Origin of the sequence: Neorhizobium turbinariae (assembly GCF_023223505.1) — a bacterium.
GTDB lineage: Bacteria > Pseudomonadota > Alphaproteobacteria > Rhizobiales > Rhizobiaceae > Neorhizobium > Neorhizobium turbinariae.
The window spans coordinates 1-52,226 of the sequence record NZ_JALPRY010000032.1 but is presented as its reverse complement, the minus strand read 5'-3'; the positions used below and the strand labels follow the sequence as shown (position 1 = coordinate 52,226).

The 52,226-nt window shown below is 61.6% G+C and carries 47 protein-coding genes and 3 tRNA genes; 27 read left to right on the top strand and 23 right to left on the bottom strand.

Features of this window, described 5'->3' with window-relative positions:
* Window positions 1–271 precede the first annotated feature (271 nt).
* Both M0654_RS21655 and M0654_RS21650 read right to left on the bottom strand, forming a co-directional pair.
* Window positions 272–345, bottom strand: a tRNA-Gly gene (locus M0654_RS21655).
* Window positions 346–371: 26 nt separating this feature from the next.
* Window positions 372–456: transfer RNA gene (locus M0654_RS21650), tRNA-Tyr, on the bottom strand.
* Window positions 457–655: 199 nt separating this feature from the next.
* Between M0654_RS21650 and rlmB the strand changes: the two genes are divergently transcribed.
* The 3 genes from rlmB (at window position 656) to M0654_RS21635 (ending at window position 3,767) form a co-directional block, all read left to right on the top strand.
* Entirely contained in the window at window positions 656–1,549 is an 894-nt protein-coding gene (gene rlmB / locus M0654_RS21645; protein WP_248684866.1) for a 23S rRNA (guanosine(2251)-2'-O)-methyltransferase RlmB, read from the top strand.
* Between the two features lie 8 nt (window positions 1,550–1,557).
* Window positions 1,558–2,352 (top strand): 3'(2'),5'-bisphosphate nucleotidase CysQ, encoded by a 795-nt coding sequence (cysQ, locus tag M0654_RS21640; RefSeq protein WP_248684869.1) that lies wholly within the window; start codon window positions 1,558–1,560, stop codon window positions 2,350–2,352.
* Window positions 2,353–2,465: 113 nt separating this feature from the next.
* Complete coding sequence (locus M0654_RS21635; RefSeq protein ID WP_248684865.1) at window positions 2,466–3,767, top strand: UDP-glucose dehydrogenase family protein; 1,302 nt, start codon at window positions 2,466–2,468, stop codon at window positions 3,765–3,767.
* Between the two features lie 254 nt (window positions 3,768–4,021).
* Here M0654_RS21635 and M0654_RS21630 read toward each other — a convergent pair.
* Window positions 4,022–4,097 (bottom strand) — tRNA-Thr (locus M0654_RS21630).
* Between the two features lie 223 nt (window positions 4,098–4,320).
* Here M0654_RS21630 and M0654_RS21625 point away from each other — a divergent pair.
* Complete coding sequence (locus M0654_RS21625) at window positions 4,321–5,094, top strand: NAD kinase (protein ID WP_118849332.1); 774 nt, start codon at window positions 4,321–4,323, stop codon at window positions 5,092–5,094.
* 57 nt (window positions 5,095–5,151) lie between these two features.
* Here M0654_RS21625 and prfB read toward each other — a convergent pair.
* From prfB to M0654_RS21610, 3 genes are all read right to left on the bottom strand, one after another.
* Window positions 5,152–6,283, bottom strand: a protein-coding gene (gene prfB, locus M0654_RS21620; RefSeq protein WP_248684864.1) for a peptide chain release factor 2 whose coding sequence is annotated in 2 segments (ribosomal slippage) — window positions 5,152–6,213 and window positions 6,215–6,283 — 1,131 coding nt in all. Because the reading frame shifts where the segments join, the coding sequence is not laid out codon by codon here.
* A 120-nt stretch (window positions 6,284–6,403) separates the two neighbouring features.
* Window positions 6,404–8,860 (bottom strand): penicillin-binding protein 1A, encoded by a 2,457-nt coding sequence (locus M0654_RS21615; protein WP_248684863.1) that lies wholly within the window; start codon window positions 8,858–8,860, stop codon window positions 6,404–6,406.
* 250 nt (window positions 8,861–9,110) lie between these two features.
* The gene (locus tag M0654_RS21610) at window positions 9,111–10,319 is read right to left on the bottom strand and encodes an N-acetylmuramoyl-L-alanine amidase (protein WP_248684868.1); all 1,209 of its coding nucleotides are present in this window, start codon (window positions 10,317–10,319) and stop codon (window positions 9,111–9,113) included.
* Window positions 10,320–10,979: 660 nt separating this feature from the next.
* Here M0654_RS21610 and M0654_RS21605 point away from each other — a divergent pair.
* The 6 genes from M0654_RS21605 to aat all read left to right on the top strand — a co-directional run bounded on the left by M0654_RS21605 (window position 10,980) and on the right by aat (window position 18,106).
* Window positions 10,980–14,030, top strand: a complete 3,051-nt coding sequence (locus M0654_RS21605) for an Rne/Rng family ribonuclease (RefSeq protein ID WP_248684862.1) — start codon at window positions 10,980–10,982, stop codon at window positions 14,028–14,030.
* 283 nt (window positions 14,031–14,313) lie between these two features.
* Window positions 14,314–15,072, top strand: coding sequence for a DsbA family protein (locus M0654_RS21600; protein WP_118849328.1), 759 nt, complete (start codon window positions 14,314–14,316; stop codon window positions 15,070–15,072).
* A 124-nt stretch (window positions 15,073–15,196) separates the two neighbouring features.
* Entirely contained in the window at window positions 15,197–15,634 is a 438-nt protein-coding gene (gene aroQ / locus M0654_RS21595) for a type II 3-dehydroquinate dehydratase (protein ID WP_118849327.1), read from the top strand.
* Between the two features lie 29 nt (window positions 15,635–15,663).
* Entirely contained in the window at window positions 15,664–16,125 is a 462-nt protein-coding gene (gene accB / locus M0654_RS21590; protein WP_248684861.1) for an acetyl-CoA carboxylase biotin carboxyl carrier protein, read from the top strand.
* A gap of 5 nt (window positions 16,126–16,130) precedes the next feature.
* Window positions 16,131–17,477, top strand: coding sequence for an acetyl-CoA carboxylase biotin carboxylase subunit (gene accC / locus M0654_RS21585; RefSeq protein WP_248684860.1), 1,347 nt, complete (start codon window positions 16,131–16,133; stop codon window positions 17,475–17,477).
* 11 nt (window positions 17,478–17,488) lie between these two features.
* Complete coding sequence (gene aat / locus M0654_RS21580; RefSeq protein ID WP_248684859.1) at window positions 17,489–18,106, top strand: leucyl/phenylalanyl-tRNA--protein transferase; 618 nt, start codon at window positions 17,489–17,491, stop codon at window positions 18,104–18,106.
* Window positions 18,107–18,109: 3 nt separating this feature from the next.
* On the opposite strand, the gene M0654_RS21575 is transcribed toward aat, so the two are convergent.
* The 5 genes from M0654_RS21575 to M0654_RS21555 form a co-directional block, all read right to left on the bottom strand.
* On the bottom strand, window positions 18,110–18,541 hold the full coding sequence (locus tag M0654_RS21575) for a DUF2155 domain-containing protein (protein ID WP_248684858.1): 432 nt from the start codon (window positions 18,539–18,541) through the stop codon (window positions 18,110–18,112).
* Window positions 18,542–18,618: 77 nt separating this feature from the next.
* Window positions 18,619–19,017: an NADH:ubiquinone oxidoreductase subunit NDUFA12 gene (locus M0654_RS21570; RefSeq protein ID WP_118849322.1), complete on the bottom strand. Its 399-nt coding sequence runs from the start codon at window positions 19,015–19,017 to the stop codon at window positions 18,619–18,621.
* A gap of 134 nt (window positions 19,018–19,151) precedes the next feature.
* Window positions 19,152–19,655 (bottom strand): GNAT family N-acetyltransferase, encoded by a 504-nt coding sequence (locus M0654_RS21565; RefSeq protein WP_248684857.1) that lies wholly within the window; start codon window positions 19,653–19,655, stop codon window positions 19,152–19,154.
* A gap of 4 nt (window positions 19,656–19,659) precedes the next feature.
* A complete protein-coding gene (gatB, locus tag M0654_RS21560; RefSeq protein WP_118849320.1) occupies window positions 19,660–21,162 on the bottom strand; it encodes an Asp-tRNA(Asn)/Glu-tRNA(Gln) amidotransferase subunit GatB in 1,503 nt (500 codons plus the stop codon).
* Window positions 21,163–21,260: 98 nt separating this feature from the next.
* Window positions 21,261–21,770, bottom strand: a complete 510-nt coding sequence (locus M0654_RS21555; RefSeq protein WP_248684856.1) for a GNAT family N-acetyltransferase — start codon at window positions 21,768–21,770, stop codon at window positions 21,261–21,263.
* A 265-nt stretch (window positions 21,771–22,035) separates the two neighbouring features.
* Here M0654_RS21555 and M0654_RS21550 point away from each other — a divergent pair, with 265 nt between their 5' ends.
* On the top strand, window positions 22,036–22,293 hold the full coding sequence (locus tag M0654_RS21550) for a YjhX family toxin (protein ID WP_248684855.1): 258 nt from the start codon (window positions 22,036–22,038) through the stop codon (window positions 22,291–22,293).
* Window positions 22,294–22,368: 75 nt separating this feature from the next.
* On the opposite strand, the gene gatA is transcribed toward M0654_RS21550, so the two are convergent.
* From gatA to M0654_RS21535, 3 genes are all read right to left on the bottom strand, one after another.
* Window positions 22,369–23,850, bottom strand: a complete 1,482-nt coding sequence (gene gatA / locus M0654_RS21545) for an Asp-tRNA(Asn)/Glu-tRNA(Gln) amidotransferase subunit GatA (protein WP_248684854.1) — start codon at window positions 23,848–23,850, stop codon at window positions 22,369–22,371.
* A 64-nt stretch (window positions 23,851–23,914) separates the two neighbouring features.
* On the bottom strand, window positions 23,915–24,202 hold the full coding sequence (gene gatC, locus M0654_RS21540) for an Asp-tRNA(Asn)/Glu-tRNA(Gln) amidotransferase subunit GatC (protein ID WP_248684853.1): 288 nt from the start codon (window positions 24,200–24,202) through the stop codon (window positions 23,915–23,917).
* 110 nt (window positions 24,203–24,312) lie between these two features.
* The gene (locus M0654_RS21535) at window positions 24,313–25,017 is read right to left on the bottom strand and encodes a metal-dependent hydrolase (protein WP_248684852.1); all 705 of its coding nucleotides are present in this window, start codon (window positions 25,015–25,017) and stop codon (window positions 24,313–24,315) included.
* A 115-nt stretch (window positions 25,018–25,132) separates the two neighbouring features.
* Here M0654_RS21535 and ruvX point away from each other — a divergent pair, with 115 nt between their 5' ends.
* Window positions 25,133–25,615, top strand: coding sequence for a Holliday junction resolvase RuvX (ruvX, locus tag M0654_RS21530; protein WP_248684851.1), 483 nt, complete (start codon window positions 25,133–25,135; stop codon window positions 25,613–25,615).
* Here ruvX and M0654_RS21525 read toward each other — a convergent pair.
* From M0654_RS21525 to M0654_RS21515, 3 genes are all read right to left on the bottom strand, one after another.
* Window positions 25,564–25,884, bottom strand: coding sequence for a DUF6105 family protein (locus M0654_RS21525; protein WP_118849312.1), 321 nt, complete (start codon window positions 25,882–25,884; stop codon window positions 25,564–25,566). The genes ruvX and M0654_RS21525 overlap by 52 nt on opposite strands.
* Window positions 25,881–26,051 carry a hypothetical protein gene (locus M0654_RS21520; RefSeq protein ID WP_199925215.1) on the bottom strand — a complete coding sequence of 57 codons (171 nt, stop codon included), beginning with the start codon at window positions 26,049–26,051 and terminating at the stop codon, window positions 25,881–25,883. Before M0654_RS21520 ends, M0654_RS21525 begins: the two co-directional genes overlap by 4 nt.
* A 122-nt stretch (window positions 26,052–26,173) precedes the next feature.
* The gene (locus M0654_RS21515; RefSeq protein WP_248684850.1) at window positions 26,174–26,818 is read right to left on the bottom strand and encodes a TetR/AcrR family transcriptional regulator; all 645 of its coding nucleotides are present in this window, start codon (window positions 26,816–26,818) and stop codon (window positions 26,174–26,176) included.
* Window positions 26,819–27,000: 182 nt separating this feature from the next.
* Between M0654_RS21515 and M0654_RS21510 the strand changes: the two genes are divergently transcribed.
* Entirely contained in the window at window positions 27,001–27,936 is a 936-nt protein-coding gene (locus tag M0654_RS21510; RefSeq protein ID WP_248684849.1) for an AEC family transporter, read from the top strand.
* Here M0654_RS21510 and M0654_RS21505 read toward each other — a convergent pair.
* Window positions 27,918–29,570: an acyl-CoA dehydrogenase family protein gene (locus M0654_RS21505; protein WP_248684848.1), complete on the bottom strand. Its 1,653-nt coding sequence runs from the start codon at window positions 29,568–29,570 to the stop codon at window positions 27,918–27,920. The two genes, M0654_RS21510 and M0654_RS21505, sit on opposite strands and share 19 nt — an antisense overlap.
* A 122-nt stretch (window positions 29,571–29,692) precedes the next feature.
* On the opposite strand from M0654_RS21505, the gene M0654_RS21500 reads away from it, so the two are divergent.
* From M0654_RS21500 to dprA, 4 genes are read left to right on the top strand one after another with little or no spacing between them, the layout of a single operon-like run.
* Window positions 29,693–30,631, top strand: a complete 939-nt coding sequence (locus M0654_RS21500; RefSeq protein WP_118849308.1) for an aspartate carbamoyltransferase catalytic subunit — start codon at window positions 29,693–29,695, stop codon at window positions 30,629–30,631.
* Window positions 30,628–31,914: a dihydroorotase gene (locus M0654_RS21495; RefSeq protein ID WP_248684847.1), complete on the top strand. Its 1,287-nt coding sequence runs from the start codon at window positions 30,628–30,630 to the stop codon at window positions 31,912–31,914. Before M0654_RS21500 ends, M0654_RS21495 begins: the two co-directional genes overlap by 4 nt.
* 10 nt (window positions 31,915–31,924) lie before the next feature.
* Window positions 31,925–32,542 (top strand): glycerol-3-phosphate 1-O-acyltransferase PlsY, encoded by a 618-nt coding sequence (gene plsY, locus M0654_RS21490; RefSeq protein ID WP_248684846.1) that lies wholly within the window; start codon window positions 31,925–31,927, stop codon window positions 32,540–32,542.
* A gap of 15 nt (window positions 32,543–32,557) precedes the next feature.
* Complete coding sequence (gene dprA, locus M0654_RS21485) at window positions 32,558–33,703, top strand: DNA-processing protein DprA (protein WP_248684845.1); 1,146 nt, start codon at window positions 32,558–32,560, stop codon at window positions 33,701–33,703.
* Here the strand turns inward: dprA and M0654_RS21480 are convergent.
* Entirely contained in the window at window positions 33,683–33,889 is a 207-nt protein-coding gene (locus tag M0654_RS21480; protein WP_248684844.1) for a hypothetical protein, read from the bottom strand. The genes dprA and M0654_RS21480 overlap by 21 nt on opposite strands.
* Before the next feature lie 243 nt (window positions 33,890–34,132).
* On the opposite strand from M0654_RS21480, the gene topA reads away from it, so the two are divergent.
* The 6 genes from topA (at window position 34,133) to rpmG (ending at window position 41,760) form a co-directional block, all read left to right on the top strand.
* Complete coding sequence (gene topA, locus M0654_RS21475) at window positions 34,133–36,787, top strand: type I DNA topoisomerase (protein WP_248684843.1); 2,655 nt, start codon at window positions 34,133–34,135, stop codon at window positions 36,785–36,787.
* Window positions 36,788–36,876: 89 nt separating this feature from the next.
* Window positions 36,877–39,147: a ribonuclease R gene (gene rnr / locus M0654_RS21470; protein ID WP_390921040.1), complete on the top strand. Its 2,271-nt coding sequence runs from the start codon at window positions 36,877–36,879 to the stop codon at window positions 39,145–39,147.
* A 2-nt stretch (window positions 39,148–39,149) separates the two neighbouring features.
* The gene (locus M0654_RS21465) at window positions 39,150–39,620 is read left to right on the top strand and encodes a DUF983 domain-containing protein (RefSeq protein WP_248684841.1); all 471 of its coding nucleotides are present in this window, start codon (window positions 39,150–39,152) and stop codon (window positions 39,618–39,620) included.
* Between the two features lie 32 nt (window positions 39,621–39,652).
* Window positions 39,653–40,309 carry an NUDIX hydrolase gene (locus tag M0654_RS21460; protein ID WP_248684867.1) on the top strand — a complete coding sequence of 219 codons (657 nt, stop codon included), beginning with the start codon at window positions 39,653–39,655 and terminating at the stop codon, window positions 40,307–40,309.
* A 10-nt stretch (window positions 40,310–40,319) separates the two neighbouring features.
* A complete protein-coding gene (locus tag M0654_RS21455) occupies window positions 40,320–41,504 on the top strand; it encodes an MFS transporter (RefSeq protein WP_248684840.1) in 1,185 nt (394 codons plus the stop codon).
* A gap of 88 nt (window positions 41,505–41,592) precedes the next feature.
* Complete coding sequence (gene rpmG, locus M0654_RS21450; RefSeq protein WP_118849298.1) at window positions 41,593–41,760, top strand: 50S ribosomal protein L33; 168 nt, start codon at window positions 41,593–41,595, stop codon at window positions 41,758–41,760.
* Window positions 41,761–42,106: 346 nt separating this feature from the next.
* On the opposite strand, the gene M0654_RS21445 is transcribed toward rpmG, so the two are convergent.
* The 3 genes from M0654_RS21445 to M0654_RS21435 all read right to left on the bottom strand — a co-directional run bounded on the left by M0654_RS21445 (window position 42,107) and on the right by M0654_RS21435 (window position 44,299).
* Entirely contained in the window at window positions 42,107–42,436 is a 330-nt protein-coding gene (locus tag M0654_RS21445; protein WP_248684839.1) for a hypothetical protein, read from the bottom strand.
* A gap of 104 nt (window positions 42,437–42,540) precedes the next feature.
* On the bottom strand, window positions 42,541–43,911 hold the full coding sequence (locus M0654_RS21440) for a PleD family two-component system response regulator (protein WP_248684838.1): 1,371 nt from the start codon (window positions 43,909–43,911) through the stop codon (window positions 42,541–42,543).
* A 16-nt stretch (window positions 43,912–43,927) separates the two neighbouring features.
* Window positions 43,928–44,299, bottom strand: coding sequence for a response regulator (locus tag M0654_RS21435; RefSeq protein ID WP_007765577.1), 372 nt, complete (start codon window positions 44,297–44,299; stop codon window positions 43,928–43,930).
* A 131-nt stretch (window positions 44,300–44,430) separates the two neighbouring features.
* Between M0654_RS21435 and M0654_RS21430 the strand changes: the two genes are divergently transcribed.
* The 4 genes from M0654_RS21430 (at window position 44,431) to M0654_RS21415 (ending at window position 48,227) form a co-directional block, all read left to right on the top strand.
* Window positions 44,431–44,739, top strand: coding sequence for a DUF3572 domain-containing protein (locus M0654_RS21430; protein ID WP_248684837.1), 309 nt, complete (start codon window positions 44,431–44,433; stop codon window positions 44,737–44,739).
* A gap of 2 nt (window positions 44,740–44,741) precedes the next feature.
* Window positions 44,742–45,386, top strand: a complete 645-nt coding sequence (locus M0654_RS21425) for a hypothetical protein (RefSeq protein ID WP_248684836.1) — start codon at window positions 44,742–44,744, stop codon at window positions 45,384–45,386.
* A gap of 94 nt (window positions 45,387–45,480) precedes the next feature.
* On the top strand, window positions 45,481–46,764 hold the full coding sequence (locus M0654_RS21420) for a DNA polymerase IV (protein WP_248684835.1): 1,284 nt from the start codon (window positions 45,481–45,483) through the stop codon (window positions 46,762–46,764).
* A 119-nt stretch (window positions 46,765–46,883) separates the two neighbouring features.
* Window positions 46,884–48,227 (top strand): L,D-transpeptidase family protein, encoded by a 1,344-nt coding sequence (locus M0654_RS21415; protein ID WP_248684834.1) that lies wholly within the window; start codon window positions 46,884–46,886, stop codon window positions 48,225–48,227.
* A 12-nt stretch (window positions 48,228–48,239) separates the two neighbouring features.
* On the opposite strand, the gene dnaE is transcribed toward M0654_RS21415, so the two are convergent.
* The gene (dnaE, locus tag M0654_RS21410) at window positions 48,240–51,740 is read right to left on the bottom strand and encodes a DNA polymerase III subunit alpha (protein ID WP_248684833.1); all 3,501 of its coding nucleotides are present in this window, start codon (window positions 51,738–51,740) and stop codon (window positions 48,240–48,242) included.
* Window positions 51,741–52,226 lie beyond the last annotated feature (486 nt).

Sequence of the window (52,226 nt, the reverse complement as noted above, 5' to 3'; positions counted from 1 at the left end):
ATGTTGACGTGCGGCTTATTGCGCTCAAACTTGCTCTTTGCCATTGAATGCTTCCTGTGAACATAAGAGGTGAACCCGGCTGCCGGGTTTGGTGTCGCCGTTTAAGGCTTTCCACCAGAATGCGCAAGACATAATTACGACCTGCGCCGGGACAAGGGCCGGGCGCAAGAGAGCTTGCGAATGACGCCCAAATCCAGCGTCTTTGCAGCGATGATCAGACGCCGCACTAAAGCATCCGACGGATGATCTGCCTCAGGCCTGCGTGATGATTTGGAGCGGGTAGCGGGAATCGAACCCGCGTATTCAGCTTGGAAGGCTGCTGCTCTACCATTGAGCTATACCCGCGGGGTATGGTCCGATCATGAGACGAATGGTGGAGAGAGTTGGATTTGAACCAACGTAGGCTGAGCCAACGGATTTACAGTCCGTCCCCTTTAACCACTCGGGCATCTCTCCAGTTTCGTCCGGATCGTTCGACCAAGTTTGTCAGACTGTTTGGCTGAGCGCCTCTCGGTCTGCGCCGCGTATATGACCGCGTCGTTTCGGTCTGTCAACACGGCTTCTGAGCAAAAATTGCGAAAATAAACATGAGCCGATCCGAAGGCCTTTGTTTGCAGGGTCTATGCCTGAGGCGGGCCCGTGGCTATATAGCCTCATGAGCAAGGACAACACCAAAGACCGATCGAACCGCGACACGCATTACGCAACTTTGCGCCGCCAGGTGCGCGATGCAAAGCGTGAGCGTGGCGAGATTCCCACCCCGCCCCACAAGAAGCCGAAGTCGAACAAGGACTGGAAGCCGCCGCAGTTGCAGCCCGAACAGGTTCTCCTCTACGGACTGCACACGGTGCGCGCCGCGCTCGACAACCCGGAACGGAAGCTCATCAAGCTGTCCATCACCCAGAACGCATTCGCCCGGCTTGATATCGGCGAAGCGGGAGCCCTTCCCTATCCCGTCGAATTCGTATCACCGCAGGACATCGACAAGGTGCTCGGCCCCGAAGCGATCCACCAGGGTGTCATGCTCGAGACGAGGCCCCTGCCCGTACGCCGTCTCGAAGCCCTGAAGGAAAGCCCGCTTCTTCTTGTGCTCGACCAGGTCACGGACCCGCATAATGTCGGCGCAATCATGCGTTCGGCCGTCGCATTCGGCGCTGGTGCCGTTATCACCACCCAGAGACATAGCCCGACGGAATCGGGTGTGCTGGCGAAATCTGCGTCGGGCGCGCTGGAACTCATCCCTTATATCCAGATCACAAATCTTTCGGATGCGCTCGGTGAGCTGCACCAGCTCGGCTTCCAGACCATCGGGCTTGATTCCGAAGGACCTGCCGTTCTGGAAGAAACCTTCAGTGGTGACCGGATCGCCCTCGTGCTCGGATCTGAAGGCAAGGGCCTGCGACAGAAGACCCGCGAAACGGTGAGTGCGCTCGCACGGCTCGACATGCCAGGCGAGATCAAGTCCCTCAACGTGTCGAATGCCGCAGCCGTCTCGCTTTATGCAAGCCGCCAACATCTGGCGCGCACAGGATCGGGCAAGGCCGGCTGATGCAATCGCTGGCTGCCACCTTTGAGACTGCGGCACTTCTTGCCGGGCACGCCATCATGCGTGTCCGTGATGCAGGCACCGAAACTCACTACAAGGCGGATTGCTCGCCGGTGACGGAGGCCGATGAGCAGGCCGAGGCGATCGTTCTTGCCGAACTCTCAAGGCACTGCCCCGGCATTCCGGTCGTGGCGGAAGAATCAGTTGCGGCCGGACACACGCCACAGATCCGCGGCTCGGCCTTCATCCTCGTCGACCCGCTCGACGGCACCAAGGAATTCATCAGCGGCTCGACGGACTTCACGGTCAACATCGCCTTGATCGAAGACGGCGTACCGACGCTCGGCATGGTTTATGCACCGGCGCTCAAGGTTGCCTATCTCGGCGGCGATAACCTGGTGGAAAAGCTCATCATCGGTGATGCTTACGCCGTCGTTGAACGCCAGCGCGTCTCGGCTCGGCCGGTGCCGGAACATCCGATCGTCGTCGCCAGCCGCTCGCACAATACGCCCGAGACGGACGCCTTCATCCGCACCTCCGGCGCATCGGAGATTCGCTCCATCGGTTCCTCCTTGAAATTCTGCCTGCTCGCAGAGGGTACGGCTGACCTCTATCCCCGCTTCGGACGTACCATGGAATGGGACACCGCAGCGGGCGACGCGGTGCTGCGGGCCGCAGGTGGCATCACGCTGGATGTCGAAGGGGCGCCGCTTCGCTACGGAAAGACGGGCCAGACTGACCTCGTGGATTTCGCCAACCCGGATTTCATAGCCTGGGGTCTTCGCGAAGCCACACGCCCTACTTGAGGTAACCCTGTTTTGCACTAGCTGGTGGGACGCGTTGCAATAACCTTCCGATGCGGTAGGAAATGCACATTTGGGTCGTAGCGGCGGGCTGATCGCCATATTGAGGATGACGCATGCGTATTGTGATGGTTGGGTCGGGCTATGTTGGCCTGGTATCGGGTGCCTGCTTTGCTGATTTCGGGCACGACGTGGTCTGCGTCGACAAGGCGGTCGAAAAGATCGAGGCGCTGAAGCAGGGCATCATGCCGATCTATGAGCCGGGGCTCGATGCCCTGGTCGAATCGAATGTGAAGGCCGGCCGCCTCTCCTTCACCACGGATCTGAAACCCGCCGTTGCCGATGCCGACGTCGTCTTCATCGCGGTCGGCACGCCGTCGCGCCGTGGTGATGGCCATGCCGATCTCGGTTATGTGCATGCCGCCGCACGCGAGATCGCCGAGGCAATGACCGGCTTTACCGTGGTCGTCACCAAGTCCACGGTGCCGGTCGGCACCGGCGACGAGGTGGAGCGCATCATCCGCGAAACCAATCCGGGTGCCGATTTCGCCGTGGTCTCCAATCCGGAATTCCTGCGCGAAGGTGCGGCGATCGAAGACTTCAAGCGTCCGGACCGAATCGTCGTCGGTCTGTCCGATGAACGCGCACGCCATGTGATGACGGAAGTCTACCGGCCGCTCTACCTCAACCAGTCGCCGCTCCTGTTTACCTCGCGCCGCACCTCCGAACTGATCAAGTATGCCGCGAACGGCTTCCTTGCCATGAAGATCACCTTCATCAACGAGATTGCCGATCTCTGCGAGAAAGTTGGCGCGGACGTACAGGACGTTTCGCGCGGGATAGGGCTTGATGGCCGCATCGGCTCCAAGTTCCTGCATGCCGGCCCCGGTTACGGCGGCTCCTGCTTCCCGAAGGACACGCTGGCGCTTGCCAAGACGGCGCAGGATTTCGATGCACCGGTGCGCCTCGTCGAAACGACAATTGCGATCAATGACAGCCGCAAGCGCGCCATGGGCCGCAAGGTCATTGCCGCGGCCGGCGGCGACGTGCGCGGCAAGAAGGTTGCGCTGCTGGGCCTCACCTTCAAGCCGAACACCGACGACATGCGCGACAGCCCATCGATTGCTGTCGTCCAGACGCTGAAGGATGCCGGCGCCATCGTCTCCGGTTATGATCCGGAAGGCATGGAAAACGCCAGGCAGATGATGGAGATCGACTTTGCGAGTGGCCCTTACCAGGCCGCCGAAGGTGCCGATGTCGCGGTGCTCGTCACCGAATGGAATGAGTTCCGCGCACTGGACCTGAAGCGCCTGAAGTCGGTGATGAAGTCGCCGATCCTCGTTGACCTGCGCAACGTCTACCGCCCGCACGAGGTCGAGGCGCAGGGCTTCACCTATACCGGCGTCGGCAAGGCCTGAGCCAAGACGAAACGCGCGGCTCGCGGCCACCGTGCCGCGGGCGCGCTAGCGGGCCCGTCCACCCAAAAACAAAAAGCCCCGCCGGGTGGCAGGGCAAGTTGGGAAAACCGCAGCATATTGCGGCAGTCGAACTGTGCACAGGATCTGGCGCCGAACGAAGCCCAGAAGCCGCGATTCCGGTACGCTTGATCAAAGATTGCGGCGCGATCAGAACTGCGCGCGGATCGTCTGGCTGGACTGTCTGAGGAAAGAAGTGGTGCCCCCGGCAGGGTTCGAACCCGCGACCCCCTGATTACAAATCAGGTGCTCTACCAACTGAGCTACAAGGGCACTTGTAGCGGCGGAGTTAAGCGGTTTCGCCCGCTCTGTAAAGAGCAAATCTGAGGATGGGCGTGCAAATGCCGGATCGTTTCAGGCGTACGCAAATGCCGCGACTGCGCTTGTGCAAGGGCTTGGTTCTCGGGTACCTAAAGTCGAGCAAGCTCGCCGCACGGCGAAGCGAAGTCCAAGGTTCCAGCCTATGCCCTGCGGGCAGCATCCAAAGGCCTGATCAATGTCCCGTCAGTCGCAAACGCTTTCCTTCATCGCCTCGACTGCCCCTGAGGCGCAGATGGCCCTGGAAGAACTGGTGCGGCTTTACGGCAATGTTCCGCCGGCCGATGCCGATATCCTGGTGGCGCTTGGTGGCGACGGCTTCATGCTGCAGACGCTGCACGAGACGATCAACACCGACAAATGCGTCTACGGTATGAACTGCGGCTCGGTTGGCTTCCTGATGAACGACTACCGAGCCGATGGTCTTCACGAGCGCATCGCCCATGCGGTGGAAAACGAATTCCACCCGCTGAAGATGACGACCACGAACGAAGATGGCTCCACCTCCACGGCACTCGCCATCAACGAGGTCTACCTGTTCCGCCAGTCCTACCAGGCGGCGAAGCTGCGGGTGGTGATCGACGGGCATACGCGGCTCGAGGAACTGATCTGCGACGGGTTGATGATTGCAACACCCGCCGGCTCGACCGCTTACAACCTTTCGGCTCATGGGCCGATCCTGCCGCTCGAAGCGCCGCTGCTCGCCATGACGCCGGTGTCGGCCTTCCGCCCCAGACGTTGGCGTGGTGCCCTGCTTCCGAATCATGTCTGCGTTGATCTCGAGATCCTGGAGCCGGAAAAGCGACCGGTGAACGCCGTTGCCGACAATGCGGAAGTGAAATCGGTGCTGCATGTGCGCGTGGCGCAGTGCACGGACGTAACGGCGCGTCTTCTATCCGACCCCGACCATTCTTGGTCGGATCGCATCCTTGCCGAGCAGTTCAGCAACTAGCACAGACGAAAAAGGCCGGATGCATGATCCGGCCCTTCTCTTATTCTTCGACCTTGATCAGTCGACGTCCGCGACATCCACGTCCGGCTTGCCGCTGATGCGGTGCGCCAGCGCGGCTTCCATGAACTCGTTGAGGTCGCCATCAAGAACGTCATCCGGTGCCGTGCTCGACACGCCGGTGCGCAGGTCCTTCACCAACTGGTATGGCTGCAGGACATAGGAGCGGATCTGGTGGCCCCAGCCGATATCGGTCTTCGATGCCGCTTCGGCATTCGCCGCATCTTCGCGCTTCTTCAGCTCGGCTTCATACAGGCGGGCACGCAACATTTCCCAAGCCTTGGCCCGGTTCTTGTGCTGCGAACGCTCCTGCTGGCACGCAACCACGATGCCCGTCGGAATGTGCGTGATGCGCACCGCCGAGTCGGTCGTGTTGACGTGCTGTCCGCCTGCGCCCGAAGACCGGTAGGTATCGATACGGCAGTCGCTCTCGTTGACGTCGATGTTGATCGATTCGTCGACAACCGGGTAGACCCAGATCGACGAGAAGGACGTGTGGCGGCGCGCATTGCTGTCATACGGCGAGATGCGCACAAGGCGGTGCACGCCCGATTCGGTTTTCAGCCAGCCATAGGCATTGTGGCCCTTGACCAGCATGGTCGCGGACTTGATGCCGGCTTCTTCGCCGTCATGCACTTCCATGAGCTCAACCTTGAAGCCGGAGCGCTCGGCCCAGCGGGTGTACATGCGCAACAGCATGTTCGCCCAATCCTGGCTTTCCGTTCCACCCGCGCCGGAATGCACTTCAAGATAAGTGTCGTTGCCGTCCGCTTCGCCGGACAGCATGGCTTCGACCTGCCGGCGGCCGGCTTCGGCCTTCAGGGCCCTCAGCGCGTTCTCCGCCTCGGTGACGATGCCCTCGTCGCCTTCTTCTTCGCCAAGCTCGATCAGCTCGATATTGTCGTTGAGCTGGCTTTCCATGGCTTTGACGCCATTGATGCCATCTTCAAGCTGCTGGCGTTCGCGCATCAGCTTCTGCGCTTCCTGCGCATCGTTCCAGAGGTTTGGATCCTCTGCCTTGTTATTCAACCAGTCCAGTCGTCTTACCGCCTGATCCCAGTCAAAGATGCCTCCTCAGCAGGCTTATGGCCTGCTTGATTTCGTCGACGACATTGATGATTTCCGCACGCATGGCGTTGGTTCTTCACTCTCTATTTTCGGATTTCAAAGGTGCCGTGGACATAGTTGGCTCGGGACCGGATGTAAAGACCGGCCCCTGCCCTCGCCTCGGGTCGAATTGGCTCGGGAAGCCTTAGAACAGCCCCGGCATGCCGGAGGTCACCGCCTGCTGCGCCTGCGGCGAGTGCGAGAAGATCTGGTCCTGGGTCATATATTCGCCGTCGCCGATGACCTGGAAGACATCCGCCGGACCGGTGCCGGGCTTGAAGGCCTCGACAATGGTATCCGGCTCGCCTTCCATGGCGCCCATGCCGGTCTTGCGGTTGACGGCAACCAGTTGCATGCCTTCCGGAACGTGGAACTTCTCGGCTGGCGTCAGCTTTGCGGCTTCTTCCAGGAACTTGCCGAAGATCGGCGCTGCGAGCCCGCTGCCCGTACCAGCGTGGCCAAGCGGCGCCGGCGTGTCGTAACCGATGTAGAGACCGGCCACGAGGTTCGGGGTGTAGCCGACGAACCAGGCATCCTTCTCGTCATTGGTGGTGCCGGTCTTGCCAGCGACGTCACGGTCCTTCACCGGGATCTTGCCGGCCGCCGTGCCGCGCTGGACGACGCCCTGCATCATCGAGGTGATCTGGTAAGCAGTCATCGGATCAAGAACCTGCTCGCGGGTATCCACCACGGTCGGTTCTTCCTGGTTGTTCCAGGCGTTGGCGTTGCAGCCGTCGCAATTACGCTCTTCGTGACGGAAGATCGTCTTGCCGTAACGGTCCTGGATGCGGTCAATCACCGTTGGCTTGATCTGCTTTCCGCCATTGGCGAGCACGGCGTAAGCCGAGACCATGCGCATGACGGTGGTCTCACCCGAACCGAGGGACATGGCGAGCACCGGCAGCATCTTGTCATAGATGCCGAAACGCTCGGCATATTCGGCAACCAGTTCCATGCCCATGTCCTGCGCAAGGCGCACGGTCATCTGGTTTCGTGACTTTTCAATACCGGTGCGCAGCGTCGAAGGACCGCCGGAATTGCCACCGTAGTTGTCCGGGCGCCAGACCTGGCCGCCGGAGACAATCTCGATCGGTGCGTCAAGAATAACCGATGCCGGCGTGTACCCATTGTCGAGCGCCGCAGCGTAGACGAACGGCTTGAAGGATGAGCCCGGCTGGCGCATGGCCTGCGTGGCGCGGTTGAACTCAGACTGCGCGTAGGAGAAGCCGCCTGCCATGGCGAGAACACGACCGGTGTTCGGATCCATGGCGACAAACCCGCCCTGAACCTTCGGCGGCTGGCGCAGGCGATAGCTCTTCGCAGCCTCGTCGATCAGTTCGACATAAATGACATCGCCGCGGTTCAAGACGCCTTCCGGCGACTTTGCGGTCTTGCGCTTGTCGGTGGCGTCGCGGAAGGCCCATTTCATGTCGTCGGCGTCGATCGTGCCGGCTTCGCGCGCAGGGTCGACCTTGCCGGCACCATCCGTCGATGGCTGCAGGCCGATGCTGACCGACTGCGGCGTCACGTCAATGACGACCGCAAGCTTCCATTCGGGAACGTCCCGCAGGCCCGACACCTTGGCAAGTTCGGGACCCCAGTCGCCGACCATCGAGATCTGCGCAACCGGACCGTGGAAACCACGGCGCTGGTCGTACTCAACAAGCCCTTCCTGCAGCACCTTGCGGGCGATGACCTGCAATTCGGGGTCGAGCGAGGTGCGGACGGACAGGCCACCTTCGTAAAGCGACTTGTCGCCGTAACGCTCGATGATCTGGCGACGGACTTCCTCGGAGAAATAGTCAGAGGCAAACAGGTGGATGCCCGAGCGGCGCGGGTTCACGCCAAGCGGCTGCTTCTTGGCCTCGTCGGCATCCGACTGGGTGATGTAGCCGTTCTCGGCCATGCGATCGATGACCCAGTTGCGGCGCTCGAGCGCTGCCTTCTCGCGGCGGAACGGATGGTAGTTCGCGGGCCCCTTCGGAAGGGCTGCCAGGTAGGCGGCTTCTGCCGTGGTGAGTTCCGTTACCGACTTGTCGAAATAGGTGAGTGCCGCGCCGGCAATGCCGTAGGAATTAAGGCCGAAAAAGATCTCGTTGAGGTAAAGCTCGAGGATCTTGTCCTTGGAATAGGTCTGCTCGATGCGGAAGGAGAGAATCGCTTCCTTCACCTTGCGGTCGATCGTCTGGTCGGCGGTCAGGAGGAAGTTCTTCGCCACCTGCTGCGTAATCGTGGACGCGCCTTCCGGGCGGCGGCCCGACCCGAGGTTCTGGATGTTGGACACGATCGCGCGGGCGAGACCGGTGATATCCACGCCCGGGTGGTTGTAGAAGTTCTTGTCTTCCGCCGACAGGAAAGCTGCCTTGACGCGATCCGGCACGGCCTGGATCGGCAAGAACAGGCGCCGTTCGCGAGCATATTCAGCCATCAGCGCACCATTGCCGGCATGCACGCGCGTCGCAACAGGCGGCTCATACGAGGCAAGAACCTCGTAATTCGGCAAGTCCTTGGTCATACCGGCGAGGTAGATACCAACGCCGGCGGCCACGACCAGGAAGAGGACGCAAGCCAGTCCAAAGAAATACCCAATCAGTCTGATCATTGTCTGAGCTACCGTTCAGCTTTCATTCGGCGCATGGATCACCATGGCATGATTTAACGCGTTTTGCACGGTGGTTGCGGCTGTGCAAGGCGGAGAAGATCAATCGTCTGCGATCACCTGCGTGTTAGCTTCAGCGAGTAACCGGTTGAATGTGAGTAAAATAGGGCTCTCGGCGCGCTATCAACGCTTGTGAAAGGCCTTCAGCATCGAAGCGTGGCGCAAGCAACACCATTGCGACCTCCCAGTCGCACTATCCACCGTTGGCGACAGCGCGCTCCCGATAGCGGCGCACGGCATCAACAATGCGGTCGGTGACCTTGATGCGCCAGGAATCATCAAGGAGAAGCTTCTCGTCGTCCGGGTTGGACAGGAAGCCGAGTTCCAGAAGCACGGAAGGGATGTCGGGCGCCCGCAGAACCTGGAAACTGGCGTAACGGTGCGGGTTGTTGATGAGGGCTACCTGCCCTTCAAATGATTCCACCACGTGCGAAGCGAGCGCCGAGGAGAAAGCCTGCGTCTCGCGGCGGGCGAGATCGAGCAGGATGTCGGCGACCTCCGGAGGACCGCTCTCGATGCTGAAGCCTGCAAGCTGGTCGGACAGGTTTTCGCGCGCCGCGAGGTTTTCCGCCATGCGGTCGGAGGCCTTGTCGGAAAGGGTATAGACGGTGGCCCCGCGGATATCGCGCTGGTTCAGCGTATCGGCGTGCAATGAGATGAAGAGGTCGGCATGGCCTTGCCGGGCGCGCGTCACGCGCTCCGAGAGCGACAGGAAGGTATCGTCGTCGCGGGTAAGAAAGGCCTTGGTGCCCGGCAGCTTGTTCAACCGCTCCGCCAGGATCTTCGCGAATGCGAGCGTGATGGTCTTCTCGGGCGTCTTCGTACCGATACCGGTTGCGCCAGCGTCGATTCCGCCATGTCCGGCATCGACCGCAACGGTGAAGACACTGTCGCCTTGCGACGAGACCAGCGGATCTGGCGTCTCGGCCGATGGCGTCGACCAGTCCTGCGTCCTGACGAGGTTGGCAAAGACCTCCTTCGAGGTCATCTCCGCATCGAGTACCAGCCGATAACTGCCGTTGTCGTTCTCCTGCACCTCGGCCAGCACCAGCTTCACCGGTTTCGTTGCCGTCAGCACAATCCGGGCGCTCGTCTCGTCCATCGTCCCGTAGCGAATGTCCTTGAACAGCCCACGTGCGCCGAGATCTTCGGCCGGGAATCCGAAGGCGGTCGCTGGCAGGTCCACGATCACCCGTTCCGGGTTGCCGACATAGTGGACGGAGAAGTCCGGCTTCTTCTCGAACTCCACGACGATTCGCGTGCGGGTATCGTCCCCGGCCACCCGTGCGCCGTACGCAAGCAACGGGGGCGCGATCGTCGTCGCGTGTACCGGAGCAAGCGCAAGCAGAAGCGCCGCGACTATGACAAGGAGTGCCGCGGTGATTCGCGCTGTACCGACCATCGAGGTTGTCGCGAGTTGCCCGAAGAGACCCGTCCCGTCGCGCCCGCTCAAGATGTCATTCTCATCGAAAGTCCCGTCCGCAAGATATGAGTACCCGCGATGCCATGTCCACGGCACCCCATTTGCCGGAAACATCGCGAATCATTATCCAATTTCAGACGAGGATAAGCCGAGCAATTCCATCCAGAATATGGCCGACTTGGCTTTTCCCTTGCCAATGTGACAGATAAACCATACAACGCGAACGAGGGTAAAAGTGTTGACGGGATAGTCTGCCGATAGGCTGCCAGCCACTTATGGACCGGGCGCCGACGACCGACAGTCATCCGCCGTCGTTACACTTTCTCCTGATACTGAATCACGTCCGGCGGTGGCCGGTGAAATCCCGGATGGCACGCCATCCAACGCTCGTTTGGAGCACACTCATCGGGCCTTTCGGCCTTCGTATTGTCTTTCTTGTTGGTCTTCGATGTTGCGGCACAAAATCTATAACCTGAAGGGACTGAGGGAGCGAGGAGCCCCGTCAATCTTCGGGTTGCTGCAATGGGCAGGTCCTGCGGGAACATCTTTATCCGGCGCAGCGACCCGTTCGCATGACAAGCCTGCCTTCACGGCGGGCCTGTTCGCGTTTCCTCGCCTGCGCCGAGGAGCAGAATTTCAATGGCAGACAAAATGCTTATCGACGCGTCTCACGAAGAGGAGACGCGGGTAGTCGTCGTTCGCGGCAACCGGATCGAAGAGTTCGATTTCGAGTCGCAACATAAGAAGCAGATACGCGGCAACATCTATCTCGCAAAAGTAACCAGAGTTGAACCGTCGCTCCAGGCGGCGTTCGTTGATTACGGCGGCAACAGGCACGGTTTCCTTGCCTTTGCCGAAATCCACCCGGACTATTACCAGATCCCGCTCGCTGACCGTCAGGCCCTGATGCAGCAGGAAGCGGAAGACCAGCGCAAGATTGCAGAAGCCGAAGGCGCCGACCCGGTGGTCGATCTCGCCCAGGAAGAACAGCCGGACGTTGGCATCACCCCCGCCCCCCAGGTAGAAGCAGCGCCCCAGGCAGACCAGGCCAGCGAAGCCGGTGCCGAGGCTGCCGAAGCAAGCCCGGGTGAAGAAGCCGCCGCCCAGGAAGAAGAAAAGCCCAAGGCGAAGCCGAAGCGTACGCGCTCCCGCAAGAAGGCGGTTGAAGCCGTAGCCGAGGAAGCGCCGGCAGTTGAAGCCCAGGCAAATGAGGCTGCTGCTGCAGAAACCACCGGATCCGAAGCTCCGGCTGAAGGCGACACCTCCGGTTCGGACGAGGACGATTCCAAGCCCGGCGAAATGGCAGCAATGGTCGAGACCGATTCGATCTCGGAAGAAGTCAGCGCGCGCCGGCCGTCCGATGATGACGACGAGGACGAAGACGACCATCACGAAAAGGAAGAAATCGAATCCGTTGGCGCCGAAGACGCCATGGAAGAGGTTCCGGATCGCGTTGTCCGCAAGCCGCGCAAGCAGTACCGCATCCAGGAAGTCATCAAGCGCCGCCAGATCCTGCTGGTTCAGGTCGCCAAGGAAGAGCGCGGCAACAAGGGCGCAGCCCTGACGACCTACCTGTCGCTTGCCGGCCGTTACTCCGTCCTGATGCCGAACACGGCTCGTGGCGGCGGCATTTCGCGCAAGATCACCCAGCCGCAGGACCGCAAGCGCCTGAAGGAAGTCGCCCGCGAGCTCGACGTTCCGCAGGGCATGGGCGTTATCCTGCGCACCGCCGGTGCAAACCGCACCCGCGTCGAAATCAAGCGTGACTTCGAATACCTGATGCGCCTGTGGGAAAATGTCCGCACGCTGACGCTCAACTCGACTGCGCCGTGCCTCGTTTATGAAGAAGGTTCGCTGATCAAGCGTTCGATCCGCGACCTCTACAACAAGGACATCAACGAGATCATCGTCTCGGGCGAAGAAGGCTATCGTGAAGCCAAAGACTTCATGAAGATGCTGATGCCGAGCCACGCCAAGGTGGTTCAGCCCTATCGCGACATCCACCCGATCTTCTCGCGCTCCGGCATCGAGGCGCAGCTTGACCGCATGCTGCAGCCGCAGGTGACGCTGAAGTCTGGTGGTTACCTGATCATCAACCAGACCGAAGCGCTCGTCGCAATCGACGTCAACTCGGGCCGTTCGACCCGCGAGCATTCGATCGAGGACACTGCACTCCAGACGAACCTGGAAGCGGCCGAGGAAGTGGCGCGCCAGTTGCGCCTGCGCGACCTTGCCGGCCTCATCGTCATCGACTTCATCGACATGGAAGAAAAGCGCAACAACCGCGCTGTCGAGAAGAAGCTGAAGGACTGCCTGAAAAACGATCGCGCCCGCATCCAGGTCGGCCGCATCTCCCATTTCGGCCTCCTCGAAATGTCGCGCCAGCGCATTCGCGCCTCGGTGCTGGAATCGACGACGCAGGTCTGCAGCCATTGCGGCGGTACCGGCCACGTTCGTTCGCAGTCGTCGATCGGCCTGCACGTTCTGCGCGGCGTTGAGGAATACCTGCTCAAGAACACCACCCACGACATCACCGTGCGCACGACGCCGGAGATCGCGCTTTACCTGCTCAACCAGAAGCGCGCTTCTATCGTCGATTACGAGAACCGCTTCGGCGTCTCGATCTACATCGAGTCTGATGTCAGCGTCGGCGCCGCCCATTTTGCAATCGACAAGGGCGAGCCGGTCGAGAACCCGGTGAAGATCGAGACCCTTGTTCCATTCGCCTCCATGCCCGTCGAAGACGAGGATGATGACGTCATCCTCGAGGAGGAGGACGAGGACGAAGAAGAGCTCGCACCGGCACAGCCGCAGCAGGCTGCTCAGGATCGCGCCCAGGGTGAAGACGGAAACCGCAAGCGTAAGCGCCGCCGGCGTCGTCGCAACCGCAATGGCGGCGAGCGTGGCGCAGAAGGTGATACCGCCCAGGCATCTGGCGACGACATGGCGGACAGCGATGAAGACGACGCCGAAGGCGAGGACGATGCATCCGAAACCACCGCTGACGCAGACGCGTCCGCCGCAGCCGCACCGGGTGAAGAAGGCGATGAAGGCAACCGCCGCAAGCGTCGCCGTCGCGGCAAGCGTGGTGGCCGCCGCAACCGCAATGGTGAGGAAGGCAGCGAACTGAACGCTTCCGAAGCCGAAGACGGCGATAATGAAGGCGAAGGCAATGAAGGTGCTGCCGCAACCGAAAGCGCTGTAGCCGAAACGGAAGTCGCCGCTGAAACGGAAGCTCCGCTCGAAACAGCGGCTGCGGAGGCTCCTTCGGAGGCCGACGCGGTTGTTGCCGAAGAGACCAAGCCGAAGCCCCGCCGTGCTCGTCGTGGCAAGGCCGCAGCCGCCGCAGAGGCCGCTGCCGTGGAAGCGCCAGCAACCGAAACTCCGGCAACCGAAGCACCGGTCGCCACCGATGCCGCCGCTCCCGAAGCGCCTGTGGAGGCAGTCGTGGACCAGGTTGATGCAGCACTCGGCGAAGAGCCGGCCGCTCCCGCCGAGCCTGCTGCTGAAGCGCCAGCGGCTGACGCCAGCGAAGAAGCCAAGCCGGTTCGCGCCAACCGCGCATCGAACATCTCTTCCTCGACCGAGGCAGTAGTGAAGAGCTCCGAGCCGACCGCCGCGCCGGAAGGTGATGGCGAGCCGCCGAAGCCGAAGAAGGCCGGCTGGTGGCAGCGTCGCGGCTTCTTCTGATAGCCAATAAACGTGATCTAAAGGCCGCCTTTCGGGGCGGCCTTTTTTGTTGCCGGAGTTCCCGCCCCCTTCGCAAACTGATTCAAGTTGTTGCCAGTTTGATTCAATCGCCGCCGCTAAGTCTCTGGGAGGTAACGGCAGTTTCCCTCTCCTCCACGAACAATTGATGCCGGGTTCGCAGCGATCAAAACAGTTTCCGGTTTTGCAGGCCGGTCGAATAGCCTAAGCTCGCGACACGACGCAGCCTGCTTCGGCGCTGCCATGCACACCAACGAGGAAGTGAATGACCCGCCTGTTCAAGACCCTTGCCGCCGGCTCCATGCTCGCTCTTGCCTTCACCCATGCGGCGCCGGCGCTCGCCATCGATGAACAGCAGAAGCAGGAAATGGGCGCGTTCATCCGCGAGTACCTGCTGCAGAACCCGGAAATCCTTCTTGAGGTGCAGGATGCCCTGCAGGCCAAACAGGCCTCGCAGCGCACGGCCATGTCGACCAAGGGCATCGCTGACAACAAGCAGGCGATCTTCACCTCACCAAACGACGTCGTGCTCGGTAACCCGAAGGGCGACGTCACCGTGGTAGAATTCTTCGACTACAATTGCGGCTACTGCAAACGCGCGCTGTCGGACATGAACGAACTTCTGGAGAAGGACCCGAACATCCGCTTCGTCCTGAAGGAGTTCCCGATCCTCGGTCCTGACTCACTTGCCGCCCATCGTGTTGCGAATGCCGTCCGGCTTCTCGCGCCCGGCAAGTATGCCGAGTTCCACCAGGAGCTCATGGGCCAATCGCACGCATCCGAGAAGTCCGCGATCGCTGTTGCTTCGTCGCTCGGGTTGAATGAAGCCGATATCCGCAAGTCGATGGCCGAAAACCCGAACGACGACATCGTTCGCGAAGCCTACGAGCTCGCGACCGCAATCGGCATCACCGGCACGCCGACCTATGTCGTCGGTGACGAAGCTGTCTTCGGCGCCCAGGGGGTGGATGCGCTCGAGCCGAAGGTCGCCAATGTCCGCGCCTGCGGCAAGGCCACCTGCTAACTTCCCGCCTCAAGCTCTATCCAGTAGGGGACTGGCGCGCCTTTCGGCGCTTCAGGGCTTTCCCTTGCGTTCTCACCGGTCTATAGGTGGCCGCTGAACTTCAGGATGGAACAAAAGATAGCCGATGAACAAGACGGTCTTCGTCCTCAATGGCCCGAACCTCAACATGCTTGGGAAACGCGAGCCGGGCATCTATGGCGGCAATACGCTCAAGGATGTCGAGAACGAATGCGTCGCGGCCGGCGCGGCATTGGGTCTGACTGTCGACTTCCGCCAGAGCAACCACGAAGGGGTCCTGATCGACTGGCTTCATGAGGCAAGCGAGAAGGCTATCGGCGTCGCCATCAATGCGGGCGCCTACACGCACACCTCGATTGCGCTTCACGATGCGATCAAGGCCATCTCCGTTCCGGTGATCGAAGTTCATATCTCGAACGTCCACGCACGCGAGCATTTCCGCCACCACTCGGCGATCGCTCCAGCGGCCAAGGGCGTGATTTGCGGCTTCGGCATCCAGAGCTATGTTCTGGCGCTCAACGCCCTGAATTCCCTTAGTGCCTGACACGATAAACAACACAAACAGGATTTGCCATGTCTGAGAAGAAGAACGGGATCGACAAGGGACTGATCCGCGACCTAGCGAACATCCTCAACGATACCGACCTCACGGAAATCGAGGTCGAGCAGGACGACCTGCGTATTCGCGTGTCGCGCCAGGGCGCGACCCAGTATGTTCAGGCGCCAGTCGCTCCTTCCTTCGCTCCTGCCGCCGCTGCACCTGCAGCAGCATCCCCGGCCCCGGTTGCCGCTGCCGACAACAAGAATGCCGTGACCGCTCCCATGGTCGGCACTATCTATCTTGCTCCGGCTCCTGGCGCCCGCGCCTTCGTAGAAGTCGGCACGATGGTCAAGGAAGGCCAGACGCTCCTCATCATCGAAGCGATGAAGACGATGAACCAGATCCCCTCGCCGCGTGCCGGCAAGGTGACCGAGATCCTGGTCAACGATTCCCAGCCGGTCGAGTTTGGCCAGCCCCTCGTCATCATCGAGTAAGGCCCATGATTTCGAAGATCCTCATTGCCAACCGTGGCGAGATCGCGCTTCGTGTCCTGCGGGCTTGCAAGGAGCTCGGCATCGCGACTGTTGCCGTCCACTCCACGGCTGATGCGGATGCGATGCATGTGCGCCTAGCCGACGAAAGCGTCTGCATTGGCCCGCCTCCGTCGCGCGAAAGCTATCTGAACATCCACCAGATCGTCGCTGCCTGCGAAATCACCGGCGCGGATGCGGTGCATCCCGGCTACGGATTCCTGTCGGAGAACGCCAAGTTCGCCGAGATCCTCGAAGCGCACGGCATCACCTTCATCGGCCCGACGGCCGAGCACATCCGTATCATGGGTGACAAGATCACCGCCAAGAAGACCGCCCAGGAACTCGGTATTCCCGTTGTTCCGGGTTCTGATGGCGAAGTGAAGCCGGAGAACGCTCTGGAGATTGCCCGCACGATCGGTTTTCCGGTGCTCATCAAGGCAACGGCCGGCGGTGGCGGACGCGGCATGAAGGTCGCCAAGAACGAAGCGGATCTCGAAGAAGCCGTTTCCACGGCCCGTTCGGAAGCGCTTGCAGCATTCGGCAACGATGCCGTCTACATGGAAAAGTATCTCGGCAAGCCGCGCCACATCGAAATCCAGGTCGTCGGCGACGGTGAGGGCAACGCCATCCATCTGGGCGAACGTGACTGCTCGCTGCAGCGCCGCCACCAGAAGGTCTGGGAAGAGGCCAACTCCCCTGCCCTCAACGTCGACCAGCGCATGAAGATCGGCCAGATCTGCGCCGACGCGATGAAGAAGCTCAAGTATCGCGGTGCCGGTACGATTGAGTTCCTGTACGAAAACGGCGAGTTCTATTTCATCGAAATGAACACCCGCCTGCAGGTGGAGCATCCGATTACCGAAGCGATCACCGGCATCGACCTCGTGCACGAGCAGATCCGCGTCGCTTCTGGCGGTGGCCTGTCCGTGTCGCAGGAAGACATCGTCTTCCACGGTCACGCGATCGAATGCCGCATCAATGCTGAGGACCCGCGGACCTTTGTCCCGTCGCCGGGCACGATCACGCATTTCCATGCCCCCGGTGGCCTTGGCGTACGAGTCGATTCGGGTGCCTATGCTGGCTACAAGATCCCGCCCTACTACGACAGCTTGATCGGCAAGCTGATCGTCCACGGTCGCACCCGCGTCGAATGCATGATGCGCCTGCGTCGTGTTCTGGACGAGTTTGTCGTGGATGGCATCAAGACGACCTTGCCCCTGTTCCAGGACCTGGTCGACAATCCGGATATCGCCAACGGCGACTACGACATCCACTGGCTGGAACACTACCTGGCCGGAGACAAGGCGCACTAAGAAGGGCTTAGATGGCTGGGCGACGCGGCAAATATTATCCGGCGATTACACCGGACATCCTGTTGCGCGCCTATTCCATCGGTCTCTTCCCAATGGCGGAATCGGCAGACGACCCGGAGATCTTCTGGGTCGAGCCCGAAGTGCGCGGCATCCTGCCACTCGACAGCTTTCACGTGTCAAAAAGCCTCGCGAGAACGGTCCGCCGTCGGCCGTTCGACATCCGCTTCGATACCGCGTTCGATGAGGTGATCGCCGCCTGCGCCGAACCGGTACCTGACCGGCCGAGCACCTGGATCAACTCCACGATCCGACGCCTCTACGGCAACCTCCACAAGATGGGACACGCGCACAGCGTCGAAGCGTTCGAGGGCGATGAACTGGTTGGCGGGCTTTACGGCGTGTCGCTTGGTGCGGCCTTCTTTGGTGAGAGCATGTTCTCCCGGCGCACGAACGCCTCGAAGATCTGCCTCGTGCACCTCGTCGAGCGCCTCAAGGCGCACGGCTTCATCCTCCTGGACACGCAGTTCACCACCGAACACCTGAAGACGTTCGGCGCGATCGATATTGCCAAGGATGATTACCTGAAGCTGCTGCGCGAGGCCGTCGACCTGCCGCACAGGCGCTTCTGAGCGTCAGTTGCTCGCGCTGCTTGGCGGCGGAACGTCCGATTCCTGTTTGCAACCCGTCAGCCAGATGTCGTAGATCGGGTGTTCCACGGCGTTGAGGCCTGGGCTGTCGGCGAACATCCAGCCGGAGAAGATGCGGCGGATCTTGCGATCAAGGGTGATCTCGTCCACCTCGATGAAGCCGTCCACCCGCTGCGCTTCGCTTTCGTCACGCGAGTAGCAGACCTTCGGCGTCACCTGCAGTGCGCCGTATTGCACTGTTTCATCGACATAGACGTCAAAAGTGGTGATGCGGCCGGTGATCTTGTCGATGCCCTTGAACACTGCAACGGCATTGGAGATGCGGGCAGCAGACACGCCATCCGCCGCAAACGCCGCCGACAGGGCGATGACACTGCCAAGCAGGTACTTGCGAAGATAAGACGTTGGCAAACCCATACTGCGTCCCGCTGCGGCCGTTACTGGCTTTGAGAGCTAGAGGTGGATTGTGGCAAAACCGGTGCGACCCGGGCCGCTCAGTTCCCGGGCGTCCAGGCGTCGTAGTCGCCGGTCACCCGCGGACGCTCACCGGTAGCGGCCAGCGAACCCTTCGGACGGTACGCAAGCGGCGTGCCCGTAAGGTTTTCCTTGTGCGGCTTCTGCCATTCGCGCGGCGTGTAGGTTTCCTGCGACGGCGGCACATCCGTGCGGTAGTGCATCCAGCCATGCCAGCCCGGAGCGATCGCGGAAGCCTCGGCGTAGTTCTTGTAGATCACCCAGCGGCGCGGCTTGCCCCAGGACGTCATCGGGCCTTCGTAATAGATGTTGCCGAATTCGTCTTCGCCGACCTTCTTGCCGTGGCGCCAGGTGAAGAACCGCGTACCGATCGTCTGTCCGTTCCACCAGGTGAAGATCTGCAACAACAAGTTTTTCATGATCGGTCCGTCAGCTTCGAAAGCAGGTTAGGTAAGCGCTTTGACTTTGCCCCGCTTATGCCGCCTGCAGGCGCGGATGTCCAGCGATTCCGGGGCAAGTCCATGTCATTTGAAGGTCATATAGGCATCCGCCCTCAGACAGCCAGCCGCTTTTCCATGATCACCGCCGGCAGGCCGGAATTGGGGGCACCACACTCCGCCATGCGGTCGACTTCGACAAAACCCAGTCGCTCATAGAAGGAAAGCGCGCGCTTGTTCTCCAGCGCCACTTCTACCCGCATGATCTCGGCATCCGGGAAGCAGCTTTCCAACTCGGCGAAGATGTCGCGACCGATGCCCTCGTTCTGGCACGATGGCTTCACGTAGAGCTGGTGCAGCATCGCCGTCTTAGCCATCTTCGGATACATGGCGGCAAACCCCATGCCGCCGATCTCCTTGCCGTCGTCGGCAACCAGGAATTCCCCGTCCCGCTTCTGGATCCGCGCCCGGATGGCGTTGGCCGAGTGCCAACTGCGCACCATCTGCGCCACCTTGTCTGCGCCGTAGAACGGATCGTAGGTGGCGTGGAAGGTCTCTGCCAGCAGGACGCGGATTTTCTCCACGTCCTCTTCTCCTGCGGTGCGGACGAAGTAGACCATGGGCCTACTCCTCGATCCCCAGCTTCGCCTTGACGAGCGCCTGGACGGCCTGCGGATTTGCCTTGCCGCCGGTCGACTTCATCACCTGGCCGACGAACCAGCCGGCGAGCGTGGGCTTCGCCTTCACCTTGGCGACCTGATCCGGGTTGGCGGCGATGATCTCGTCGACTGCCTTCTCGATCGCGCCGGTGTCGGTCACCTGCTTCATGCCGCGGGCTTCGACGATCTCCGCGGGGTCGCCGCCTTCGTTCAAGACGATCTCGAAGAGGTCCTTGGCGATCTTGCCGGAGATGGTTTCGGCCTTGATGAGGTCGATGATGCCGCCAAGCTGGGCGGGCGAAACCGGAGTCTCTTCAATGTCTTTGCCGAGTCTGTTCAAGGCGCCCAGCAAGTCGTTGATGACCCAGTTTGCGGCCATCTTGCCGTCGCGGCCCTCGGCCACGGCCTCGAAATAATCGGCAATAGCCTTTTCCGAAACCAGCACCGAAGCGTCATAGACCGACAGCCCCAGTTCGCGAACAAAGCGGGCCTTCTTGTCGTCCGGCAGTTCCGGCAAGTGCTCGGCAAGTTCGGCGATGAAGGCATCGTCGAATTCGAGCGGCAGCAGGTCCGGGTCGGGGAAATAACGATAGTCGTGCGCATCTTCCTTGGAGCGCATCGAACGCGTCTCGCCCTTGTTCGGGTCGAACAGGCGAGTTTCCTGGTCAATCGTGCCGCCATCCTCAAGGATGCCGATCTGGCGACGCGCCTCATATTCGATCGCCTGGCCGATGAAGCGGATGGAGTTGACGTTCTTGATCTCGCAGCGCGTGCCGAAGGGCTCGCCCGGACGGCGGACGGAAACGTTGACGTCGGCGCGCATCGAGCCTTCGTCCATGTTGCCGTCACAGGTGCCGAGGTAGCGCACGATGGAGCGAAGCTTGGTCATGTAGGCCTTGGCTTCGTCCGAGGAGCGCATGTCGGGCTTCGAGACGATCTCCATCAGCGCCACGCCCGAACGGTTGAGGTCGACATAGGACATGGTCGGATGCTGGTCGTGCATCGACTTGCCGGCGTCCTGTTCCAGGTGCAGGCGCTCGATGCCGATCTCGATGTCCTCGAACTGGCCCTGACGATCTGGACCAAGCGAGATGACGATCTTGCCTTCGCCGACGATCGGGTCCTTGAACTGGGAGATCTGATAGCCTTGCGGCAGGTCGGGATAGAAATAGTTCTTGCGGTCGAAGACGGAGCGCTTGTTGATCGCCGCCTTCAGGCCAAGCCCGGTGCGAACAGCCTGCTTCACGCATTCCTCGTTGATGACGGGCAGCATGCCGGGCATGGCTGCGTCGACGAGCGATACGTTGGAATTGGCGGGCTTGCCGAATTCGGTGGAAGCACCTGAAAAGAGCTTGGACTTCGACAGGACCTGCGCGTGCACTTCCATGCCGATGATCACTTCCCAGTCGCCAGTGGCGCCGGGAATCAAGCGTTTCGGATCGGGCGTGCGGACGTCGACAATAGTCATCTGATGCTCGTGATATGGTCTCGGATAGGTGTTCTGGAGGTAGAGCAAATGGCGCACAGGCGCAAGCTTAACCGACCACTTGACGCATGCGGAACGCGCTAGAAGCTTGCGCCATAGACGCCGAGATCAGGCTGGACGAGTTCCTTCGCCAGCCCCACGGACTGAACATCGCGATCGATCTTCGGCGAATAGGTGACGGTCAGCCATTTCAGCGAGTAGCCGTGCTTCTCGAAGAAGCCGATCGCCTCGCTGTTCTGCGCATGTGTCTCGACCCGTGCCACATCAAAACCCTGGTGCAGGATCTCCGCCTCGATTTCAGCGAGGAGCAGTTTCCCGAGCCCCTGCCCCTGATAAGCCGGATCGACCCAGAAATCGGAAATCAGCTCATCGAGCTTCTCGCGCGCTGCCCAGCCGGCCAGCAGGCCGCCGCGTTCAATGACGGTGATCGTCAGCCAGGACGAGCGGGTGAAGTTCAGGAAGGCCGAACGTGCGCCTTCGCGCATGCTGTTCATCTCGCCAATGGCGGCCATGGCCTTTTCCCAGGACCGGAAGCCGACTTCCGCCAGCGCATCGACTTCATCTTCACGCGCGTTGCGGATCGTGCCCATGGCGCCCCCTTGTTTGCCCGAGCAGTAAAGCATTGCGCTTTGGCTTTGACCAGCGGCGGCCCCACCGCTTGACGATTTCCCCAAAGCATCCTAGTTCGAGTCCCGTTGTCCTGATGGAGTTTTGATGTTCTCGTCCCGAGAGGCCCGCTGAGGGGCCGGCCGCCCAAGCAGCGCACCGGCCCAGACAAAAACGACCGCCCCGGCGCTTGCCGCGCCGGAAACGTTTTTGCGCGCTCGCACGAGCGCTTCTCCGGACACAAGAACAATGGACATTTCGCGCGCCGAACAGCGCATCCTACACCTGCTCACCCAGGGCGGCAGGATCGAACTCACCCGTGACGACAACCGCAAGATCGAAAAGTTGCAGCTCATCACTCGCGAGGGCTGGGCATTTTCCGGCCTCGACCTCATTACCTTCCGCAAGCTCAAGCAAAAGAAGGCGATCAAGTCCCAGGGCGGACGGCCGTACCGAATCACCGAAAGAGGTTTGGTGCTGGTGAGGTCCGAGCAGGACAATCGCTGAACGCAAAAAGGCGGCACCCAGGGTGCCGCCTTTCTTCATTCCGAATTGCGTTCTCTCACGAGATCGCTTGTCTTGTTACCACCATTTGGTGGGCGTGAACTTGCCGGCGGCCTGTTCGATGACATGCGCCGTGCGGAACAGCGTCTCTTCCTCGAACGGCTTGCCGATCAGCTGAAGCCCAAGCGGCAGGCCCTTCTTGTCGAGGCCGGCGGGAACGGCAATGCCCGGCAGGCCTGCCATGTTGACCGTCACGGTGAAGATGTCGTTCAGGTACATCGCGACCGGATCGGCGGAAAGGTTCTCGTCGGCGATACCGAAGGCGGACGACGGGGTTGCCGGCGTCAGGATCGCATCGATACCAGCGTCGAAGACGGTTTCGAAATCGCGCTTGATCAGCGTGCGAACCTTCTGCGCCTGCAGGTAATAAGCGTCATAATAACCGGCCGACAGAACATAGGTGCCGATCATGATGCGGCGCTTCACTTCCTGGCCGAAGCCGGCAGCACGCGTCTTCTCGTACATGTCGACGATGTCCTTGCCGTCGACACGCAGGCCGTAGCGCACGCCGTCATAACGAGCGAGGTTCGACGAAGCTTCAGCCGGGGCCACGATGTAATAAGCCGGCAGCGCGTATTTGGTGTGCGGCAGGCTGATGTCGACGATCTCGGCACCGGCTTCCTTCAGCCAGGCGATCCCCTTCTGCCAAAGCGCTTCGATCTCTTCCGGCATGCCGTCCAGGCGGTATTCGCGGGGAATGCCGATCTTCATGCCCTTTACCGACTGGCCAAGCGAGGCCTCGTAATCCGGCACCGGCAGGTCAACCGAGGTCGTATCCTTGGCGTCCACGGAGGCCATGGACTTCAGCATGATCGCGGCGTCGCGCACGTCGCGGGCAATCGGGCCAGCCTGGTCGAGCGACGAAGCAAAGGCAACGACGCCCCAGCGCGAGCAGCGGCCATAGGTCGGCTTGATGCCGACCGTGCCGGTGAAGGCGGCCGGCTGGCGGATCGAGCCGCCCGTGTCGGTCGCGGTCGCGCCGGCGCAAAGGTGCGCGGCAACGGCTGCAGCCGAACCACCGGAGGAACCGCCCGGCACGAGCTGCTGGTTGGAGCCTTCAGCCTTCCAGGGGTTGATGACCGGGCCGTAATAGGACGTCTCGTTGGAGGAGCCCATGGCGAACTCGTCCATGTTGAGCTTGCCGAGCATGACCGCTCCATCGTCCCAGAGGTTCTGGGTGACGGTCGATTCATATTTCGGCTTGAAGCCATCGAGAATGTGCGAGCAGGCCTGGGTGTGGACGTCCTTGGTGCCGAACAGGTCCTTGATGCCGAGCGGAATGCCTTCAAGCGCGCCGACCGTCCCCGATGCGCGGCGCGCGTCGGAAGCCTTGGCCATTTCCAGCGCCTTTTCCGGCGTCACGGTCACATAGGCGTTGAGCGCCTCGTTCGCCGCGTCAATGGCCTTCAGGTAGCTCTCGGTGAGCTCGACCGAGGTGATTTCCTTGGCTTTCAGCTTCTCGCGGGCTTCGGCAATGGTGAGGCTTGTGAGTTCGGTCATGGTCATCTTCAATGGTTCTTGAAACAGGCGGGAGGCTTGGCGGCGGCTTCCTGAACGGAAGCGCTCACTCGACGACCTTCGGCACAAGGAAGAAATTGTTGTCGGTCACCGGGGCATTGGCCACCACGTCGGCGGCCTTGTCTCCATCGGTGACATCATCAGTACGCTTGCGCATCTGCATCGGGGTGACCGATGTCATCGGCTCGACGCCGGTCACATCGACCTCGTTCAATTGTTCGACGAACCCGAGAATGCCGTTCAGTTCGCCGACCATGCGATTGGCATCTTCCTCGGTAACCGCAATGCGGGCAAGGCGCGCGACGCGCTTTACGATGGCGAGATTGACGGACATGGTGCAACTCCAGGCGAGAAATTTTCTACCGCTATAATGGCGCCATCCGGTTCCCGCAACAGGCAGCGCACCGCAAATCACCGCGGTGCGCCACTTGAGTGGTGAGTTGATCAGTAGCTGAGGCTGCCCCCGACGGCCGGCGTCTCGACCCGCGTGCGCGAACCTTCCATACCCTTGACGAACTTCTCCGGGGTCTGGTCGATGATCGGGAAGGAGCCGTAGTGGCACGGGATGGCGTGCTTGAAGTCGAAGAAGCGCTGGCAAGCGAGCGCTGCAACGGCGCCGCCCATGGTGAAGCGATCGCCGATCGGCACGATGCCGATGTCTGGCTGGTGCAGTTCGTTGATCAGCGCCATGTCGGAGAAGATGTCCGTGTCGCCCATGTGGAGGATCGACGGCTCGTCCTCGAAATGCAGCATCAGGCCGTTGGCATTACCCAGCGCATGCGACACCCCGTCCTCGGTGATCTGGGCCGAGGAATGCAGCGCGTTGGTGAAGGTTGCGGTGAAGCTGTCGAAACTGATCGTTCCGCCGGTATTGCCCATTTCGAGCTTGGCGACACCCTTGCTGCCGAGCCAAGCTGCCAGATCGGCATTGGCGAGAACCGTGGCACCGCTCTCGCGGGCAAGCTGGACGGTATCGCCGACATGGTCGCCGTGGCCATGCGTCAAAAGGATATGGGTGATGCCTTCAGCCGCGGCCTTGGCGTCCTGGCCCGAGAAAGCGGGGTTTCCCGTGAAGAACGGGTCGATCAGAATTTTCGCCTTCGCCGTCTCGATCCGGAAGGCGGAGTGCCCAAGCCAGGTGATCTTCATGGAAATACTCCTCTAGTATAAAGACTAAGTGCCCCTGACAGATAGCCGCGATGCCGCTAAAGGGAAGTCCCCAGGCAGCGCGAGATGCGTTTATCCGAATGCAGGACGACCACATATGACGGTAATGACGATCGAGGAACTTGCGGCGGCGCTGCGTCCAGGTGAAGCCGTTGCGGGCCTGGACCTTGGCACCAAGACGATCGGGCTTGCCATGTCGGATCTCGGTCGCCGTTTCGCCTCCCCGCGACCGGTGATCAAGCGCGTCAAGTTCACGCAGGATGCGGCGACCCTGCTCGCCTTTGCGGAGAAAGAAAAGGTGGCGGCCTTCATCATCGGGCTGCCGGTCAACATGGACGGCTCATCGGGCCCACGCGTCCAGGCGACCCGTGCCTTCGTGCGGTCGATGTCGGAAAAGACCGACCTCCCCTTCGTGTTCTGGGACGAGCGTTTGTCGACGGTGGCCGCGGAGCGTGCACTGCTGGAGATGGACGTATCGCGCGCCAAGCGGGCGGACCGGATCGATTCGGCCGCTGCGAGCTTCATTCTTCAGGGCGCGCTCGACAGGCTTTCTTCACTGGCGAGAGAGCGTGACGCCTGACGGCGGCGCCACCAGGCGGCAATTGCCTTGCGCTTGCGGAATGCAATGATGGCGAAGACGATCAGGCTGTCGAAGGCGATCGCGCGGGCCACCAGCGGCGGGATCGTCTCCGGTGGAATGCCGAGGATGTTGCCGTAGATGGTGAAGACGAGGTCGTGGGTGTGGCGCGTCAACATGAAGAAGCCGAAGCTCATGTCGTAATAGGAAAGCCCGTACCAGCTGGACAGCAGCAGCACGGGGCCTGCCCACAAAATCACAAACCACTTCATGCGGTTCTTCTCCTCGACTCGACCGGATACATCTCCGGAAGGATGAGCCATCTCGACAATGCCATCAGGCTCAAGACCACGGCGGGAACGGAAATATCCAGCGCCAGCATCGCAAAGAGCGTCGTCATGACCACCAGCAATGCATGATCTTTGAGAGCAGTTCCCATTCACCTCGGTCCGGCGACTGTCGTGGTTAACAATTCGTTAATCAACTTAAGGCGCGCGAGGTTCGGGGCAATGCAAACCGGTCAACATGGTTAACGCGGGAGGCGTGCCTGTGGAAAAGCGGTCAGCCGTAGATGGCACGCACCAGGCGGCGCAGCGTTGCGGCCACCTTTTCCCAGTCCTTCTCGGTCTTCAAGGGCACGCCCGCAAACTGGCCGCTGACGGCAGCGGAGATGACCAGGTGCTGGATCGCGGCAAACAGCATGGCATTGGTCGTGGCAGCATCGACGCCCTTCGGCGGCGTCAGCGAGCCCTTCATCCGGTCCAGCCACTTGCCAAGGGCCTTGGTGCGCGCTTCGGCCAGACGGCGTACCTGCGGCGTATCCTGCGACACCTCCCAGGCAACGATCTTGCAGACCAGCGGATCGTCGCGCAGCGCCTCCATGAAATAGGTGGAAAGCTTTTCCATGAGGTCGCCATAGGTGAGCAGGAACATGCCGCCGGTGTCTTCGGGGATCTTGTCCTTCACCCAGGTGCCGAGATCGTTGCCGATGGCTTCGATCAGACCATCGAGGCCTCCGTAGTAGCGATAGATGAGTTGTTTGTCGCAACCGGCCCGCCGGGCCACCGCATTGATGCCGAAGCCTTGGAAACCCTGCTCGGCCAGAAGATCCCGCGCCGCCAAAAAAATCGCGCGCTCGGTTCCTGCGCGGTTCCTGACCTTGGGTGCACTGGCTTGGTGAGCAGTAAGTTCCGGGATCTGCAGCATGGTTAACCTGTCCGAGTCTTGATTGTTAACCGCGATAGTGGGGTGCCGGGGGCGCCGCAAGCAGGTGGGGAAGGCGATGCACAGAATTGCCGGCCTGCATCCGCTGATTTACCGCCGCAGCATTGCGCTCACCGCCGGGTAAGACTAACGACAGTGCACCTGCCTCCAACATTTCTTCCCATATGCTCATCGTCTTCCAAAGCATCCTCCCGATCTTCCTGCTCGTGCTTCTCGGCATGGGGCTCAAGCGCACGCCGGTGATCAACCGCAGCGTCTGGGACGGACTTGAGCAGCTAAGCTACTGGGTGCTCTTCCCTGCCCTCTTGTTCATGACGATGGCGAAGGCCGATTTTGCCAATCTCGGAAACCTGAGCGTCAGCATCGCGGCGATCGGCGCGGTGCTCATCATGTCGGGCGGCCTGCTGCTCGCCTGGCCATTGTTTCGCAATGCCGGCACCAGCGGACCGGCGTTCACCTCGGTGTTCCAGACAGCGACCCGCTGGAATGCGTTCATCGCGCTTGCAATTGCAGCCAATACCCATGGCGCGGAAGGGCTGCTGACGGTCGGCCTCGTGATGGCGGCGATCATCATTCCGCTCAACCTGATCAATGTCACCGTGCTGCTCTGGTTTTCAGGCCGCGAGCGCAACTATCTCGCGATCCTGTACCGCGTCGTCACGAACCCGCTGATCATCGCAACGCTCGCCGGCATCCTCGTGAACGTCAGCGGCATCCCGATCTTTGCGCCGCTGATGAAGACGGTGGAACTCCTGTCGCAGGCGTCGCTCAGCCTCGGCCTCATCACCGTCGGTGCCGGCTTGCGCGTTGCAGATGCGCTGAAGCCGCGGGCCGCCGCGCTTGTCGGCGTTGGCCTCAAACTCATCGTTTTCCCGATCGTGGCAGTCGCGGTCGGCTCGCTCTACGGGATTTCCGGCGACGGGCTCGTGCTCCTGGCGCTCAGCGCTTCGGTCCCCACCGCCATGAATGGCTACCTGCTGGCAAAGCAGCTGAACGGTGACGCCGACCTCTACGCTGCTACGGCAACGCTGCAGGTCGTGGCGTCATTCCTGACGATCCCGGTGGTGATGGCAGTGACCGCTCAGGTCGCCGGCGGATAAAGCAGATCCACGATGTAACGGGCGTCGAAGCGGGAATCGAGCATGCCGTAGGTCGAGCGCCAGCCGCCGGCCAGCCGCGTTTCGAGGAAAGCATCGGCGATCTTGCCCGCACCAAGCCGCATCAGTTCGGCGGCGCCTGCGGCAAGCGCCAGTTGCTCGACCAGAAGCCGTGCTGCACCTTCATCCGATTCGCAGAGTGCCATTGCGGCGCGCAGCACCTCGACCGTCTTCTTGCCCGAAGGACCGAGATCACGCTCGAAGCCGGCAAGCACCGTCTCGAACAGGTCCCTGCCGCGCGACAGGACGCGCAGCACGTCGAGCGCCATCACATTGCCGGAGCCTTCCCAGATCGCATTGACTGGGGCTTCGCGGTAGTGGCGGGCAATCGGTCGCTCTTCGACGTAACCGTTGCCGCCAAGGCATTCCATCGCTTCATAGATCAGCGACGGGGCGATCTTGCAGTTCCAGTATTTGATGACCGGCGTCATGACGCGCGCAAAGGCTGCGTCCGTCTGGCTGCTTGCGGCACGATCGAAGGCATCGGCAAGCCGGAAGGCAAGTGCCGTTGCGGCAGCGACATCAAGCGCCATGTCGGCCAGGACGCGCGTCATCAGTGGCTGGTCGATGAGCTTGTTGCCGAAGACGCTGCGGCCACGCGTGTGGTGCACGGCCTCTGCCAGCGAGGCACGCATGATGCCGGCAGACGCCAGGGCACAATCGAGCCGCGTCAGCGTCACCATGTCCAGGATGGTGCGGATGCCAGCACCCGGCTCGCCGAGCAGGAAGCCGAAGGCATCACTGAACTCAACCTCCGACGAGGCATTGGAGCGGTTGCCGAGCTTGTCCTTCAGGCGTTGGAACTGCAGGCCGTTCGCGGTCCCGTCCTCGAGCAGGCGCGGCACCAGGAAGCAGCCGATCCCCTCGGCCGTCTTGGCGAGCATAACAAAACCGTCGCTCATCGGCGCCGACATGAACCACTTGTGGCCGGAAAGCCGGTAGATGCCCTCGCCGACGCGCTCGGCGGTCGAGCGGTTGGCGCGGACATCTGTGCCGCCCTGCTTTTCGGTCATGCCCATCCCGAGCGTGACGGAGTTCTTCTGCAGCGCCGGGCGGTTCGTCGAATCGTATTTGCGCGACAGGATCTTTGGCGCCCATTCCTTCTGGACCCGCGGCGAAGCCATCAGGGCCGCGATCGAGGCGCTGGTCATCGTCAGCGGGCAAAGATGCCCGCATTCAAGCTGCGACGTCAGGTAGAAACGCGTCGCCCGTGCCTTGTGCTCGTGCCCCTTGGCTTCCGGAAGGCTTTCCCAGACGGACGAATGAAGCCCGGCCTGCATCGACCGGCGCATCAGCGCATGCCATGCCGGGTGGAACTCTACCGTATCGAGCCGTTCGCCGCGCGGTCCATGGGTCTTCAGCTTCGGCGGGCTCTCGTTCGCCATCCGCGCCAGTTCCTGCGCTTCCGGCGAGGTGACATATCTGCCAAGCTGGTCATATTCTTCGCGGATCGTTCGGTTAAGCGTGCTCGTCAGATCAACGACGAGCGGATCCGATCGATAGGCATTGATGCCGGACCACGGTTCTGGCTGGTTCAGTTTTGCGAATTTTTCTTCGGCGCGCGACATCTGGTTCATGCACCGCTTCTAGCCGGTTTCTCTGCAAATTGCAGTGGGATGTCGCAAATTTCCCGTGCATTCGCTTGCCGCCCTTTTCGTCACACCTTATAGACCGCCGAACGCAAGCGGAGACACGACTTATGGTCTTCTTCCCCCACCGCCACCTCCTCGGCATCAAGGGTCTCACCGAACAGGACATCACTCTTCTTCTCGACAAGGCCGACGAGGCCGTGAAGATTTCCCGCCAGCGGGAAAAGAAGACGTCCACCCTGCGCGGCCTCACCCAGATCAATCTCTTCTTTGAAGCCTCGACGCGAACGCAATCCTCGTTCGAGCTCGCGGGCAAGCGCCTCGGCGCCGACGTCATGAACATGTCGGTCGGCAACTCCTCGGTGAAGAAAGGCGAAACGCTGATCGACACCGCGATGACGCTCAATGCCATGCGTCCCGACGTGCTGGTGCTGCGACACTCGTCCGCAGGTGCTGCAGCGCTTCTGGCGCAGAAGGTTGCCTGTTCGGTGGTGAATGCCGGCGATGGCCAGCATGAGCATCCGACCCAGGCGCTGCTTGACGCGCTCACCATCCGCCGCGCCAAGGGCAAGCTTTCGCGCATCATCGTGGCGATCTGCGGCGACGTGCTGCATTCGCGTGTGGCGCGATCCAACATCCTGCTCCTGAACGCCATGGGCGCGCGCGTCCGCGTCGTCGCACCCTCGACGCTGCTTCCCTCCGGCATCCGCGATATGGGCGTCGAGGTCTTCCACTCCATGGAAGAAGGCCTGAAGGACGCCGACGTCGTGATGATGCTGCGCCTCCAGCGAGAGCGCATGGCCGGCGCCTTCGTGCCTTCGGTGCGGGAATACTTCCGCTTCTACGGCCTCGACGCCGAAAAGCTGAAGGCGGCAAAGGAGGATGCGCTTGTGATGCACCCCGGCCCCATGAACCGCGGTGTCGAGATTGCCTCGGAAGTCGCCGACGGTCCGCAGAGCGTCATCGAACAACAGGTCGAGATGGGGGTCGCGGTCCGCATGGCCGTCATGGAAACCCTGCTGACCTCCAATGACGGAGAGCGCGCATGACTGCCACCGTCCTCAACAACCTTCGCATCATCGATCCGTCCCGCAATCTGGACGAGACCGGCACGATCATCATCGGCGACGATGGCCGCGTGCTCGCCGCCGGGCGTGACGCACAGAACCAGGGCGTACCGGAAGGCGCCACCGTCAAGGACTGCAGCGGGCTTGTTGCCACGCCCGGCCTTGTCGATGCGCAGGTGCATGTCGGAGAACCCGGCGCCGAACATACCGAGACGATCGAGTCTGCTGCGCGTGCGGCAGCGGCTGGTGGTACCACTTCGATGATCATGATGCCCGACACCGATCCTGTGCTGGACGATATCGCGCTCATCGAGTTCGTGCAGAAGACGGCCCGTGACAAGGCGGCAATCAACATCTATCCCGCGGCTGCCCTGACCAAAGGGCTCGCGGGCACGGAAATGACCGAACTCGGGCTGCTGAAGCATGCCGGTGCCGTCGCCTTCACCAACGGCCGCCACGGCCTGTCGGACAGCCTGCTCCTGCGCCGCGCCATGACCTATGCGCGTGAGTTCGACTCGGTGATATCGCTCGAGCTGCGCGAAAAGTACCTCGGCAACGGCGTGATGAACGAAGGCCTGTTTGCAAGCTGGCTTGGCCTGTCAGGCGTGCCGAAGGAAGCGGAAATCATTCCGCTCGAGCGCGACCTGCGCATCGCAGCCCTCACCCGCGCCAAGTACCATGCAGCGAAGATTTCGGTCGCCGAGTCCGCCGAAGCGATGAAAACTGCCCGCTCGCGCGGCGCCAACGTTACCTGCGGCGTGTCCATCAACCACCTGTCGCTCAACGAGAACGACATTGGCGAATACCGGACCTTCTTCAAGCTCGCGCCGCCGCTGCGCCGTGAAGAAGATCGCATTGCCATGGCGGATGCCGTGGCGGATGGCACGATCGACATCATCGTTTCCTCGCATGATCCGCAGGATGTCGACACCAAGCGCCTGCCGTTTGCCGACGCAGCCGACGGGGCGATCGGGCTCGAGACCATGCTCGCTGCCGCCCTACGCCTTCATCATGACGGCCGCGTGCCGCTGATGCGGCTGATCGACGCCATGTCGACGCGTCCCGCGCAGATCTTCGGGCTCGATGCCGGCACGCTGAAGCCGGGCGCCAAGGCAGACATCACCCTGATTGATCTCGAAGAGCCTTGGATCGTGTCGGAGGATATGCTTCTCTCGCGCTCGAAGAACACGCCATTCGAGAAGGCTCGTTTTTCCGGTCGGGCCGTTGCGACCTACGTCGCCGGCAAATGCGTCTATTCTCTTTGAGGAGACCCGCTTGAACGAGCTTCTGAACTGGCAGATCACCTTGCCCGTCGCGGCGGGCGCCCTCATCCTGGGTTACCTCTTGGGGTCCATCCCGTTCGGCCTCATCCTGACCCGCTCCGCCGGGCTCGGCGACATTCGCTCGATCGGTTCGGGAAACATCGGCGCCACCAACGTGCTGCGCACCGGCAACAAGGAGCTTGCGGCTGCGACGCTTCTGCTCGATGCGCTCAAAGCGACCGCTGCGGCGCTGATCGGCTGGTACCTTTTTGGCGAGGAAGCAGGCCTGCTTGCGGGCTTTGCCGCCTTCCTCGGCCACCTCTTCCCCGTCTGGCTCGGCTTCAAGGGCGGCAAGGGGGTCGCGACCTATATCGGCACGCTGCTTGGCGTCTCGCCTCTGATGGTGCTGGTTTTTGCCGTCATCTGGCTTCTCGTTGCTAAGATCAGCAAATATTCCTCGCTTTCCGCCCTGGTTGCAACTCTGCTCATCCCGGTTGTACTGTGGTTCATGAACCAGCCGAAGGTCGCGCTTGTCATGGCCCTCATGACAGTGATCTCCTGGTGGAAGCATGAAGCCAATATCAGGCGGTTGATGGCCGGTACCGAGAGCAAGATCGGCCAAAAGGGATAGGACGGGAGCCCATCCATGGCAGACGGCAGCGCAAGGCAGACGGGAATTGCGCTGACGGACCGCCAGAGGATTTCATGGCTTCGCCTGATCCGCTCCGACAACGTCGGGCCACACACCTTCCGCGACCTGATCACTCACTGCGGCTCCGCCGAAAACGCGCTGGCCATGCTGCCGGAACTGTCGGCACGCGGCGGCGCCACGCGCTCTATCCGCATTGCCACAGCCTCCGAGGCCGAACGGGAACTCGAAGCCGCCCACAAGCATGGTGCCCGCTTCATCGGCATCGGCGAACCTTATTATCCGCCCGCGCTGCGCCAACTTGATGGCGCGCCGCCACTCCTCGCCGTCAAGGGGAACCTGCATGCCGCCACGCAGCCTTCGGTCGGGCTCGTCGGCTCACGCAACGCCTCGATCGCCGGTGCGAAGTTCGCCGCCACGGTCGCGCGCGAATGTGGACGCGCCGGCTACACGGTGACGTCGGGTCTTGCCCGCGGCATCGATACCGCCGCCCACCGCGCCAGCCTCGACACCGGAACCATTGCCGTCCTTGCCGGCGGTCTCGACCAGCCCTATCCACCGGAAAACATCGCCCTCCTGGACGAGATCACCGATGGCGTTGGCCTCGCCGTCAGCGAAATGCCCTTCGGTTGGGAGCCACGTGCGCGGGACTTTCCACGCCGCAACCGCCTGATCGCCGGCATCTCGCTTGGCGTCGTTGTTGTTGAAGCCGCAGAGCGCTCCGGTTCGCTGATCACCGCGCGACTTGCCGCAGAAGCCGGACGGCTCGTCTTTGCCGTGCCGGGCTCGCCGCTTGATCCGCGCTGCCATGGAACCAACGGTCTCCTGAAACAGGGCGCCATCGTCACCACCGGTTCGCGCGACGTCATCGATGCGCTGGCGCCGCTCTCTGAGATCGATGTGCCGGCGCCACCCGTTGTCGAAGAGCCAGACAAGAACGCCAGCGCAATGCTGCCACCCAATGACGATGACCGAATGAAGATCACCTCGGCGCTCGGCCCCACCCCGGTTGAGATCGACGACATCATCCGCCACACGGGCTTGGCGCCATCGTCCGTTTATCTCGCGCTACTGGAACTCGATCTCGCCGGGCGGCTTCACCGCCACGCCAATGGTCTGGTGTCAATCGCGATGGAAGACTGATCGGGGACGGCGACCCGCCTGCACGTCTCCCGCTTCGACATAGGCCATCTCGATCAGGTAGCAGAGCATGTCCGCGCCCTCCCCGAGTGCCACCTGCCGCAACTCCCCCAGCATCTGCCTGATATACGCAATATTCTCCCTTGGCTCGACTTCAAGCCGGGCAGTCATCTCGCTGCGAAGGATCATGTATCACCCTAGAGAGAGGATTGAAAGCTACGTCCAATATTTTTCACCCATCCGCAAGTCGAACTCTACGTTGTTTATTTAGAATTGCAAGTAATTGCAGATCCCCCTCCGGTTGCGGCCGCTTCAGCCCCCTAAAATCGGTTGCGCCTCTTGACCGCAGGCAAAAGGCCCTCCATGTCGGGATCGAAGATTTCGCCTGGAAGCTCCGCCTCCGGGCACGCCTCTATTTCCAGAGAAGCAAAAATGAATGTTGTCGTCGTAGAATCTCCGGCCAAAGCCAAGACCATCAACAAGTATCTTGGCTCGGGCTACAAGGTTCTCGCATCTTTCGGTCACGTGCGTGACCTGCCCGCCAAAGATGGCTCCGTCCTCCCCGACCAGGATTTCGAAATGTCCTGGGAGGTCGACGCCTCCTCGCAAAAGCGCATGAAGGATATCGCGGACGCCGTGAAAGGCTCCGATGGCCTCTTCCTCGCAACCGACCCGGATCGCGAAGGGGAAGCCATTTCCTGGCACGTGCTCGATCTTTTGAAGAAGAAGCGCGTCCTTGGTGACAAGCCGGTGAAGCGCGTTGTCTTCAACGCCATTACCAAGAAGGCCGTGCTCGATGCCATGGCCAATCCGCGCGATATCGACGTGCCGCTGGTCGACGCCTATCTTGCGCGCCGCGCCCTTGATTATCTCGTCGGTTTCAATCTCTCGCCGGTTCTCTGGCGCAAGCTGCCCGGCGCCCGTTCGGCTGGCCGCGTTCAGTCAGTTGCCCTGCGGCTCGTTTGCGATCGGGAAAACGAGATCGAGCGGTTCGTTTCGGAAGAATACTGGAACCTGTCCGCATTGCTGCGCACCCCGCGCGGCGACGAGTTCGAAGCGAAACTCGTGTCTGCCGACGGCAAGCGCCTCCAGAACCGCGGCATCAAGAATGGCGAGGATGCAAACCGCCTGAAGGCGCTGCTCGATGGCGCTGCCTTTACCGTGGATACGGTCGAGGCAAAGCCGGTAAAGCGCAATCCGGGACCGCCATTCACCACTTCCACGCTGCAGCAGGCGGCATCGTCCAACCTTGGCTTCAACGCCTCGCGCACCATGCAGGTGGCGCAGAAGCTTTATGAGGGCGTCGACATCGGCGGCGAGACGGTCGGTCTCATCACCTATATGCGTACCGATGGGGTGCAGATGGCGCCCGAAGCGATCGAAGGTGCGCGCCACGCGATCGTCGACCAGTTCGGCCAGCGCTACCTGCCGGAAAAGGCCCGTTTCTATTCGACCAAGGCGAAGAATGCCCAGGAAGCGCACGAAGCGATCCGCCCGACCGACTTCAACCGCTCGCCCGACAAGGTGCGCCAGTATCTCGATCACGACCAGCAGCGTCTTTACGACCTGATCTGGAAGCGCGGCATCGCCAGCCAGATGGCGTCCGCCGAAATCGAGCGAACGACGGTTGAGATCCTTGCCGACAACAACGGCCAGAAGGCTGGCCTGCGCGCCGTCGGCTCCGTCGTCCGTTTCGACGGCTTCCTTGGCGCCTACATGGACCAGCGCGAAGAAGGCGAAAAGGGCGAGGATGACGACGAGGACGGTCGCCTGCCGCCGATCAATGCGCGCGAAAAGCTCGACAAGCGCAAGGTGGATGCAAGCCAGCACTTCACCGAGCCGCCGCCGCGTTATTCGGAAGCATCGCTGATCAAGAAGATGGAAGAGCTCGGGATCGGCCGCCCTTCCACCTATGCGGCAACGCTGAAGACGCTGTCCGACCGTGAATATGTCACGGCGGAGAAGCGCAAGCTCGTGCCACAGGCCAAGGGCCGTCTCGTCACCGCCTTCCTCGAAAGCTTCTTCACGAAGTATGTCGAATACGACTTCACGGCCGACCTTGAAGAAAAGCTTGACAAGATCTCGGCCGGTGAGCTCGACTGGAAGCAGGTCCTGCGGGAGTTCTGGCAGGATTTCTTCGGCCAGATCGAAGACACTAAGGAACTGCGCGTCACCAACGTGCTCGACGCCCTGAACGAAGCGCTCGCCCCGCTTGTCTTCCCCAAGCGCGAAGACGGCAGCGACCCGCGCATCTGCCAGGTCTGCGGCACCGGCAACCTGTCGCTGAAGCTCGGCAAGTATGGCGCCTTCGTCGGCTGCTCGAACTATCCGGAATGCAACTACACCCGCCAGCTTTCCTCCGAGGGCGGTGCGGATGCGGAAGCCGCCGGACTGAACGAGCCGAAGGCGCTTGGTGCCGATCCGCATACCGGTGAAGAAATCACGCTGCGTTCGGGCCGTTTCGGGCCATATGTACAGCGCGGTGAAGGCAAGGAAGCCAAGCGCTCCTCGCTGCCAAAGGGCTGGAAACCGGAAGATATCGACCACGAGAAGGCGCTCGCGCTCATCAGCCTGCCGCGCGACGTCGGCAAGCACCCGGAATCCGGCAAGATGATCTCGGCCGGCATCGGCCGTTATGGCCCGTTCCTGCTCCACGATGGCACCTACGCCAACCTCGAAAGCGTCGAGGACGTGTTCTCGATCGGTCTGAACCGGGCGGTGACCGTGCTTGCTGAAAAGCAGAGCAAGGGCCCAGGCGGCCGCACCCGCGGCACGCCGGCGGCGCTCAAGGAACTGGGAGACCATCCGGATGGTGGCGCAGTCACCGTTCGCGACGGTCGCTACGGTCCTTATGTCAACTGGGGCAAGATCAACGCAACCCTGCCGAAGGGCATGGATCCGCAATCGGTGACCATGGAACAAGCCATGGCACTTATTGTTGAAAAGGGCGGCAAGGCCGCGCCTGCCAAGGCAAAGGCCAAGAAGACGGCGACCAAGGCTGCGGCAGACACGAAGAAGACAAAGGCTCCCGCTAAAAAGGCGCCAGCCAAGAAGACCGCTACGAAGGCGAAGAAGACGGACACGTGAGAGAACCGCAAGACAGGTCGAGACGTCAACAGAAGCGCGCCGAGCGTGCTGAACGAGGAGCCGGCGCGGCATCGGGCGATAAGCCCGCGATTATCCATGGGGCCGTGCCGCCGCGCGAAGTCTTGCTGGGGTTCATCTCGGAGAACCCCGACAAGGCTTCGAAACGCGAGATCGCCAAGGCCTTCGGGTTGAAGGGTGACACGCGCGTCGAACTGAAGGACCTGCTTCGCACGCTCGAGGAGGAAGGTCTCCTCACCAAGAACCGCAAGTCGCTGACGCGCCCGGGCGCCCTGCCCCCCGTCACGGTGCTCGACATCACGACCCGAGACAAGGACGGCGAACTGATCGGCCGGCCGAGTGAATGGCCGGATGAGAACGGTGCTGCACCAGCGGTGTTGATCCGGCAGTCATCGGAAAACCGTGGCAAGGGCAAGACACCGGCGGCCGGCCTCAACGACCGCGTACTCGCCAAGATCTTCCCCAACAAGGATAGGTCCGGCCCTGCCTATACGGCTCGCGTCATCAAGGTCATCGACAAGCGCCGCGGCGCCGCGCTCGGCGTCGTCCACAAGCTCGCCGATGGCGAAATCCGCCTGCTGCCGATCGATCGGCGCGGCGAGGAGATGGTGATCGATTCAACCGATCTTGGCGAGGCCAAGGACGGCGATCTCGTCGAGTCGGAAGTCGTTCGTTCCAGCCGTTTCGGCTTGCCACGGGCACGCGTCCTGTCCGTTGTCGGTTCGGTGGGTTCCGAAAAGGCGATCTCGATGATCGCGATCTATGCCCACGGCATCCCGCATATCTTCCCCAAGCAGGTGCTGGACGAAGCCGATGCCGCCAAGCCGGCCACCATGTCGAAACGCGAGGACTGGCGCGACCTTCCGCTGATCACCATCGATCCGGCGGACGCCAAGGACCACGACGACGCCGTTTATGCCGAACTCGATCCGTCGCCTGACAATCCGGATGGCGTGATCGTCACGGTCGCGATCGCCGATGTCTCCTGGTATATCCGGACCGGCTCGCCGCTGGACCGCGAGGCGCTGAAACGCGGTAATTCCGTGTATTTTCCGGACCGCGTCGTGCCGATGCTGCCGGAGCGCATCTCCAACGACCTCTGCTCCCTGCGTGAAGGCGAGGACCGCCCCGCACTTGCCGTGCGCATGGTCTTCTCGAAGGAAGGCCGCAAGGCGAGCCACACCTTCCATCGCATCATGATGAAGAGCGCCGCCAAGCTCTCCTACCAGCAGGCTCAGGCGGCAATTGATGGCAAGCCGGACGACAAGGCCGGCCCGCTGCTCGACACGATCCTGAAGCCGCTGTGGCATGCCTATGGCATCCTCAAGCGTGGCCGTGACCGTCGCCAGCCCCTCGAGCTCGACATGCCGGAGCGCAAGATCCTGCTGAAGCCAGACGGCACCGTTGACCGCGTCTTCGTTCCGGAACGTCTGGATGCCCACAAGCTCATCGAAGAGATGATGATCCAGGCCAACGTCTCTGCTGCTGAAACGCTTGAAAAGAAGCGGCAGGTTCTGGTCTATCGCGTCCACGACGCGCCGTCCCTCGCCAAGCAGGAAACGCTGCGGGAGTTCCTGGCGACGCTCGGTATCTCCATGGCCAAGGGCGGCCAGATGCGTTCCAACTCGTTCAACGGCATCCTGTCGCAGGCCGAGGGCACGCCTCACCAGGTCATGGTCAACGAGATGGTGCTGCGCTCCCAGAGCCAGGCGATCTACAGCCCCGACAATATCGGCCATTTCGGCCTCAACCTGATGAAATACGCGCATTTCACCTCGCCGATCCGGCGTTATGCGGACCTCATCGTGCATCGTGCGCTGGTCGGGTCGCTGGGTCTCGGTGAAGGTGGCATCACGCCGGATGAAGAAGCGCAGCTCGATGACATCGCCGCGGAGATTTCGACCTTCGAGCGGCGCGCCATGGCCGCCGAGCGCGATACCGTCAACCGGCTGGTGGCGCATCATCTGGCAGAGCGCATCGGCGAAGACTTCGAAGGCCGCGTCTCCGGCGTCACCAAGGCGGGGCTGTTCGTTTCGCTGCCGACCTATGGGGCCGACGGGTTCATCCCGATCTCGACGCTTGGAAACGACTACTTCATCTATGACGAGGCGCACCAGGCGCTCTCTGGCGAAAAGAGCGGGCTAGGATACCAGATCGGCGACAGCGTCGAAGTGCGGCTGAAGCAGGCGATACCGCTTGCCGGCGCGCTGCAGTTCGAGATGCTGAGCGAAGGCAAGAAGATGCCGACGGCAGTCCGGTCGTTCCACAAGTCAGGGAGACGTGACCGGTCATCCGGGCGCGCCAAACCCGGCACCCGTCCGCCCCGCGGCCGCAGGAGGTAAGAATGTCAGTGCCACAAACCGACAGGAGCACGGTGCGATTTGGCGCCGACGCCGAGAACCCCCGTCCGCTGCTGCGATCGATGAAGCGCGGCATGCTTGGCCGCTGCCCCAACTGCGGCCAGGGCCGGCTTTTCCGTGCCTTCCTGAAACCCGTCGATTCCTGCGCCCAATGTGGCGAAGACATGCATCACCATCGCGCTGACGACCTGCCGGCCTATCTGGTAATCTTTGTTGTCGGCCACGTGCTGATGGCCGGCTACATGGCGTCCGACCTCCTCTTTACGCTCTCCCCATGGGTGCATCTGGCGATCTGGAGCCCGCTGTCCGTGCTTGCGGCACTCGTCTCTATCCAGCCGATCAAAGGCGCGGTGATCGGCCTGCAGTGGGCGAACCGCATGCACGGCTTCGGCGGCCATGGCGACGAGGACGGCGTGTTCGAACTGCCGCCGCGTCGGGACGGAACGCGTGGATGACCTCCGACGGCGAGGAACACGTTCCGTCTGCCATGGACGAATTCAAGCATGCCCGCGTTCCGGGTGTCCGGCCACGGGACGCAGCCTCGCTTCTGCTGGTTGATCGATCGGATGGCGCTCACCGGGTGCTGGTCGGCCGTCGTGGCAGCGCGCATGTCTTCATGCCGAATGTCTATGTCTTTCCCGGCGGCCGCCGCGATGCACGCGACCATTCCCTGCCATTTTCCAAGGATCTCGATGCGCGGGTGTTCGACCGGTTGCTCACCGGCGCTTCCGCCCGTCTCGGGACTGCCCGCGCGCGGGCATTGGCACTCGCCGCCCTGCGCGAACTTCGCGAGGAAACCGGACTTTCCTTCCCCGAGGAAACCGGCACCGATCTCTCCAGGCTTCGTTACGTCGCGCGTGCCATCACTCCGCCCGGCAATGTCCGCCGTTTCGACACCCGTTTCTTTCTCGCCTTCCTCGACGAATGCGGCTTTGACCTGCGCCATCTTGCCGACTCAGATGAGTTGCAGGACCTGCGCTGGCTTGACATCCGTGAGCTTTCCAGTCTGAAACTCCCGGCGATTACGACGCGGGTGCTGGAGGATGTGAGGGATCTCATAGCCGACGAGCCCTCCTTGCCGTTCGGCAGCCCGGTCAACTTCTACTTCATGCGACGCGGACGTTTCATCCGCAGCCGACTGTAAGGAACAGGGAATGCCCCAGCCGACGACGGACTCGAACGGCTTTGTCGAGAAGATCCACTGGCCGTCGCTGGTTGCCGCCACGTCCGCCATCAGTGCGGTCGGTATCGCCATCGGGCTTGGGCTGCCCCTGCTCTCGATCATCCTTGAAAAGCGCGGCATTCCATCGACCCTGATCGGGCTCAACGCCGCCATGGCCGGCATCGCGTCGATGCTGGCAGCACCCATCACCACCAAGTTTGCCCATCGCTTCGGCGTCGCGCGCACCATGATGGTGGCGGTGATGATCTCGGCGCTCAGCGCCATCGGCTTCTATTTCGCCGAAGCCTTGTGGATGTGGTTCCCGTTGCGCTTCACCTTCCACGGCGCAACCACGACCCTCTTCATCCTGTCGGAATTCTGGATCAACGAGGCTGCCCCACCGCGACGCCGCGGCCTGGTGCTCGGGATCTATGCGACAGTGCTGGCCGTGGGTTTTGCGCTAGGGCCGCTGCTGTTCTCGCTGCTGGGAAGTGATGGCATCCTGCCCTTCACAGTGGGTGCCGGCATCATCATGCTGGCCCTGATCCCGATCTTCATTGCCCGCAACGAGAGCCCCGTCCTCGAGAGCAAACCGGACCGCAACTTCTTCCACTACATATTCCTGGTGCCGACCGCGACCGCTGCAGTCTTTGCCTTCGGCGCCGTTTCGGCAGGTGGCCTGTCGCTTTTCCCGATCTACGCACTGCGCGAACAGCTGAGCGAATCGCAGGCGGCCGTGCTGCTCACCGTCATGGGCATCGGCAACATGGCCTTCCAGATCCCGCTCGGGCTTTACTCGGACAAGCTGAAGGACCGGCGCCCGCTGCTCGCCGGCATGGCTGTGCTTGGCGTGCTGGGCTCGCTCGCCCTGCCCTACCTGATCGAGCATTGGCTCTTGATGGCCGTCATCCTGTTCTTCTGGGGTGGCTGCGTCTCCGGCCTTTACACCGTCGGCCTGGCCCATCTCGGCGCCCGACTCAGCGGCCCGGATCTCGCCGCCGCCAATGCCGCCTTCATCTTCTGTTATGCGGTCGGCACCGTCGCCGGTCCGCAGGCGGTCGGTGCGGCCATGGATGTCGGCGGCAATGACGGATTTGCTTGGGCTCTGGCCGGGTTCTTCGGCTTCTATGTGGTTGTTTCCGTTGGCCGCGTGCTTTTCCGGTCAAATCGAGGTTGACTTTTCGGGCGCGATTTGTAATTTCGCGCCAGATTTCGCCGTGGGCCTCACGCGTCCACGGCTTCATTTTTCTCAGAGGCAGAATACCATGGCGAAAGCTACGACCATCAAGATCAAGCTGCTGTCGACGGCTGACACCGGTTTCTTCTACGTGACGAAGAAGAACAGCCGTACGTTCACCGACAAGATGACCAAGACCAAGTACGACCCGGTTGCCAAGAAGCACGTCGAGTTCAAGGAAACCAAGATCAAGTAAGACTTGATCTTCGGACAAGATCGAGGCGCCGATCGCAAGATCAGGCGCCTTTTCTTTTGGCTGTATCTAAGCCGCCTCCCCGTCCAACTGGTCCCCAAACGGAAAACGCCGCTCCTTACGGAAGCGGCGTTTTCGAATGGGGGTCGACCAGCTTGCAAAGACGGCACGAGGAACCGTTGGATATGCTTGCCAGTCGACCGACCCCACGACCCAGGAGATGCGGCGGACCTGAACATCATGGGGTATCTCCGCCCCTTGCGGGGCTTGTCTTGAGGTGAAATTCGCCCAAAACAAAAAGAAAATCAACAGAATCTTAATGCGATACCATGCCTGCTTCTGCTCTTGGTTAAAATGCCGCAGCGATTCCGGCGCAGGCGCCGATCACCTCGTCGGCGGAATTGAGTTTACTCAAGAACTTCTTGTCGCAGGCGGTGGCTATATTTGCCCACCTCGGATCCCGACGCAAGACTTTACGTCCGCCGCCTGAATCTAGTCGCGGCTCGTTGCCACGCTCGGCACAGGACAGAAGGAAAATAGTCTTAGGGAGATCGCTTGAGGAACGGCAAAATACATGCTCCGCCTGCAGTGCAATGCACAACGGACGCTGTTTGACCAGAGGCATTCCCATGATCATCTGACGAATAACCACCCGCCAGAACTGATCACGGAGGATCAAAAATCAGTGGTAAACTTCTGCCAGCGCGGGATTTATAGCACGTTTCGCACGCGGCGCAGCGCTTTTCCGTACGAAACTGCGTATTTTAGAATTGAATGATTCTCTTAAGCGGCAGCGGCAACGACGCGGTTGCGGCCACCGTTCTTCGCCTCATAAAGCGCCTTGTCGGCCTGTTTCAGCAACTGCTCCGGTGTCTCTGCACCAAAACTGTTGGATGCGATGCCCAAGGATGCGGTGACGTTCAGCGAAACGCCCGCGCTCTTCAAAACGAAAGGCTGATCCTCGATCATCCTGCGCAGCCGCTCAGCGATCGCCGCGGCCGCTGGAGCGTCCGTATCCGGCATGACGACGACAAATTCCTCGCCGCCATAACGGCAGGCGAGATCGGCCCCACGGACCGTCGAGCGAATGCGGGCCGCAAACTCCTTCAGCACCTCATCACCGCAGTCGTGGCCATAGGTGTCATTGACCGACTTGAAGCGGTCGATGTCGGTAATGCACACCGATAGCGGCCGGCCCCGGGTCGCGGCGCGGTTGAAGAGCACCTTCAGGTGATTGTCGAGATAACGGCGATTGTGCAGGCCAGTCAGCCCGTCGGTAACGGCGAATTCGATGGTCTGCCGCACGCTCATCCGCAGGCGGTCGTTGTAGCGCTTGCGCTTGATCTGGGTGATGACGCGCGCCACCAGCTCGTTGGGATCGATCGGTCGAACGATATAGTCGTTGACGCCGAGGTCGAGCGCCCGAACGATCATCTCGTCGGCGCCGAGTTCCGTCACCAGCAATAGCGGCAGGAAGCGGGTCCGCTCCAGCGAGCGGAGCTGCGAGCAAAGCCGCAGCGGGTCGTAATCATCGAAATTGGCGTTGACGATCACCAGGTCGACCGGGTTCTCTGCCGCCTCGAACAGTGCCGCCTGCGGATCGGACATGGCGATGACGCCAGCGACTGGTTTCAGCGCCTTGATGATCCGCTCCTGCGAGCTCGCGCGGCCATCGACCAGCAGCACCTGCGCCGCCTCGTCACGACCATCGGTCCCCTTCAGCATGTCCTCGAGCGCAATGTTGCTGGCTGTGTCGGCACGGATGCGCAACTCGTCGCTCAGCGTCTTCAGCCGCACCAGGCTCTTGACACGCGACACGAGCTGCAGGTCATTCACCGGCTTGGTGAGGAAATCATCGGCACCGGCCTTCAGGCCGCGCACGCGATCCGACGGCTGGTCAAGCGCCGTCACCATGACGACCGGAATATGCGCCGTTTTCGGATTGGCCTTCAGCCGCTCGCAAACCTCGAAACCATCGATGCCCGGCATCATGATGTCGAGCAGGATCAGGTCGACATGGGTGTTGTCGCAGATCTCCAGCGCCTTGTAGCCGTCGTCGGCCGTCAGCACGTCGAAATATTCGGCCAGCAGCCGGGCCTCGAGCAGTTTTACGTTGGCCGGTATGTCGTCGACGACCAGGATACGGGCGGTCATTCGGTTCGCTCCGATGTCATGCGTCGCCCAGATAGGTCTTGATGGTCTCGATGAACTTCGGAACGGAGATCGGCTTGGAAACGTAGGCTTCGCAGCCACCCTGGCGGATGCGTTCCTCGTCGCCCTTCATCGCGAAGGCCGTGACAGCGATGACCGGGATGACGTGAAGCTCGTCGTCTTCCTTCAGCCACTTCGTGACTTCAAGGCCGGATACTTCCGGTAGCTGGATATCCATGAGGATGAGGTCAGGCCGATGCTTGCGCGCTAGGTCGAGCGCTTCCATCCCGTTACGGGTTTGGATGGTGTCGTATCCAGACGCTTCGATCAGGTCTCGGAAGAGCTTCATGTTCAGCTCGTTGTCCTCGACGATCATCACCCGTTTGGGCATGGCGATCCGTTCCTTCAATCCCGCCTTGCAAGCGTTCCTTCAGCATATAAGCTCCCGGGCGGCCGAATCCACAGAGCTCCATTCAAGTCACGGTAGAGCCATTTGGTTGAAAAAGAGGTAATGCTGGAACAATGCGGCACGAAATCGGAAAAGACAGGGCACAGCAGGCAGACCCTGAAGAAACGGCAGCGGCCATCCTGAGCTGGCTGGCGAACGAGCCGGATATGCTTGGCCGCTTCCTGGCGCTCTCCGGCGTGCAGCCGCAGCAGTTGCGCAATGCGGTGAATGACCCCGGCTTCCTCGCCGGCATGATCGACTTCCTGATGGGCCATGAGCCCACGCTATTGGCCTTCTGCGAGGCAACCGCCACCAAGCCCGAGACCGTCTCCGCGGCCTGGCACCATTATTCCGGCCCCGGCCTCGGCTCGGGTGATTTCTGAAGATGGACGAGATCCTGGACCTCTCGCATGTCGAGCTTCGCGACCGGCCGCTCATCGTCTGCGACGTCGATGATGTGGTGTTGCATTTCGCAGCACCCTTCCAGCACTTTCTCCGCGACGAGGGTTATGAACTGATCCCGCGGTCCTTCAAGCTCACCGGCAACGTCGTCTCGATCGCCAACCAGGTGGAGGCGGAGGCGAGCGAGGTGAAGGAACTGGTGCGGCGGTTCTTCGACGCCCAGGAGAACTGGCAGGTTCCACTCGACCTGGTGGTCGAGACACTTGAAGATCTCGCGACTGATGCAGACGTCGTGTTTCTCACCGCCATGCCGCCGCTCTATCGCGACCAGCGCCGCCGGCTGCTCGACCGGCTGAGCATGGCTTTCCCGCTGGTGGCGAGCGAGGCGCCGAAAGGCCCCATCATGCACCGGCTGCACGCCGGGCGTCCCCTGCCCTCTGTCTTCATCGACGACATGGCCCACAATCTCCAGTCCGTGCGCGACCACGTCGACGGCTGCCTGCTCTTGCAGATGATGCCCGACTCGCCGCTGCATCAGCTGGCGCCGAAGCCCGGCGAAGGTGTCGTGCGCGCCACCGACTGGCCGCATGCGGCCGAGCTCATCCGCGCCCACATCGCATCCGGCTGATCGCACCCGCTATAGGTGTGCACGACACAACATGCCCCTTGAGTCGCGTCGGTGCCGGGACTAACGTCAGGCAGTTCAACCTTTGTTCCTTGCCATGCCGACGTCCGCGCCCGATGAGCCTCCTGGCTTTTGCCGAGACTGCCTTGTGGAGCAGAAGGTTCAGGCGCGCCGGTGCCGCGCCTGCGGCAGCCCTCGCCTCGTCTACCACAGCGAGCTTTACCGGCTGACGCTGGCGCATATCGATTGCGACGCCTTCTATGCGACGATCGAGAAGCGCGATAATCCGGAGCTTGCCGACAAGCCGGTGATCATTGGCGGCGGCAAGCGCGGCGTGGTCTCAACCGCTTGTTACATCGCCCGCATCAATGGCGTTCGCTCCGCCATGCCAATGTTCAAGGCGCTCGAGCTTTGCCCCGACGCAGTGGTGATCCGGCCGAACATGGAGAAATACGCCACCGTCGGCCGGCAGGTGCGCCAGATGATGTTGGACCTGACGCCGCTGGTGCAACCGCTGTCGATCGACGAAGCCTTCCTTGAGCTCGCCGGCACCGAACGCCTGCATCACGATCCTCCGGCGCGGGTGCTGGCCCGGCTTGCAAAACGTGTCCAGGACGAGCTTGGGATCACCATTTCGGTCGGCCTCTCCTATTGCAAGTTCCTCGCCAAGGTGGCGTCGGATCTGGAGAAACCGCGCGGCTTCTCCGTCATCGGACAGGCAGAAGCCTTCGACTTCCTGACCAACCGCCCGGTGACGACAATCTGGGGTGTCGGCAAGGCCTTCAACGCCACGCTCGCCGCAGACGGCATCCGCACAATCGGCCAGCTGCAGACAATGGAGGAAACGGACCTGATGCGCCGCTATGGCTCCATGGGCCAGCGCCTCTACCGCCTGTCGCGCGGCATCGATGATCGCGTGGTGCATCCGAATGATCCGGCCAAGAGCGTCTCGGCCGAGACCACCTTCTTTGACGACATCTCCCGGTATGATGACCTTGTGCCGATCCTTCGTCGCCTGTCCGAGAAGGTCTCGACGCGGCTCAAGAAGCACGGCATCGCCGGGCAGACTGTGGTTCTCAAGATGAAGACGTCGGACTTCAAGAGCCGCACCCGCAACAAGCGTCTGGAAGACCCGACGCAGCTTGCCGATCGCATCTTCCGCACAGGCCTGTCGCTGATGGAGCGGGAAACCGACGGCACCAGGTTCCGTCTTCTCGGCATCGGCGTTACCGACCTTTGCGACCCTGCCCGGGCCGACCCGGCAGACCTCGTGGATCTCCAGGCGACCCGACGTGCGGCGGCCGAAGCAGCGATGGACAGGCTCCGCGACAAGTTCGGGAAGACAGCGGTGGAGACCGGCTATACCTTCGGCAAGCGCTGACGGGATCAAGGAAATGTGACTTTGTTCCGGACAAAATGCTCGGCTTTTCCTCATCCTGAAAACCTTCCTTAAACCTCATTCGCTAATATGCGGCCCTTGTATTGCGTATGAGGTCCGTCATGTTGCGTTCGCTGGTTTTTGGACTGGGTTTATTATCTGCGACCATGCTGTCGCACGGGGCCTTCGCCGCAGGTGGCCGCACGCTGCAGATCGTGGTGTCGAAGGACAAGCAATCCATGGTGGTCTATGACGGCGACCAGGTCGTCACCAAAACCCGCGTTTCGACCGGCAAGGCCGGGCATACGACGCCGAGCGGCATCTTCTCGATCCTGGAGAAGCGCAAGTATCACGAATCGAACATCTATTCGAATGCACCCATGCCCTGGATGCAGCGGCTGACCTGGTCCGGAATTGCGCTGCACGAAGGTGTAGTGCCGAACTACCCGGCATCCCACGGCTGCATCCGCATGCCCGGCGCCTTCGCCAAGTCGCTCTTCGACATGACCGAGCGCGGCGCGCATGTCATCGTTTCCGACGCGCCTGTCGCTCCCGAACGGATCGAGAGCGCCAATCTCTTCATGCCGCGCAAGCCCCTGCCCAAAGGTCCGCTGCTGACGGATGTGGAACTTCGCGCCCAGGCGATCGATGTGTCGAAGAAGGCGGAAGTTGCCATGAACATGCGCCCGGAGAACCCGACGTTCTCGCATCCGGCTGACAAACCCGAACTGGAAGCTGAGACGGATGGTCCGCCCTTGCGCATCCTCATCACCCGCCGCGGCGACCGGGAAATGCTGATCGACGTCCAGCATCTGCTGCAGGAGATGGGTTTCGATACCGGCGGTTCCGACGGATACCTCGGGCCGCTGACGCGCAGCGCGATCGACGGGTTCAAGCGCTGGAAGGGCGTGCCAGCTGGCGGTGGACTGCTCAGCGCACAGTTCATCGACTCGCTTTATGAAGCGGCCGGCAAGGAAAAGCCCCCGGCCGGCCAGATCATGGTCCGTCGCAACTTCCAGCCGATGTTCGAAGCACCTGTCGGCATCAAGAATCCCGAGATCGCGCTTGGCACGCATTTCTTCGCGGTCGACAAGATCGATCGCAGCGCCGAGAGCGCGGAATGGACGGCGGTCAGCCTGCCGCACGCGCTTTCCGATGCGACAAAGAAGCGGCTCGGCATCACCGTCGAGGACCAGAGCACCGCGGCCCAAATCTGGGAGCGTATCGATATCCCCGCCGACGTCCGCGAGCAGATCGAGAGCATGATGACCGACGGTACGTCGGTGACCATCAATGACGAAGGCATTGGCCCGGAAACCGGCAAGGGCACGGACTTCGTCACCCTCACCAAGTCCTCTGCCCGCGCCGTCAATGCCGTGGCGACCAAGGAGCCCGGTGTCCGCAAGGTCCAGCCGGTGCGCCAGTCCCGCCAGGAAGTCCGGCGCGGCATGATCGGCCTCTACTGAGGCCGATTGGCCTCAGAGCAGTTCCACATCGAGCACGCCCGGCGCTGCCTTGAGCGCCGCGGCGATTTCCGGCGAGATGCGGTATTTCTCCGTCAGCTCGACCTCAATCTCGCGCTGGCCGTCGTCCTTGATGACGACGAACGAGACCAGTCCATCACCCCTTGCATTGAGATGGCGGGCGACGGCGCGCAGCGGGCTTGAATCCCGCAGGTAAACCCGCAGCGCCTTTTGCATCTGCACCGACTTTTCTTCGAGCGACTGCGCCGTCTGGATGCGCAGGCCGACGCCTTCCGGCCGCTCTTCCGCCTGCACGGTGATCAGCAGCGACTTGCCCGGTTCCAGAAGGTCACGGTATTGCGCCAGCGCCTCGGAGAACAGAACCGCCTCGTATTGGCCCGACGAATCTGAGAAGGCGACGATGCCCATCTTGTTGCCGGTGCGTGTCTTTCGCTCCTGCCGGCTGGTAACGGTGCCGGCAAGCTTGCCGACCGTCGCACCCGCCTTCACCGAAACGGAGAATTCCGCGAATGTCTGCACCCGCATCTTGGCAAGGATGTTGGCGTAGGAATCGAGCGGGTGGGCTGAGAGGTAGAAGCCCAGCACCTGATACTCGCGCATCAGCTTTTCCGACGGCGTCCACGGATTGAACGGCGGCAGGATGAGCTTTTCCGGGCCGGTACTGGAGGATGCGCCGAAGAAGCCCATCTGGCCGCTCGCCTTCTCCTGATGGGCGGTCTGTGCATAACCGATGATGCGATCGAGGCCACCAATCAGTTTCGCACGGTCGATGCCGAAGCAATCAAACGCGCCAGCCGAAATCAGGCTTTCCAGCACACGCCGGTTCACCTGTTTCGGATCGACCCGCAGGCAGAAATCCTCCAGGCTTTGGAACGGACGGTCGCCGCGGACCTCGGTGATGTGTTCCACGGCAGAATCGCCCACGCCCTTCAAGGCGGCGAGCGCGTAATAGATCTTGTTTTCGCCGGTCTCGAAATGCCGGTACGAGGTCTGCACCGACGGCGGAATGACCGCGATGCCGAGGCGGCCGGCGTCCTGGCGAAAGTCGTTCAGCTTTTCGCTGTTGGCCATATCGTAGGTCATCGACGCGGCCAGGAACTCGACCGGGTAATGCGCCTTCATGTAGGCCGTCTGGTAGGAGACGATGGCGTAGGCCGCGGCGTGCGACTTGTTGAAGCCGTAGTTCGCGAACTTCGCCAGCAGATCGAAGATCAGGTCGGACTGCGGCTTGGACACGCCGTTCTTCACCGCGCCCTCCACGAAGCGGGCGCGCTGCTTGTCCATTTCCTCCTTGATCTTCTTACCCATGGCGCGGCGCAGCAGGTCGGCTTCGCCGAGCGAATAGCCCGACAGCACCTGGGCGATCTGCATGACCTGTTCCTGGTAGACGATAACGCCCTGGGTTTCTTTGAGCAGGTGGTCGATCATCGGATGGATCGACTCGATCTCCTCCTCGCCGTGCTTGCGGGCGTTGTAGACCGGGATGTTTTCCATCGGGCCCGGACGATAGAGCGCCACGAGCGCGATGATGTCCTCGATGCAGTCCGGGCGCATGCCGATGAGGGCCTTGCGCATGCCGGCACTTTCCACCTGGAACACGCCGACGGTTTCGCCGCGCGACAACATCTCGTAGGTCTTCTTGTCGTCGAGCGGGATCTTGGCGAGATCCACCTCGATGCCGCGCTTGCGGCAGAAATCGACTGCCGTCTTCAATACCGTGAGCGTCTTCAGGCCGAGGAAGTCGAACTTCACCAGGCCGGCCTGCTCGACCCACTTCATGTTGAACTGGGTGACAGGCATGTCCGACCGCGGATCGCGGTACATCGGCACGAGCTTCGACAAGGGACGGTCGCCGATGACGATGCCGGCCGCGTGGGTCGACGCGTGGCGGTAAAGACCTTCGATCTTCTGGGCGATGTCGAGCAGGCGGCCGACGACGGGCTCCTTCTCGATCTCCTCCTGGAACTTCGGCTCGTCCTCGATCGCCTTCGACAGCGGCGTCGGGTTCGCGGGGTTGTTCGGCACGAGCTTGCAGATCCGGTCGACCTGGCCATAGGGCATTTCGAGCACGCGACCGACGTCACGCAGGGCGGCGCGCGCCTGCAGCGATCCGAAGGTGATGATCTGCGCCACCTGTTCGCGACCGTATTTCTGCTGCACGTAGCGGATCACCTCTTCGCGGCGGTCCTGGCAGAAGTCGATATCGAAGTCGGGCATCGAAACGCGTTCCGGATTGAGGAAGCGTTCAAACAGCAGCGAGAAGCGAAGCGGATCAACGTCGGTGATCGTCAGCGCATAAGCGACGAGCGAGCCAGCACCCGAACCGCGGCCCGGGCCGACAGGAATGTTCTGGCTCTTGGCCCATTTGATGAAGTCCGAAACGATCAGGAAGTAGCCCGGGAACTTCATGCGCTCGATGATCGACAGTTCGAAGTCGAGGCGCTCGCGATAGTCCTGATGGGTGAAGCCGGGGCTGATGCCAAGTTCGGCCATCCGCTTCTCCAGGCCCTCGACTGCCTGGCGGCGAAGCTCTTGCGCCTCGGCGCGCTCGGCCTCCGCCGCATCATCGGTGGCACCGGTAAAGCGCGGCAGGATGGGGCTGCGCGTCTTCAGCACGAAGGAGCAGCGGCGGGCAATCTCCACCGTGTTGTCGAGCGCCTCGGGAAGATCGGCAAACAGCTTTGCCATTTCCTCACGGCTCTTCAGGTAGTGGTCCGGCGTCAGGCGGAAACGGCTGTCATCGGAGACGATCGCGTTATGGGCGACCGCCATCAGCGCGTCATGGGCCTCGTAATCCGCCTTGGACGGGAAGAAGGCTTCGTTGGTGGCGACCAGCGGCAGGTCATGGTCATAAGCAAGCGTCACCATCTTGTGCTCGTGGCGACGGTCATAGGACCCGTGACGCTGCAACTCGACATAAAGCCGGTCACCAAAGATCTGCTTCAGCTTGAGGAGCCGCGCGGTGGCAAGCGTGGCATTGCCTTCCTTCATCGCCATGTCGACCGGGCCGCTTGCAGCACCCGTCAGCGCGATCAAGCCTTCAGCGCCACCCTCTTCCAGCCAGGAGTGGCAGATATGCACCGACTGATGGCTTCCCTCGCCGCTAAGATAAGCGCGGCTCACCAGGTCGACCAGCCGCTCGTAACCGGCCGCCGTTGCGGCCAGCAGGACGATCGCCGGAAGCTTGGCGAGTTGCTGGTGGCTCGACCGGCGCTCGTCGGTCTGGTCCTGCATGTCGATCGACATCTGGCAGCCGATGATCGGCTGCAGCCCCTCGCCGATCGCCTTCTGGGCAAATTCCAGCGCGACAAAGAGATTGTTTGTGTCGGTAACGGCGATCGCGGGCTGATTGTCCGCGACGGCCTTTGACAGGATCTTCTTGAGCGGCAGCGCGCCTTCAAGAAGCGAATAGGCGGAATGGACACGCAGGTGAACGAAGTGGGGCGAAGCGCCCAATCCTTCCGGTTCCGATATGGTTGCCGCCGTCTCTGCCATCTAAGTCGCTGCCTGCTTCATGAATCGCGCCATTGTCGGACTTGGGGCAGGCAGAGTCTAGTTTCGTTATCGCTCATCAACGGCTTTCGTCGCCGGCGAGCGAGGCAATGATTACATCGCCATCATGATCATCGAGAGGCTGGCAACGAAGGTTGCAATCGAGGCGAAAGCGGCGATGTCACGGATCAGGTCAGTCATTATCGTCTCCCTTGGCTCTTTATGTTTTTATTTTGTTCTCTTTAGGTTCGCGAGTCAACAGAAGAACAGAACGGGAACATAGATCCTCGATTTCCTCGCTCTGCTGGTGAACGAGAGGTTAATGGTCGTTGCACAGACGGATTCATCCCTTGGCGATCCCCGGCATTTCGTTTTGTTCATCCTCCGACTGGCTGGAGGATCGGACGGGGCGCTGAAAGCTGCCTCGTAATTTAATGTATAAGCGACACCTCTCAGCGCCCCGTTCGGCGGTTTTTGTTTGCGACTTGG

Coding starts and splice junctions, on each gene's coding strand:
- rlmB (WP_248684866.1), top strand. CDS start 656: ATGAGCAAGGACAACACCAAAGACCGATCGAACCGCGACACGCATTAC.
- M0654_RS21635 (WP_248684865.1), top strand. CDS start 2,466: ATGCGTATTGTGATGGTTGGGTCGGGCTATGTTGGCCTGGTATCGGGT.
- M0654_RS21625 (WP_118849332.1), top strand. CDS start 4,321: ATGTCCCGTCAGTCGCAAACGCTTTCCTTCATCGCCTCGACTGCCCCT.
- M0654_RS21615 (WP_248684863.1), bottom strand. CDS start 8,860: ATGATCAGACTGATTGGGTATTTCTTTGGACTGGCTTGCGTCCTCTTC.
- M0654_RS21610 (WP_248684868.1), bottom strand. CDS start 10,319: ATGGTCGGTACAGCGCGAATCACCGCGGCACTCCTTGTCATAGTCGCG.
- M0654_RS21605 (WP_248684862.1), top strand. CDS start 10,980: ATGGCAGACAAAATGCTTATCGACGCGTCTCACGAAGAGGAGACGCGG.
- M0654_RS21600 (WP_118849328.1), top strand. CDS start 14,314: ATGACCCGCCTGTTCAAGACCCTTGCCGCCGGCTCCATGCTCGCTCTT.
- aroQ (WP_118849327.1), top strand. CDS start 15,197: ATGAACAAGACGGTCTTCGTCCTCAATGGCCCGAACCTCAACATGCTT.
- accB (WP_248684861.1), top strand. CDS start 15,664: ATGTCTGAGAAGAAGAACGGGATCGACAAGGGACTGATCCGCGACCTA.
- accC (WP_248684860.1), top strand. CDS start 16,131: ATGATTTCGAAGATCCTCATTGCCAACCGTGGCGAGATCGCGCTTCGT.
- aat (WP_248684859.1), top strand. CDS start 17,489: ATGGCTGGGCGACGCGGCAAATATTATCCGGCGATTACACCGGACATC.
- M0654_RS21575 (WP_248684858.1), bottom strand. CDS start 18,541: ATGGGTTTGCCAACGTCTTATCTTCGCAAGTACCTGCTTGGCAGTGTC.
- M0654_RS21570 (WP_118849322.1), bottom strand. CDS start 19,017: ATGAAAAACTTGTTGTTGCAGATCTTCACCTGGTGGAACGGACAGACG.
- M0654_RS21565 (WP_248684857.1), bottom strand. CDS start 19,655: ATGGTCTACTTCGTCCGCACCGCAGGAGAAGAGGACGTGGAGAAAATC.
- gatB (WP_118849320.1), bottom strand. CDS start 21,162: ATGACTATTGTCGACGTCCGCACGCCCGATCCGAAACGCTTGATTCCC.
- M0654_RS21555 (WP_248684856.1), bottom strand. CDS start 21,770: ATGGGCACGATCCGCAACGCGCGTGAAGATGAAGTCGATGCGCTGGCG.
- M0654_RS21550 (WP_248684855.1), top strand. CDS start 22,036: ATGGACATTTCGCGCGCCGAACAGCGCATCCTACACCTGCTCACCCAG.
- gatA (WP_248684854.1), bottom strand. CDS start 23,850: ATGACCGAACTCACAAGCCTCACCATTGCCGAAGCCCGCGAGAAGCTG.
- gatC (WP_248684853.1), bottom strand. CDS start 24,202: ATGTCCGTCAATCTCGCCATCGTAAAGCGCGTCGCGCGCCTTGCCCGC.
- M0654_RS21535 (WP_248684852.1), bottom strand. CDS start 25,017: ATGAAGATCACCTGGCTTGGGCACTCCGCCTTCCGGATCGAGACGGCG.
- ruvX (WP_248684851.1), top strand. CDS start 25,133: ATGACGGTAATGACGATCGAGGAACTTGCGGCGGCGCTGCGTCCAGGT.
- M0654_RS21525 (WP_118849312.1), bottom strand. CDS start 25,884: ATGAAGTGGTTTGTGATTTTGTGGGCAGGCCCCGTGCTGCTGCTGTCC.
- M0654_RS21520 (WP_199925215.1), bottom strand. CDS start 26,051: ATGGGAACTGCTCTCAAAGATCATGCATTGCTGGTGGTCATGACGACG.
- M0654_RS21515 (WP_248684850.1), bottom strand. CDS start 26,818: ATGCTGCAGATCCCGGAACTTACTGCTCACCAAGCCAGTGCACCCAAG.
- M0654_RS21510 (WP_248684849.1), top strand. CDS start 27,001: ATGCTCATCGTCTTCCAAAGCATCCTCCCGATCTTCCTGCTCGTGCTT.
- M0654_RS21505 (WP_248684848.1), bottom strand. CDS start 29,570: ATGAACCAGATGTCGCGCGCCGAAGAAAAATTCGCAAAACTGAACCAG.
- M0654_RS21500 (WP_118849308.1), top strand. CDS start 29,693: ATGGTCTTCTTCCCCCACCGCCACCTCCTCGGCATCAAGGGTCTCACC.
- M0654_RS21495 (WP_248684847.1), top strand. CDS start 30,628: ATGACTGCCACCGTCCTCAACAACCTTCGCATCATCGATCCGTCCCGC.
- dprA (WP_248684845.1), top strand. CDS start 32,558: ATGGCAGACGGCAGCGCAAGGCAGACGGGAATTGCGCTGACGGACCGC.
- M0654_RS21480 (WP_248684844.1), bottom strand. CDS start 33,889: ATGATCCTTCGCAGCGAGATGACTGCCCGGCTTGAAGTCGAGCCAAGG.
- topA (WP_248684843.1), top strand. CDS start 34,133: ATGAATGTTGTCGTCGTAGAATCTCCGGCCAAAGCCAAGACCATCAAC.
- M0654_RS21465 (WP_248684841.1), top strand. CDS start 39,150: ATGTCAGTGCCACAAACCGACAGGAGCACGGTGCGATTTGGCGCCGAC.
- M0654_RS21460 (WP_248684867.1), top strand. CDS start 39,653: ATGGACGAATTCAAGCATGCCCGCGTTCCGGGTGTCCGGCCACGGGAC.
- M0654_RS21455 (WP_248684840.1), top strand. CDS start 40,320: ATGCCCCAGCCGACGACGGACTCGAACGGCTTTGTCGAGAAGATCCAC.
- rpmG (WP_118849298.1), top strand. CDS start 41,593: ATGGCGAAAGCTACGACCATCAAGATCAAGCTGCTGTCGACGGCTGAC.
- M0654_RS21440 (WP_248684838.1), bottom strand. CDS start 43,911: ATGACCGCCCGTATCCTGGTCGTCGACGACATACCGGCCAACGTAAAA.
- M0654_RS21435 (WP_007765577.1), bottom strand. CDS start 44,299: ATGCCCAAACGGGTGATGATCGTCGAGGACAACGAGCTGAACATGAAG.
- M0654_RS21430 (WP_248684837.1), top strand. CDS start 44,431: ATGCGGCACGAAATCGGAAAAGACAGGGCACAGCAGGCAGACCCTGAA.
- M0654_RS21425 (WP_248684836.1), top strand. CDS start 44,742: ATGGACGAGATCCTGGACCTCTCGCATGTCGAGCTTCGCGACCGGCCG.
- M0654_RS21420 (WP_248684835.1), top strand. CDS start 45,481: ATGCCGACGTCCGCGCCCGATGAGCCTCCTGGCTTTTGCCGAGACTGC.
- M0654_RS21415 (WP_248684834.1), top strand. CDS start 46,884: ATGTTGCGTTCGCTGGTTTTTGGACTGGGTTTATTATCTGCGACCATG.
- dnaE (WP_248684833.1), bottom strand. CDS start 51,740: ATGGCAGAGACGGCGGCAACCATATCGGAACCGGAAGGATTGGGCGCT.